The sequence below is a fragment of the uncultured Maribacter sp. genome (assembly GCF_947500985.1).
Taxonomy (GTDB): domain Bacteria; phylum Bacteroidota; class Bacteroidia; order Flavobacteriales; family Flavobacteriaceae; genus Maribacter.
Genome location: NZ_CANMTX010000004.1, coordinates 57672 through 115342, shown reverse-complemented (window position 1 = coordinate 115342; position 57671 = coordinate 57672). Strand labels below are relative to the sequence as shown.

The 57671-nt window shown below is 34.1% G+C and carries 50 protein-coding genes (1 of these 50 only partly in view); 26 read left to right on the top strand and 24 right to left on the bottom strand.

What is annotated here, in order from left to right; all coding sequences use genetic code 11:
* Positions 1–89: 89 nt before the first annotated feature.
* The 4 genes from Q0871_RS09850 to Q0871_RS09835 all read left to right on the top strand — a co-directional run bounded on the left by Q0871_RS09850 (position 90) and on the right by Q0871_RS09835 (position 3593).
* A complete protein-coding gene (locus Q0871_RS09850) occupies positions 90–380 on the top strand; it encodes an HU family DNA-binding protein (RefSeq protein ID WP_027065813.1) in 291 nt (96 codons plus the stop codon).
* Between the two features lie 263 nt (positions 381–643).
* On the top strand, positions 644–2194 hold the full coding sequence (locus Q0871_RS09845) for an Rne/Rng family ribonuclease (RefSeq protein WP_299321682.1): 1551 nt from the start codon (positions 644–646) through the stop codon (positions 2192–2194).
* 87 nt (positions 2195–2281) lie between these two features.
* Complete coding sequence (locus tag Q0871_RS09840; RefSeq protein ID WP_299321679.1) at positions 2282–3082, top strand: DUF3667 domain-containing protein; 801 nt, start codon at positions 2282–2284, stop codon at positions 3080–3082.
* 34 nt (positions 3083–3116) lie between these two features.
* On the top strand, positions 3117–3593 hold the full coding sequence (locus tag Q0871_RS09835) for a regulatory protein RecX (RefSeq protein ID WP_299321676.1): 477 nt from the start codon (positions 3117–3119) through the stop codon (positions 3591–3593).
* Between the two features lie 18 nt (positions 3594–3611).
* On the opposite strand, the gene Q0871_RS09830 is transcribed toward Q0871_RS09835, so the two are convergent.
* From Q0871_RS09830 to bioA, 4 genes are all read right to left on the bottom strand, one after another.
* Positions 3612–4472, bottom strand: coding sequence for a cupin-like domain-containing protein (locus Q0871_RS09830; RefSeq protein ID WP_299321673.1), 861 nt, complete (start codon positions 4470–4472; stop codon positions 3612–3614).
* 77 nt (positions 4473–4549) lie between these two features.
* Positions 4550–5644, bottom strand: a complete 1095-nt coding sequence (gene bioB, locus Q0871_RS09825; RefSeq protein ID WP_299321670.1) for a biotin synthase BioB — start codon at positions 5642–5644, stop codon at positions 4550–4552.
* A gap of 113 nt (positions 5645–5757) precedes the next feature.
* Entirely contained in the window at positions 5758–6951 is a 1194-nt protein-coding gene (locus tag Q0871_RS09820) for a beta-ketoacyl synthase N-terminal-like domain-containing protein (RefSeq protein ID WP_299321665.1), read from the bottom strand.
* An 8-nt stretch (positions 6952–6959) separates the two neighbouring features.
* On the bottom strand, positions 6960–8234 hold the full coding sequence (bioA, locus tag Q0871_RS09815; protein ID WP_299321661.1) for an adenosylmethionine--8-amino-7-oxononanoate transaminase: 1275 nt from the start codon (positions 8232–8234) through the stop codon (positions 6960–6962).
* Positions 8235–8342: 108 nt separating this feature from the next.
* Here bioA and Q0871_RS09810 point away from each other — a divergent pair, with 108 nt between their 5' ends.
* The gene (locus tag Q0871_RS09810) at positions 8343–9779 is read left to right on the top strand and encodes a glycosyltransferase family 39 protein (RefSeq protein ID WP_299321657.1); all 1437 of its coding nucleotides are present in this window, start codon (positions 8343–8345) and stop codon (positions 9777–9779) included.
* Here the strand turns inward: Q0871_RS09810 and bioD are convergent.
* The 3 genes from bioD to Q0871_RS09795 are packed head-to-tail and all read right to left on the bottom strand — an operon-like array spanning position 9774 to position 11942.
* Complete coding sequence (gene bioD / locus Q0871_RS09805; RefSeq protein ID WP_299321653.1) at positions 9774–10391, bottom strand: dethiobiotin synthase; 618 nt, start codon at positions 10389–10391, stop codon at positions 9774–9776. The genes Q0871_RS09810 and bioD overlap by 6 nt on opposite strands.
* A 6-nt stretch (positions 10392–10397) precedes the next feature.
* Positions 10398–10781 (bottom strand): DUF2007 domain-containing protein, encoded by a 384-nt coding sequence (locus Q0871_RS09800; protein WP_299321649.1) that lies wholly within the window; start codon positions 10779–10781, stop codon positions 10398–10400.
* Positions 10782–10784: 3 nt separating this feature from the next.
* Positions 10785–11942 (bottom strand): aminotransferase class I/II-fold pyridoxal phosphate-dependent enzyme, encoded by a 1158-nt coding sequence (locus Q0871_RS09795; protein ID WP_299321645.1) that lies wholly within the window; start codon positions 11940–11942, stop codon positions 10785–10787.
* Between the two features lie 306 nt (positions 11943–12248).
* Here Q0871_RS09795 and Q0871_RS09790 point away from each other — a divergent pair, with 306 nt between their 5' ends.
* The 6 genes from Q0871_RS09790 (at position 12249) to Q0871_RS09765 (ending at position 18143) form a co-directional block, all read left to right on the top strand.
* The gene (locus tag Q0871_RS09790) at positions 12249–14528 is read left to right on the top strand and encodes a PAS domain S-box protein (RefSeq protein WP_299321641.1); all 2280 of its coding nucleotides are present in this window, start codon (positions 12249–12251) and stop codon (positions 14526–14528) included.
* Entirely contained in the window at positions 14525–14935 is a 411-nt protein-coding gene (locus Q0871_RS09785) for a response regulator (protein WP_299321638.1), read from the top strand. Before Q0871_RS09790 ends, Q0871_RS09785 begins: the two co-directional genes overlap by 4 nt.
* A gap of 74 nt (positions 14936–15009) precedes the next feature.
* Positions 15010–16809 (top strand): peptidase M61, encoded by a 1800-nt coding sequence (locus Q0871_RS09780; RefSeq protein WP_299321634.1) that lies wholly within the window; start codon positions 15010–15012, stop codon positions 16807–16809.
* Positions 16810–17343, top strand: a complete 534-nt coding sequence (locus Q0871_RS09775; RefSeq protein WP_299321630.1) for a GNAT family N-acetyltransferase — start codon at positions 16810–16812, stop codon at positions 17341–17343.
* Between the two features lie 78 nt (positions 17344–17421).
* Positions 17422–17934, top strand: a complete 513-nt coding sequence (locus tag Q0871_RS09770; RefSeq protein WP_299321628.1) for a DUF2975 domain-containing protein — start codon at positions 17422–17424, stop codon at positions 17932–17934.
* Between the two features lie 2 nt (positions 17935–17936).
* Positions 17937–18143 (top strand): helix-turn-helix transcriptional regulator, encoded by a 207-nt coding sequence (locus tag Q0871_RS09765; protein WP_299321623.1) that lies wholly within the window; start codon positions 17937–17939, stop codon positions 18141–18143.
* 54 nt (positions 18144–18197) lie between these two features.
* Here Q0871_RS09765 and Q0871_RS09760 read toward each other — a convergent pair whose 3' ends face one another.
* From Q0871_RS09760 to Q0871_RS09730, 7 genes are all read right to left on the bottom strand, one after another.
* Entirely contained in the window at positions 18198–18476 is a 279-nt protein-coding gene (locus Q0871_RS09760; protein ID WP_299321619.1) for a F0F1 ATP synthase subunit epsilon, read from the bottom strand.
* Between the two features lie 79 nt (positions 18477–18555).
* Positions 18556–20064: a F0F1 ATP synthase subunit beta gene (atpD, locus tag Q0871_RS09755; RefSeq protein WP_299321617.1), complete on the bottom strand. Its 1509-nt coding sequence runs from the start codon at positions 20062–20064 to the stop codon at positions 18556–18558.
* A gap of 167 nt (positions 20065–20231) precedes the next feature.
* The gene (locus tag Q0871_RS09750) at positions 20232–21866 is read right to left on the bottom strand and encodes a G-D-S-L family lipolytic protein (RefSeq protein ID WP_299321614.1); all 1635 of its coding nucleotides are present in this window, start codon (positions 21864–21866) and stop codon (positions 20232–20234) included.
* 18 nt (positions 21867–21884) lie between these two features.
* Complete coding sequence (locus Q0871_RS09745) at positions 21885–24689, bottom strand: TonB-dependent receptor (protein ID WP_299321610.1); 2805 nt, start codon at positions 24687–24689, stop codon at positions 21885–21887.
* Between the two features lie 267 nt (positions 24690–24956).
* The gene (glmS, locus tag Q0871_RS09740; RefSeq protein WP_299321605.1) at positions 24957–26801 is read right to left on the bottom strand and encodes a glutamine--fructose-6-phosphate transaminase (isomerizing); all 1845 of its coding nucleotides are present in this window, start codon (positions 26799–26801) and stop codon (positions 24957–24959) included.
* A gap of 156 nt (positions 26802–26957) precedes the next feature.
* Positions 26958–28868 (bottom strand): DUF4270 domain-containing protein, encoded by a 1911-nt coding sequence (locus Q0871_RS09735; RefSeq protein WP_299321600.1) that lies wholly within the window; start codon positions 28866–28868, stop codon positions 26958–26960.
* 5 nt (positions 28869–28873) lie between these two features.
* Entirely contained in the window at positions 28874–29683 is an 810-nt protein-coding gene (locus tag Q0871_RS09730) for a glycogen/starch synthase (RefSeq protein ID WP_299321597.1), read from the bottom strand.
* Positions 29684–29773: 90 nt separating this feature from the next.
* Between Q0871_RS09730 and panC the strand changes: the two genes are divergently transcribed.
* The 6 genes from panC (at position 29774) to radA (ending at position 34783) form a co-directional block, all read left to right on the top strand.
* On the top strand, positions 29774–30631 hold the full coding sequence (gene panC / locus Q0871_RS09725) for a pantoate--beta-alanine ligase (RefSeq protein ID WP_367275138.1): 858 nt from the start codon (positions 29774–29776) through the stop codon (positions 30629–30631).
* Positions 30632–30639: 8 nt separating this feature from the next.
* Entirely contained in the window at positions 30640–30990 is a 351-nt protein-coding gene (gene panD / locus Q0871_RS09720) for an aspartate 1-decarboxylase (protein ID WP_073240922.1), read from the top strand.
* Positions 30991–30993: 3 nt separating this feature from the next.
* Complete coding sequence (locus tag Q0871_RS09715; RefSeq protein ID WP_299321584.1) at positions 30994–31959, top strand: lysylphosphatidylglycerol synthase transmembrane domain-containing protein; 966 nt, start codon at positions 30994–30996, stop codon at positions 31957–31959.
* 27 nt (positions 31960–31986) lie between these two features.
* Positions 31987–33129 (top strand): alpha/beta hydrolase-fold protein, encoded by a 1143-nt coding sequence (locus Q0871_RS09710; RefSeq protein WP_299321580.1) that lies wholly within the window; start codon positions 31987–31989, stop codon positions 33127–33129.
* A 66-nt stretch (positions 33130–33195) separates the two neighbouring features.
* A complete protein-coding gene (locus tag Q0871_RS09705) occupies positions 33196–33348 on the top strand; it encodes a hypothetical protein (RefSeq protein WP_299321577.1) in 153 nt (50 codons plus the stop codon).
* A 73-nt stretch (positions 33349–33421) separates the two neighbouring features.
* Positions 33422–34783, top strand: coding sequence for a DNA repair protein RadA (gene radA / locus Q0871_RS09700; protein ID WP_299321573.1), 1362 nt, complete (start codon positions 33422–33424; stop codon positions 34781–34783).
* Positions 34784–34888: 105 nt separating this feature from the next.
* Here the strand turns inward: radA and Q0871_RS09695 are convergent, their stop codons facing one another.
* Positions 34889–35929 carry an aldo/keto reductase gene (locus tag Q0871_RS09695; RefSeq protein WP_299321569.1) on the bottom strand — a complete coding sequence of 347 codons (1041 nt, stop codon included), beginning with the start codon at positions 35927–35929 and terminating at the stop codon, positions 34889–34891.
* A 69-nt stretch (positions 35930–35998) separates the two neighbouring features.
* On the bottom strand, positions 35999–36763 hold the full coding sequence (locus Q0871_RS09690) for an exodeoxyribonuclease III (protein ID WP_299321565.1): 765 nt from the start codon (positions 36761–36763) through the stop codon (positions 35999–36001).
* A 116-nt stretch (positions 36764–36879) separates the two neighbouring features.
* Between Q0871_RS09690 and Q0871_RS09685 the strand changes: the two genes are divergently transcribed.
* Entirely contained in the window at positions 36880–37401 is a 522-nt protein-coding gene (locus Q0871_RS09685; RefSeq protein WP_299321560.1) for a hypothetical protein, read from the top strand.
* Between the two features lie 27 nt (positions 37402–37428).
* Complete coding sequence (locus Q0871_RS09680) at positions 37429–39516, top strand: TonB-dependent receptor (RefSeq protein ID WP_299321556.1); 2088 nt, start codon at positions 37429–37431, stop codon at positions 39514–39516.
* 1 nt (position 39517) lies between these two features.
* On the opposite strand, the gene Q0871_RS09675 is transcribed toward Q0871_RS09680, so the two are convergent.
* Both Q0871_RS09675 and Q0871_RS09670 read right to left on the bottom strand, forming a co-directional pair.
* Positions 39518–41062: a glycine--tRNA ligase gene (locus Q0871_RS09675; protein ID WP_299321552.1), complete on the bottom strand. Its 1545-nt coding sequence runs from the start codon at positions 41060–41062 to the stop codon at positions 39518–39520.
* Positions 41063–41099: 37 nt separating this feature from the next.
* Positions 41100–41999 (bottom strand): hypothetical protein, encoded by a 900-nt coding sequence (locus Q0871_RS09670; protein ID WP_299321548.1) that lies wholly within the window; start codon positions 41997–41999, stop codon positions 41100–41102.
* A 40-nt stretch (positions 42000–42039) separates the two neighbouring features.
* Here Q0871_RS09670 and Q0871_RS09665 point away from each other — a divergent pair, with 40 nt between their 5' ends.
* The 3 genes from Q0871_RS09665 to Q0871_RS09655 all read left to right on the top strand — a co-directional run bounded on the left by Q0871_RS09665 (position 42040) and on the right by Q0871_RS09655 (position 45090).
* A complete protein-coding gene (locus Q0871_RS09665) occupies positions 42040–42741 on the top strand; it encodes a ComF family protein (RefSeq protein WP_299321543.1) in 702 nt (233 codons plus the stop codon).
* Between the two features lie 51 nt (positions 42742–42792).
* Positions 42793–44409 carry an Ig-like domain-containing protein gene (locus Q0871_RS09660; protein ID WP_299321540.1) on the top strand — a complete coding sequence of 539 codons (1617 nt, stop codon included), beginning with the start codon at positions 42793–42795 and terminating at the stop codon, positions 44407–44409.
* A gap of 495 nt (positions 44410–44904) precedes the next feature.
* Positions 44905–45090, top strand: a complete 186-nt coding sequence (locus Q0871_RS09655) for a hypothetical protein (protein WP_299321536.1) — start codon at positions 44905–44907, stop codon at positions 45088–45090.
* Here the strand turns inward: Q0871_RS09655 and Q0871_RS09650 are convergent, their stop codons facing one another.
* Positions 45091–45876: an amidohydrolase gene (locus Q0871_RS09650; RefSeq protein WP_299321532.1), complete on the bottom strand. Its 786-nt coding sequence runs from the start codon at positions 45874–45876 to the stop codon at positions 45091–45093.
* Between the two features lie 4 nt (positions 45877–45880).
* Positions 45881–46399: an ankyrin repeat domain-containing protein gene (locus tag Q0871_RS09645; RefSeq protein WP_363323230.1), complete on the bottom strand. Its 519-nt coding sequence runs from the start codon at positions 46397–46399 to the stop codon at positions 45881–45883.
* Positions 46400–46478: 79 nt separating this feature from the next.
* Here Q0871_RS09645 and Q0871_RS09640 point away from each other — a divergent pair, with 79 nt between their 5' ends.
* From Q0871_RS09640 to Q0871_RS09630, 3 genes are all read left to right on the top strand, one after another.
* A complete protein-coding gene (locus tag Q0871_RS09640; RefSeq protein WP_299321524.1) occupies positions 46479–48674 on the top strand; it encodes a PAS domain S-box protein in 2196 nt (731 codons plus the stop codon).
* A gap of 12 nt (positions 48675–48686) precedes the next feature.
* Positions 48687–49094, top strand: coding sequence for a response regulator (locus Q0871_RS09635; RefSeq protein ID WP_299321519.1), 408 nt, complete (start codon positions 48687–48689; stop codon positions 49092–49094).
* A gap of 168 nt (positions 49095–49262) precedes the next feature.
* Positions 49263–49670, top strand: coding sequence for a response regulator (locus Q0871_RS09630; protein WP_299321515.1), 408 nt, complete (start codon positions 49263–49265; stop codon positions 49668–49670).
* Between the two features lie 2 nt (positions 49671–49672).
* Here Q0871_RS09630 and Q0871_RS09625 read toward each other — a convergent pair whose 3' ends face one another.
* Positions 49673–51037 carry a DUF5689 domain-containing protein gene (locus Q0871_RS09625; protein WP_299321511.1) on the bottom strand — a complete coding sequence of 455 codons (1365 nt, stop codon included), beginning with the start codon at positions 51035–51037 and terminating at the stop codon, positions 49673–49675.
* Between the two features lie 16 nt (positions 51038–51053).
* Positions 51054–53795, bottom strand: a complete 2742-nt coding sequence (locus Q0871_RS09620; protein ID WP_299321507.1) for a TonB-dependent receptor — start codon at positions 53793–53795, stop codon at positions 51054–51056.
* A 107-nt stretch (positions 53796–53902) separates the two neighbouring features.
* Here Q0871_RS09620 and Q0871_RS09615 point away from each other — a divergent pair, with 107 nt between their 5' ends.
* The gene (locus Q0871_RS09615) at positions 53903–54940 is read left to right on the top strand and encodes an endonuclease/exonuclease/phosphatase family protein (protein WP_299321502.1); all 1038 of its coding nucleotides are present in this window, start codon (positions 53903–53905) and stop codon (positions 54938–54940) included.
* Positions 54941–54999: 59 nt separating this feature from the next.
* Here the strand turns inward: Q0871_RS09615 and Q0871_RS09610 are convergent, their stop codons facing one another.
* Both Q0871_RS09610 and Q0871_RS09605 read right to left on the bottom strand, forming a co-directional pair.
* Positions 55000–55440, bottom strand: coding sequence for a hypothetical protein (locus Q0871_RS09610; RefSeq protein ID WP_299321499.1), 441 nt, complete (start codon positions 55438–55440; stop codon positions 55000–55002).
* Positions 55441–55532: 92 nt separating this feature from the next.
* On the bottom strand, positions 55533–57671 hold the 3' portion of the coding sequence (locus Q0871_RS09605) for a TonB-dependent receptor (protein WP_299321494.1). It continues 564 nt past the right edge of the window; the window shows 2139 of its 2703 coding nt (coding positions 565–2703); its start codon lies beyond the right edge, outside the window; it ends in the stop codon at positions 55533–55535.

Below are 57671 nucleotides of genomic sequence, written 5' to 3'. Positions count from 1 at the left end.
ACTTAAAATTAACCCATTAGAAAGAAAGATTGAATTTAATTTATATATTTGCAACCCGAAAAAACATACAGAAAATCTAATATTGAAAGATGACGAAAGCGGAAATTGTATCGAAGATCTCAGATAAGCTGGGAATTGAAAAAGGAGATGTACAGGCAACTGTTGAATCTTTTATGGAAGAGGTAAAAACATCACTAGAAAGTGGTGATAATGTTTACCTAAGAGGTTTTGGTAGTTTTATCATTAAAACTAGAGCCGAAAAAACCGGTAGAAATATTTCCAAAAACACAACTATTAAAATACCCGCTCACAACATTCCAGCATTTAAGCCTGCAAAGGTTTTTGTAGAAGGAGTTAAGAGCAACGTACACGTAAAATAATTAATCTTAAAAAAAGAACTTTATGCCAAGCGGTAAGAAAAGAAAGAGACATAAGGTAGCTACACACAAGCGCAAGAAGCGTAGAAGAGCTAACCGACACAAGAAAAAGTAGTTTTAATAACTACTTTTTCTTTTTAAAATACGTTCATTGACATAGAGATCCAGATTTTGGATTTCGGCAAATACATTTGTATTTGTCTATGGTATTGTTTAATCAGTTCGTTCCCTATTTTAATAGGCGAAACGACTAAAAATATATTCAGGTGAATAGAGAATTAATCGTAAGATCTAGTTCCCAATCTGTTGACTTTGCCTTGTTAAAAGACGGAAAACTCACTGAACTGCATAAAGAAGAAAACAGTAACGACTTTTCTGTAGGTGATATTTTTCTCGCCAAAATCAGAAAACCAGTTACCGGGCTTAACGCAGCGTTTGTAAACGTTGGTTATGAAAAAGATGCATTCTTGCATTACCATGACCTTGGTCCGCAATTATCTTCTATGCTTAAGTTCATAAAACAAGTGAGCACAGGAAAACTAACGGATTACACCTTAGGAAATTTCCCGGCCGAGACCGATATTGACAAAAACGGTGTTATTACCGATGTCATTAAAGCAAACCAATCTCTATTGGTTCAAATTGTAAAAGAACCTATATCTACTAAAGGACCAAGAATTAGTTCTGAGCTATCAATTGCCGGACGCTACTTGGTAATGGTTCCTTTTTCTGACCGTGTATCCGTATCTCAAAAGATTGCGAGCAAAGAAGAAAAAGACAGGTTAAAAAGACTAGTTAGAAGCATTAAACCTAAAGGTTTTGGTGTTATCATTAGAACAGTCGCAGAAGGACAAAAAGTTGCAGAACTGGACAAAGATCTAGAAAACTTGCTGAACAAATGGACAGCAATGTGTAAAAAATTACAACGTGCGCAGACACCATCAAAAGTATTTGTAGAACTCAATAGAGCATCTTCTATTTTAAGAGATGTATTTAATGATAGTTTTACCGGAATACATGTAGATGACGACACCTTATACAATGAAATTAAGGACTATGTGTCGGAAATTGCTCCCGAAAAAGAGAGCATCGTTAAGCACTATAATAACACCAACGTACCTATTTTTGAAAAATTTGGTATTGAAAGACAGATTAAAACGTCTTTTGGCCGTACTGCCGCAATGAGCAAAGGCGCCTATTTAATTATAGAGCATACAGAAGCACTTCATGTTATAGACGTTAACAGTGGCAATAGATCAAACAAAGCTAAAAACCAAGAAGATACTGCCCTAGAGGTAAATCTTTTATCCGCATCAGAAATTGCAAGGCAACTACGCCTTCGTGATATGGGCGGTATTATAGTTGTAGATTTTATCGATATGGTAAAACCACAACATAGAAAAAGGCTTTTTGAACATCTTAGAGATGAGATGAAAGATGATCGTGCCAAGCACAAAATACTACCTCCTAGTAAATTTGGTTTAATTCAGATTACCCGACAAAGGGTACGACCTGAAATGAATATTAAAACAACTGAAGAGGACCCAAACAATTCTGGGAAACAGGTGGAAGCACCTATTGTTTTAATAGATAAAATTACATCGGACCTTGAAAAACTTCTTAAAGGCCCTAAAAAGGATAGTAGTATAACTTTGAATATACACCCTTTTATAGCAGCCTATATAACAAAAGGTTTTCCATCGATGAGAACAAAGTGGTTCTTAGAGTATAAAAAATGGATTAAAATTCAACCACGCGATGCGTATACGTATCTAGAATACCGTTTTAAAAATAAAGACGGCAAAACAATATATTAATGAAAAAAGCGACTCCCAAAAGAGTCGCTTTTTTTGTTTTAGGTTTTTATGTATTTTAACCATCAAATTCCTAACCAACCAAAGTAAATGTCTTGCAAAAATTGTTCTTCTGCTCTAGTTCATCAATCATTTTACTGTAACCAATGTGGTGCTAAAATAGTCTCTGAAAGAATAACTATTAAACGTATTATAGAGGACGCCTTTCAAAATTATATTGGGTGGGACAACAAGTATTTTGTTACCATTAAATACTTGATTTTAAGACCTGGAGTGCTTCTTAGAGAATATTATAACGGTACACGTAAAAAATTCTTAAACCCTTTTGCTTTCTTAACTATATGTATGGCAATCAACTTGTTTGTATTTAATTCTTTTGATAAAGAATACATATCAGTAATGAACGATTTTAATGAATCACAAATTAATTGGTATGCAGAAATACTGGGTGGACCATTTGCAGATCCAGAATTTAAGGCAGAGCAGTTGACCAAATCAACCGAAAGCTCAAAATTTATGCTTAAGTACTTTAACATAATGGTAATCCTTTTACTTCCCATATACACATTGATAGCATTTTTAGTATACAGAAAACCTTACAATTATGCAGAACATATTGTAGCCAATTGTTACATTCAGGGTTTAAGTTTTTTAACTACCTCTCTAATATTTTTTATAGCTATTTGGGTTCATCCTAGTCTGTTTCTTTTAATATATCCTCTATTGATTTTTTATTATACTTATGTTTATGGTAGACTATATAAACTTACCATTGGTCAATCAATTTTAAAGGTGATTTTATTTTTACTTATAACGGTTGGAGTAGGAATAGCAGTTGGTGCCTTAATATTTTTACTCAGTTTTGCTTTTGGTTATATCTTTGCGGCATGACCGTCCTAATTTCAAATTTTATTAAATATCATCATTGAACGAAAAAACAAAAGGCTACACTGTTCAAGAGGCTACTAAAAAAATAGAAAGCTACTGCGCTTACCAAGATCGCTGCCATAAAGAGGTGGTTGCGAAATTGAAAGACATGGGTATGATTCCATTAGCAGTCGATACCATTATTGCCCAACTTATTGAAGACCGGTTCTTAAACGAAGAGCGTTTTGCAAAGAGTTTTGCTCGTGGCAAATTCAACATTAAAAAATGGGGAAAAAATAGAATTGTTAGAGAACTGAAATTTAGAAACATTTCTAAATATAATATCACAACCGCCTTGAAAGAAATTGAGCCGGAAGCTTACTTGACAGCTTTAGATGATTTAGCTCACAAAAGATTACGACAGATTACCGAAACTAATATTCAAAAGCGAAGAAAAAAATTAGCAGATTACCTTTTATATCGTGGCTGGGAAAGTCATTTGGTGTATGAAAAAACATTTGAGCTTATAAAATAATACTCATTCAATTTCTGTTTACACTTTTTGATTTTTATTGGTTCTAGATATGGCTTCTTTATTTTTCCAATCAATCCAATCTTGCCCTTTTAGCTTGCGCATTAACACGTCATAGTAGCGCATCACTACAATATTATACGATGCCTTAGCCAAATTCTTAGGGTTATGCGCTAATCCCCTCAAACTCATTGAAAATCCCGGAGTGTTGTATTTCATATAATGCCAATAACCTTCTGGCATATATAGAACCTCGCCGTGTGATAAAGTAGTTTTGAATCCTTTTGCCTTTTTCAAAGCTGGCCACTTTAAGTAATCAGGATTTGAGAAATCTATACTCTCATGTGTAATTAAAGAATGTGGCACCTTATATAGATTTTTCGTTTCTGACTGCGGAAACAGGACAACCTCTTTTTCTCCATCGAAATGAAAATGAAATATATTCGCCAAATCGATATCGTAATGCATGAAAGTATACGAGTCTCGTCCGCCGAAAAACATCATTGGCACACCTTTTAAAAGCCTTAACCCGAAGTCAGGAAACTTATAATCTTTCTGTAGAGCTGGTACTTCCTTTAAAATATTCCAAAGAAAAATTCTATACTTGGTAGGCTCTTTCTTTAATAGATCCACATATTCTGCCATTTTCATTTTGGCATGTGGTTCATTGAAACCATCTTTATGCTGAACTGGTCTATCATCATACAAAGGCACAGTAATATTGCCCGCTACTTCTTTAATATAGTCTAGGTTCCACTTGTTATAAGCAGGCCAATCTTCAATAGCCTGTTCTAAAACAACAGGTTTTTGAGGTTTAAAGTAGTCGTTAATAAAGTTGTCCTTGGTAATATGTTTTACCCTCGGAATATCTGCTAACTTCAATTACACATGGTTTTTTAGGGAAGCCAAAGGTAATTAACGTAAAGAAAACAATTTCTTAAAAATGTATTAATGTAACCTTAGTCAATAATTTTAGCCTTTTGCTTCGCAGTTTCATTACGCTCAATAGAGTGACCTGGTCTAGACCATTTTGGTTTTTCACCTAAAGATTCAATTTGAGAATCTTCTGCTTCTACCGTTTTAGGCTGTGACACCTTCGTAAATGGTTTTTGCGGATTTAAACCTAACATTTTGAACATCGCCATATCCTCATTTACATCAGGATTCGGAGTGGTCAACAATTTATCGCCTGCAAAAATAGAATTCGCCCCTGCAAAGAAACACATTGCCTGCCCTTCTCTACTCATTTCAGTTCTACCTGCAGATAAACGTACTTGAGTTTCTGGCATTACAATTCTTGTAGTAGCTACCATACGAATCATATCCCATATTGAAACTGGTTCAATATCTTCCATTGGCGTGCCTTCTACAGCAACTAATGCATTAATTGGTACTGATTCTGGTTGCGGATTCAATGATGTCAAAGCAACTAACATACCTGCTCTATCTTCCAATGCCTCACCCATACCAATAATACCACCGCTACAAACAGTAACATTACTTTTACGAACATTTTCAATAGTATCTAAACGATCCTCAAAGGCACGAGTAGAAATAACATCTTTATAATAATCTTCTGAAGTATCTAAATTGTGATTGTAAGCGTATAAGCCTGCTTCTGCCAAACGTTTTGCCTGATTCTCGGTAATCATACCTAAAGTACAGCAAACCTCCATATCAAGCTTATTAATGGTACGTACCATTTCTAACACTTGATCAAACTCAGGACCATCTTTTACATTTCGCCATGCAGCTCCCATACAAACACGAGAACTACCGGAAGCCTTAGCTCTTAGCGCCTGAGCTTTTACCTGAGAAACAGCCATAAGATCGTTACCTTCAATGTCGGTATGGTAACGAGCAGCTTGTGGACAATACCCACAATCTTCTGGACAACCGCCTGTTTTTATAGAAAGTAACGTAGAAACTTGTACCGTATTAGGGTCATGATTTTTTCTGTGCACAGTTGCAGCTTCATAAAGTAGCTCCATTAAAGGCTTATTGTATATTTCTAAAATTTCTTCTTTTGACCAATTATGTCTTGCTTCGCTCATATAATCTTAGGTTGTTACCAGGGTTCAAAAATAACGGAATTTAAATTGAAAAAATAATTGGAGGTTTTAAAATAATAACCTCATCACAAAATCAAACTTTATTTAAAATCCGATTATTCATTCTTACTTACTAAAATACTCACAGCATTACCACCAAAACCAACGGCATTTACCAGTATTTTTTTAAGGTTTCTATTCGTAGTTTTTGACTCCATAAAAGGTACTGAAATCATCTTATTATGTTGTAACATTAAAACCGCCAATTCTAGATTTAGTATTCCAGAAGTTGCGAATGTGTGACCAATTTTCCATTTATTGGTGGTCAATTGAGGCATGTGATTTTCGAAGACTTCTCGAATTGCGTTGAATTCCGAAGAATCTCCTTTTATAGTGCCGGGTGCATGCATTACGATAGCATCTACCTCAGTAACATCTAAATCGCCTAAAGCCATTTTCATAGATTTCTGAAAACATATGGCATTAGCTGAAATGGAAGTATTATGTTTTAAAATTTCTGTAGCATAACCAACTCCATCTATTATTGCCAAGGCATTTTTTACTACTCCCGTTTCTAGACAAGCTACCGAAGCTGCTTCGCCTAATATCATAGAATTAAATTCTTTTTTTAGGTCTGATGCCAGACAAGGGTAACTTCGACTTCGCTCAGTTACCGAACCAGAATTTGAATCGGGTGCTTTTGCGTAAATCTTCAATGCCTTCATTTGAGCAATGGTGAAATTGGTCAGCGGAGCTTCACTGGCACCTACCAAAAACTTATTTGCCATTCCGCTATTTAGCCAAGCCACTCCGTTCAATACCGAATGCAAACCCGTTGAACAAGTGATGGAATGTGATATTTCTGGTCCGGTCGCTCCTAAATCATGTGATACCCATGAAGAGATATTACCCAATGTAGTTGTTGGTGAACTTAAAGTTGATGAAATACCCGTATCTAAATACTCTTTATGATACTGCTCAAATAACTTCGTTGCCCCACGAGACGAGCCCATGTTGATTCCGAATTCAGCTGTGTTTTCCCAACCTGATTGCTTCACTGCCATTCGTGAAGCTACCATTGCGAATAGGACACTGTCATCTAATTTTCTGTATTTACTATCAGACTCCCTTTGTTCCTCTACTAGTAATCTCGCAGATTTAGACAAAGGAGCCGTCCAAGTTTTATCACCATTTATTTCTGACAAAGAGAAATAATGGTCATCGTTCTGATATGACTGCCAAGTTTCTTCTAATGTGCTACCTAAAGGTGACATTGAAGCTATGGCTGTTATGGATATTTTTTCTTTCAAATTCTAATCTAAAATGTATCTAAAGCCTCAGTGATCGCCTCGTAAATCTTCTGAAGTTGTATATCTGTAATTACGTAGGGTGGTAATGTATAAATCGTATTACCTAAAGGCCGCAATAAAACCCCTCTTTCTAAAAAGAAACTATAAAGTTGATCACGCAAATTACCATAACGTTCCATTTTTATTTCAAGGTCTATGGCAAGAATAGCACCCATAACCCTTACTTCTTTTACTTTTTTATGATTCTGAATTTTGCTAGCATATACGTTATGGGCATTTTCAATATAGCTTCTTCTTTCTAAGATTTCTGGAGAATTCAAAAGTTCTATTCCCGCCAAAGCAGCTGCACAACCTAAAGGATGCGCACTAAAAGTATGCGCATGAAAAAAACCTTTGTGCACCTCATCACTAAGAAAACGGTCATAAATTCTCTGTGAACAACTGGTAATACTTAAAGGAAACATACCCGCCGTTAACGCCTTACTTAAACAAATAACATCAGGTTTATTCGTTAAATTATCTGATGCAAAATTCTTACCTGTTTTGCCAAAGCCGGTCATTATCTCATCTGCTATACATAACACCTCTTGTTCTTGACAAAGACCGATTAACAAATCTAATCCTTCTACAGAATGAAATTTCATACCTGCTGCACCTTGCACCAGTGGTTCAAAAACAAATGCTGCACAGCTATTCTCTTCAAGAATTTGAGTTAGCTTAGTTTTTACTTCATCTATATTATCTTCTTGTGGCGTAGGAATGCGAATCACCTTTAAAAGAAAATCTTCAAACGGACCATTGTAAGATGACAGACCAGATGCGCTCATAGCACCAAACGTATCACCATGAAAACCATCTTCAAAAGCAATTAGTGTATCTCTTTTTTCTCCGTTATTATGAAAATATTGAAGCGACATTTTTATAGCTGCCTCAATAGCTGTAGAACCATTATCGTTGAAGAAAAGTTTTGCCTGGTTATCTGGCAAAATGGCCATTAATTTTTCAGATAATTCTATTGCCGGTTCGTGAGTTAGACCACTGAACATTACAAAATCTAACTTTTGCATTTGCTCGGTCATTGCCGAAATTATAGCGTCATTGGCATGACCGTACATTACGGTATACCAAGATGCAATACCGTCAATATACTCTTTCCCCTCTTCATCAAACAATAAAGCACCCTTTGCACTAGTTATAGGTAATTGTGGTTTACCCAACTTATGTTGAGTTAACGGATGCCATAAATATTTTTTATCTCGAGTAGATAGATTTTCCACTTTCATAGAATTTATAATTCTTCATTTTATCTATCTTGCAAAGATCGGGAAATAAACCGCAACAAAGAGATGCCCTTAAAAAGAAACGAAAAAGCGTTTTTAAATTTTTCCGAGTTGAAGAATACAGCTGTATTCTTCCTATTCTTTTTAATTACTTTTTTTATTCGTTTTCCTTTTTTCTTTAGGGACTATATAGATCGCGATGAAAGCACTTTTATTCTGTTAGGTCAATCTTGGGCTAATGGTTTTCTACCCTATACGCAACTGTGGGATTTAAAGCCTCCATTAACCTTTGCTTTTTTTGCAGCCATTATATCCATATTTGGTAAAAGTTTTATAGCTATTCGGCTTGCCGGTGTATTTCTAGTGGTCATTACCGCATTTTATACCTATAAGATAGCACTTACTATGATACCTAAAAAGGCTTCTATTTTTGTTGGGGCGTTTTGCATTGTTCTATTAAGTCTTTTTGGCAGCCTACAAGGTGTAATGTCTGAACATATATGTATCGCATTATTTGTGCCTGCTATTTACCTTCTACAATCAAAGAAATCTAATGCCTATATTTTCTTGGCAGGAGTTTTAATGGGTGCCACTGTTATGGTGAAATTGAATATGGCTTTCCCTATTTTATTTATTGGCTTGTACTTGGTTTATGAGGGTGTATTTACAAAAAAGAGTAGTAGTTTTTTCTCTATTATGTTATTTTCCACTGGTGTTATAACCGTAATTTTAGCAACTATTATACCTTATTATTTAAGTAATCAAACATATATATGGTGGGAATCTGTAGTACTGGCTCCTTTAGAATATACCGGAGCCAGAAGATATTCCATCTTTAAACTAGCACCTATTTTTGTAATTACAGGACTTTTTCTTGTATATGCCTACAAAAGCAAAAAGCTTGATTTTAAAAACAGAATTGTTCAACTGCTATTAGTTGCTATTATTGGGATATTGTTCTCTTTTGTAAAGGGCGGAAGAATCAATGGTCACTACCTTATTCAATTACACCCCATGTTACTTATTTTAGTTGGTATAGTCATCTACAACTTAATAGTACAGTACAAGCCGAAATTACCAATTTATGCTGCGTTTATCGCGTTATTGATACCTGCTGAAAGTTACTTGGAATATGTAAATGTTATAAAGAACAAATTTGAAAAAGGCACTTTCTTTAATGGGGAAGGTTTTTCTACTCCGCAATATATTTTAGAACATAATTTAGAAACTAAAAATATCCTGTTTTTTGAATATCATATAGGATACTGGAATTTAGATACCTTACCACCTACCACAGCTTCTACGCACCCAAGTAATATTTGTAGAGACGAGCTGTTTCCTTTTTTTTATAACCCAAGAAAAAACTCAATCGAAGAACTTGAATATATTATGGAAGAATTACAACCCAAAACGGTTGTAATACGAAAAGGCAGACGAATTTTAAACAAAAAAGAAGTTGAGGAAAACGAATATCTAGATGCCTATTTAGCGGAACACTATAAGGTATTTGCTACAATAGATAATGCAGAAATTTTACAGCGACTATAGTGTTCTTAAAATGCCTTCAAATTTATCGGCATACTTTTTAATAACCTCTTTAGTAAATTCTTTTTCTTCATCTATTCTACCTATCAAGGATACGCCTGTTTTATGAAGAATTATATTTTCTGTATGAGGATTAGCCTCTCCGCTAAATAATACAGAAACCTCATAACCTTTGTGCAATAACCAGTTAATGGTCAGTAACGAATGATTGATACTTCCTAAATAATTTCTAGACACCACCACAACTTTATAATCGGGCATGATGATATCAAACATGGTATCTTCCTCATTTAATGGTACTAGAATACCACCAGAACCTTCTATGACTAAGTCATTATCTGTTTCTGGCTCATTAATATGAAATCTGTCAATTCTAATACCTTCAATTTCAGCCGCTGCATGCGGACTCATAGCTGCTTTTAAATTATAGCTACTAGGGTGAAATTTAGATTTCTTGTTTGAGATAAGGCTTTTAACTTTATCAGTATCCGTATTATCTAAATCTCCAGCTTGAACAGGTTTCCAATAATCTGCTTGTAGTGCTTCGGTAAAAATTGCCGATGCAATTGTTTTACCTACTTCTGTTGAAATTCCTGTTACAAATATTTTTTGCATGTATTCTTACTTTGAATTAGTGATCATTCCACAATTTAGGCACTTATATTTTCTTTTTTCAAAAAAAGGAAAAAGTTTATAAAATACTCCCTTGCTGTTATAATACGGTTCAGATTTTTGAGCCTTGCAATTAGGGCAAACAATAGTTTTTCCGTCATTATCTACAGCATAAGCCCTTATCTCATTATAAATGGCAATTGCTCGTTCTTTATCTTTAGAATATACTTGTAATTTTACTCCGCCGATTGCATTGCTGATTAACGGATCTGAATTTAAGGTGTTTTCATCCCTAAGAAACACTGGTATACCTTCAGACTCTAGTTTGCCTTTTACAATTTGCACATCGGCTACGTATTCAAAAGAAGCTAGCTGATAAAATTTATCTTCCATATATTATATAAAACTAGCTAACAATTTCACCAATAACCCTATTTCTTCTTTAGAATTAAAACTATGCAAACATATTCTAAGTCTTTCTTGGCCTTCTGGTACGGTAGGCGACAGAATTGCCTTTATATTGAAACCTTTATCAATTAGTTTTTTAGATACTTGTTTTACTTTTTTAGGCCCTGGTATTAAGCATCCTTGAATTGCAGTATCACTGGTTATAAAAAACTTCTCTATTTTATGTGCTTTCAACTGCGATTTAAAAAAGGCTATATTTTCCTTTAGTAACGTATTTGGCGATTCGCCCAACTCCTTTAAATATTCATGTGCCGTTATTATGGTTGCCAAAGTATGTGGTGTTAACGCAGTGGTATAAATAAATGGCTTGGCAAAGTTTACCAAATAGTCTTTTAAATCTTCTGAACCTAAAATTGCCGCACCATGACAACCAAAGCCCTTACCAAACGTAACCGTTCTTGCAAAAACATTTTTCTCAAGACCTAATTCCGGTATTAGACCTTCCCCGTTGCTTCCTAAAACACCAACAGCATGAGCTTCATCAACTATTAAATGATAGCCATTAGATGTAGTAAATTTTGCAAAAGCTTTTAAATCGGGCGTATCCCCATCCATAGAAAAAACACTTTCGGTTACTATATAAACAGCGTAATCTTCATGGTCATTTCTACTTGTATTTAGCGCTACCTTTTCCTTTAGGCTTGACAAATCGTTATGTAAAAAACTATATGCCTTAGCATTGCTCATTCGTATACCTTCTCTTATACTGGCATGAACAAACTCATCATAAAATATTAAATCGCCACGTTGGGGTACCGCACTAAAAAGACCCATATTGGCATCGTAGCCCGAGTTAAACACTAGGACCGCTTCTGCTTTGTAGAACCCATTTAGCATAGGCTCTAATCGTTTATATAATTTATGATTGCCCGACAATAGCCTTGAACCTCCAGACCCGTTCGATGCTACATTTTCTGTTAACAATAGCTGAAATGTCTTAGAAAACAAAGTTTCATTTGTAGCAAACCCTAAGTAGTCATTAGATAAAAAATCTATTAGCCCGTCAAGGGAGTTTAAAGAGCGAAAGGTCTCCTCTTTTTTACGATTCGCTAATACTTTCAATAATTTTTTAGGCAGTTGGGTCATATCACAAAAATAGCCTTTTCATGAAATGAACGGTATCTAATTAACGAATTCCTAAAATTTTTCTGAACGATATATCTATTTTGTTGAAAATAATTCAAACTTATCTATATACAACTGACAAAATCATTTTAGAAATCTGATTAATAACTACTTACAAATATTAAAAAATGCCATAATTGAGAAAAAAATACATCTAATGCGTGTTTAAAGTAAACTTAAAGCATATTTTTGCCTCTTTTTTTAAAGAAATTTCCTACTTTGACGTTAAAGTATTAGATTAAGTACATGTCTTTTGATAAGGATTAAATGAACGGGAGTAATATTTTAGATACGAATAGATTAGAAACATTGATGTCTTATGACATTATGGATACGTACCCTGAGGTCATCTATGATGAGATAACATCACTTGCTGCCTCTATTTGTGATACACCTTCAAGCCTAATTTCTTTAATAGATGATAAGAGGCAATTTTTTAAATCTCATTTTGGTTTAGATAGCAGCGGTTCCCCTATTAAAGAATCTTTCTGTAAACATATAATTAGCGATGATATAGATTTAATGGTTGTTAAAAACACACATGAAGACAAAAGGTTCCAGAATTACGCTCTTGTTAAGAACGACCCTAATATTGGTTTCTATGCAGGTGCTTCATTAACTACCGAAAACGGCCATCGCATTGGTACCTTATGTGTACTCGATTACCAACCCAGAAACCTCGATAAAACTCAAATTGACGGACTTCAAACACTTGCAAAACAAGTAGTTCAGCTATTAGAATTACGTAAATCTAAAAAGATTGAAGAAGATCAAAAAATAGACCTAGAACGAAAAGGTAAACTTTTAAACAATATTATCAATGCTACAGGAATTGGTATTTGGGAACGTAATCTTATTGATGACTCTCTTACTTTAAATGAACAAGCACTTAATATTTATGGTTTAAATAAAACAAATTTATCAGAATTTAAAACCGATACATGGTTTAACCTTATTCACAAAGATGATTTAGAAGAGGTAAAGAAAAAAATGCTTGCTTGCTTAAGCTATCCTTCTGATGAATGTAATGTTCAATATAGAATACTACAAAAAAGAGGCGATTACAAATGGGTACAAGACAAGGGCAAAGTACTTCAGTGGAGTGATGACAAGAAACCACAATTAATGTACGGTACCGTGCAAGATATAACTGAAAAAAAGAATTATACCACAGAGCTTCAAAGAGTTAAAAACAACCAAGAAGCTATGATTAATAGCACTAAAGACTTAATGTGGTCTATAGATTTAGAATATAGGCTTATAACCGCAAATACCGCATATCACCAATTAGTTAAAAAAATTCAAGGCAAACCTTTTAATGAAGGTGATTTAGTTTTCTCTGAGCACGTACCTACTCAACTAACTAAAAAATGGAAATCTTATTACAATAAGGCTCTTACAAGCGGGGCATTTTCTGTAAAACAAAAAATTCAAGATCCAAAGAAATTCTGGACGACTTATGGGCTTACTTCATTTGACCTTTTATATAATAAAGAAGGCGAAAAAATAGGTATTACTTGTTTTTCTAAAGATATTACATCAGAAGTATTATCTCAACAAGTACTCATAAATTCTAAAGAAGAGTTACAGAAAATTATGGATACTTCTCTAGACATTATTTGTACTATTGATGAAGAAGGATATTTCTTAAGTGTCAATAAAGCATGTAAACAAATTTGGGGATATGAACCTAAAGATATTATAGGTACTCGATATCTTGAATTGGTTTATGATGAAGACATTAAATTAACCGAAAATTCTGCTGAATCTGTTTTATCTGGCAAAAAAGTTGTCAATTTTGAAAATAGGTATCTACATAAAAATGGAGCTATCGTCCCATTGCTATGGTCATCTAATTGGGATAAAAAAGATCGCGTCTATTATTGTATTGCTAAAGACAATACTGAAAAAAAGAAATCTGAGCTACAATTAGAAAATAGCGAACGCCGATACAAGACATTGGTTCAAGAAGGCAGTGATATGATCAGTATTGTTGATGAAAAGGGCATTTTCTCTTATGCTAGCCCTACCTCTACTAAAATTTTGAATATTGCACCAGAAGAATTAGTAGGCACTAATGCTTTTGATCATATACACCCAGATGATCGGGATACCGTATATACTGAATTTATAAAGATTCTAAATACTTCACAGGTTAGTATTAAACCTTATAGATCCAAACATGGGCAAGGGCATTGGATATGGTTAGAAAGTACTCTCACTAATAAGCTAGACGAGCCGTCTATTAATGGAATAGTATCTAATTGTAAAGATGTTACCACAAAAGTGCAACACTTAAACGCGATTGAAGAGCAAAATACTCAACTTAAAAAAATTGCATGGACACAATCTCATATTGTTAGAGCACCTGTTGCAAGATTAATGGGCTTGATAAATTTATTGACTGACGATAGAGGAAAATTGAACGCAGAAGAAAAAGAACAAGTACTAAATTATATATTTACCTCGGCAGATGAAATAGACCATATTATTAGAGACATTGTTGAAAACACCATTAATGTAATTGATATAGAAGAAAATTTATGAAGTATCAACTATTATTAATAGAAGACGATCCTATTTTTACTTTTTTACTCGAAAAAGGAATCAAACATGCCGAATTAAAGGGTGATATTATTAGTTTTTCTAATGGAAAGCCTGCAATAGAATATTTAACTGAAGGATATTCAGAATCGAACAACTATATTATATTTCTTGACCTTAATATGCCCATAATGAACGGCTGGGAATTTATGGATCAATTAGAAACGTTTGCAAAAGTTGATAACTGTATGGTTTTTATTTTAACATCTTCAGCTTATCGTAATGATATAGAACGCTTAAAGAAAAAGCCGTTGGTAGTAGATTTTGTTACCAAACCAATTACCGAATATCATTTAAATGGCATTAAAGAAACTATTGAAGATAAATTCGAAAAAAATCAGACCATATAATCTCCTATACATTTTATAAAATTAAACTGCATACTACATGAATTAGCTTCATTATCTTAGCTAAAAATCACAGTATGCGCTATCTTCTTATTTTATTATTATTTGGTTTACAATCGGTTCAACTAATTGCACAAACCAATACTTACGTTATCTCTTTCGAAAATGCCGAACATCATGAGGCAACTATTTCGGCTACATTTCAAAATATAAAATCTGATACCCTAGCGCTTAGAATGAGCAGAACTTCGCCAGGTAGGTATGCACTACATGAATTTGCAAAAAACGTTTATAACTTTAAGGCTATAGACAGCAAAGGAAATGACCTAATTGTTTCAAGAACAAATCCGTATGCATGGAACATTATTGGGCATGATGGTACGGTTAAAATATCGTATATTCTTTTTGCAAATAGAGGCGATGGCACCTATTCTCAAATCGATGAAACACATGCACATTTAAACATTCCGGCTACATTTATATATGCTCCTTCTCTTAAAGACAGAAAAATAGAAGTAGATTTTAACATAAGAGAAGATTTAAATTGGAAGATAGCAACACAACTACCACACGTAAAAGACCATACCTATAGTGCTCCCAACCTATATTATTTTATGGATAGCCCTACCGAACTGAGCAACCACAAGGTTCGCGAATTCACTGTAGACGGTCAAACCATTAAATTAGCATTGCACGATCCTGGTACCGAAGAAGAAGCTGACCAATATTTTGAGAAAGTAAAAAAAGTAGTTCTAGCTGAAAAAGAGGTTTTTGGTGAACTACCTACATTTGATTACGGGTCTTATACCTTTTTAGCCTGTTATATACCAAATGCTTCTGGTGATGGTATGGAACATAGAAACTCTACTATTTTAACCAGTACGCGGACATTAGCTAACGGAGGAATGGATGGTAATATTGGTACAGTTTCTCATGAGTTTTTTCATAGTTGGAATGTTGAACGTATACGACCAAAATCTTTAGAACCTTTTAATTTTGAAGAAGCTAACATGAGCGGTGAGCTTTGGTTTGCAGAAGGTTTTACCAGCTACTACACCAATTTGATACTTTGCCGAGCAGGATTAATTACAGCAGAAAAATATGTAGAGGGATTAACCGGTACTTTCAATTATGTTTGGAATTCACCTGCCAGACAATTTTTTAATCCCATAGAAATGAGTTATCAGGCACCATTTGTTGATGCATCTACCTCAGTTGACCCTGTAAATAGAGAAAATACATTTATATCTTATTATTCTTATGGTAGTGTTCTAGGTTTAGCATTAGACCTTTCATTAAGAGATAAAGACTTGAATTTAGATGATTTCATGAAACTGGTTTGGACTACCCATGGGAAATCGGAAAATACGTATACCATTGAAAATTTGAATAAAACTTTGAACATTTACGCAGGTGAAGATTTTGGCAATAACTTCTTTAATAGCTTTATCTACAAAAGCGAAATGCCAAGCTATACCGAACTATTTAAATCCGTTGGGGTAAGTTTATATCAAAACAAAAAAGCTGCTTATTTTGGCGCCGCTGTATCTATCACAGACGATTTTAATGGTAAAATTCGAAGCAATACTAAAATAGGGAGTCCCGCTTATATTGCTGGGCTAGATAAAGACGATATCATTACAGCTATTAATGGAGATAAATTCCCTAACGGAATTCAGTTCAACAAGTTTATTGAAAATGAATTCAAACCAAATGACATCCTTTCAATAACATTTTTAAGAGATGAATTGGAAAGGAAAACGGAAGTAACATTGACATCTAACCCGAACTATGCTATTAGCTTGATTGAGAAAAATGAAGAAGCTCCTTCAAAAAAAGTATTAAAAGCCCGCAAAGCTTGGTTAAAAGTTGAGTAAATGAATTTGATATATACCACCGCCACAACAAATGAAGAATTGATACAGATTCTTTCTTTACAGCAAATGAATTTAAAATCTTCTGTTTCTGATTTAGAAATGGAACAAGAAGGTTTTGTTACTGTACAACATACTTTAGATGTACTTACTAGAATGAATAACGCTTGCCCACACATTATTACAAAAGATGAGAATAAGATAGTTGGTTATGCCCTTTCAATGACCGAAGATTTTAAAGATGAGATTTCTGTTTTAAGACCGATGTTTACCGAATTAGAAAATGTAAACATTCAAAATTTTATTACCATGGGGCAAATTTGTGTTGCAAAGACTCATAGAAAGCAGGGGATTTTCCGCGGACTTTATAACGCTATGAAAATTGCTTCTTACCCTAAATATGACGCTATTATCACCGAAGTTGACGCTACCAATACCCGCTCTTTAGGCGCACATTATGCCGTAGGTTTTGAAAAAGTATGCACGTATAGTTCTTTAGGTCAAGACTGGGAATTAATTTCTTTGAAGACTTCATAACTTATATTTTTTGTAAATTATTATTGTTTATCGATGATTATTCTATATTTGTTATTGTTAAACAATAACAAATATATTATGAAAATATTCGGTCCAAATTCACTTTCAACCTTCTTCTATTATATTTTTAGAAGTATTTCAATTGTACTCTTAGTTTTTCTAACCTATATGGAATTTGCTTTTATTACCGATAAATTTACGGTTAAAGACGGTAGATTTGATATGAAAATTCCCTTAATAGGAAGCTCAATACAAGGTGATTATCAGTTTAGCGATATACTAACTATATCTCTAATTCTTATATTCGGAATTCTACTTTTCTATTTGCTTTCTAACATCTTTAAAGCATTAAAAGAGACTATAATATTTAATAAAGGTATTGTCAAAAATTTAAAACTTTTAACCATTCTTAATTTAGTAATTGGTCCTATTTTATACTTTCTTATCCATTACCCGATAATGCATAAGACTGAATTTAGAAATATTCACAACCTTATTCTACTGATTATATTTGGTATGATTTCCTTGTTTCTTACTTATGTATTTAAAAATGGATATACCGTACAATCTGAAAACGACCTAACCATATAATTATGAGTATAGTCGTAAACTTAAACACCGTATTAGCAGAGCGAAATTTGAAAAGTAAAGAGCTAGCCGAAATGATTGGTATAACGGAAGCCAATCTATCTATTCTAAAATCAGGTAAAGCTAAAGCGATTCGTTTTTCTACACTTGAGGCCATTTGCAAAGCTTTAGATTGTCAGCCGGCTGATATTTTAGCATATAAAAAGGAATAAAAAAAGGCTACACTTTTCAGTATAGCCTTTAAAATTTATTACTTAATGTACTAACTAATCTGCAAGTACAATCACTCTATTATTCTTAAGCTCAATAGTACCGCTAGAAATTTGTAATACGGTACTACCGCTAGCATCTTTAGTAAACTTAGAGGCATATTCTTCTTCTAAAGAAATATTACCTGTAATTTTAACCTTACCTTCTTGTAACAATGATACAATTGGGGCGTGGTCTTTTAACATTTGAAACTCACCATTTATACCTGGTACCGTTACCGAAGTTACTTCGCCAGCAAATAATGTTGCTTCTGGTGATACAATTTCTAAATACATATTTTTTCAGTATTCAGTAATCAGTGCTTAGTAATCGTATGCAAAACTGCAAACTGCTACCGCCTACTGTTTACTAGATTTAAGCTTCAGTCAACATTTTTTCACCAGCTTCAATAGCCTCTTCGATAGTACCTTTAAGGTTAAAAGCAGATTCTGGTAAGTGATCTAATTCACCATCCATAATCATGTTAAATCCTTTTATAGTCTCTTTAATATCAACTAAAACTCCCTTAAGACCTGTAAATTGCTCTGCTACGTGGAAAGGTTGAGATAAGAAACGTTGTACACGTCTTGCTCTACCTACGGCAGATTTATCTTCTTCAGATAATTCTTCCATACCTAAAATGGCAATAATATCTTGAAGTTCTTTATAACGCTGTAAAAGCTCTTTTACCCTTTGAGCACAATCATAATGTTCATCACCTAAAATATCAGCTGTTAATATTCTTGATGTAGAATCTAAAGGATCTACCGCTGGGTAAATACCTAGCTCAGCAATTTTACGAGACAATACCGTTGTTGCATCTAAGTGAGCAAACGTTGTTGCCGGTGCTGGATCCGTTAAATCATCTGCAGGTACGTAAACCGCCTGTACAGAAGTAATAGAACCTCTTTTTGTTGATGTAATTCGCTCTTGCATAGCACCCATCTCTGTTGCCAAAGTTGGTTGGTAACCTACAGCAGATGGCATACGACCTAATAATGCCGATACCTCTGAACCTGCTTGTGTAAAACGGAAAATGTTATCTACGAAGAAAAGAACATCTTTACCTTGACCTTCACCTGCTCCATCACGGAAATATTCAGCAATCGTCAAACCTGAAAGTGCAACTCTAGCACGTGCTCCCGGTGGCTCGTTCATTTGACCAAAAACGAAAGTCGCTTTTGAACCTTTCATTGCTTCTTTATCAACTTTGGTAAGATCCCATCCGCCTTCTTCCATAGAATGCATGAAATCATCACCGTATTTTATAATACCTGATTCTAACATCTCACGAAGTAAATCATTTCCTTCACGAGTTCTTTCACCAACACCTGCGAATACAGAAAGACCACCATGACCTTTTGCAATATTGTTAATCAATTCTTGGATCAATACTGTTTTACCTACACCAGCACCACCAAATAATCCAATTTTACCACCTTTTGCATAAGGCTCGATCAAATCGATTACTTTAATACCTGTAAATAAAACTTCTGTAGAAGTTGAAAGATCTTCGAATTTTGGTGCTTCTCTGTGTATTGGAAGACCATCTTTTCCTGCTTTAGGCAAATCACCTAAACCATCAATAGCATCTCCGATCACATTGAATAAACGACCATATACGTCATCACCTACTGGCATTTGAATCGCACTACCTGTAGCAACTACATCTACTCCTCTGCTTAAACCATCGGTAGAATCCATGGAGATAGTTCTTACCGTGTTTTCCCCAACATGAGACTGTACTTCTAATACTAAAATCGACTTATCCTTGTTTACAATTTCTAAGGAATCATAGATTCTAGGAAGATCAGCACCTGACTGAAATTCTACATCAACCACGGGTCCAATGATTTGCGAAACTTTACCTGTAACTTTTGACATTACTTATATGTTTATGTATTACGTTTAATATATTCTGAAAAATGCTCTCATTTTCAGGCTGCAAAGATATAGTTTTCAATTTTAAAGAAAAATTGTTTTTTTCCTTTTTTACAAAAGTAAAAAGGTGCCTATTAAGCACCTTTTAAATCTTACTATTTTATATACCTCTATTGTAGTGTAACTGGGTAGTTAGTAGGGTAATCGCCTACATTCAATAAACTACCTGAATCCGCAAAATTAGAGCCATAAGTAGCATCTATTGCCATCATAAACTCATTTGCCAACAATGCATAACCTCTAGCAGTAGGATGAATACCGTCTAAAGAGAAGGCTCCACCTGTCACTAAATTTGATTGTAAAGTAAAATCTCCGCTAGTAATACCACCATTAGCTAATTGATTTAATAATGTATTTGCGTCTACAAAAGCTAAACCTGCTTGACTAGCTGTTGCTGCAATAATTTGATTAAATGCCTCTGTTGCTACTGCAATTTCTTCTTGCTCTTCAGGTATTAATACCCATTTATCTTCTAATGGAAGCGTAATACCTTCAACCGAAAATTGACCCGCTAATGCTTGTGGTAAACCAGCGGCCATTAAAGCACCAACTGATTCTACATTAACAGTACCTATTACTGACGCACTTGGCAAAACAAATAAGTCGTCTGCCGTCGCTTCCCTAGATTGACCATAGGTACTACCTAGCAATCCTGCAACCAGAGGTGCTGCTGCTGCAGGTAATCCAAATGATTCTACAAAAGCAGGAAAGGTTGGACTAGCACTTAATACTCCAGCAATTTGAGCAGATAAATCAGTTAATTCTTCATCGATTATAATTACTTCACTCGCCTTCGTTTCAGAAAATTTAATTGTACGCTCCGGAACTCCTAAAAAATCATATACTTGATTCAATTGACCAAAAATACCATTCAAAGTAGCTATCTGATCACCAAAACTAGCATCAGTTGGATCTAAAGGATTATGAGGCACTGTTGTAAAATGAGGAACATCTGTTACATTAGGAATATTCGCAACAACACCCTGAGCTCCACCTGCAGTCAATGTTGCCACTAAGGCGCCATAACTACCATCAAAACCTTGACCTGGCGCTCCTGAAACAGGAGTAATAGGGTTTGTACCGTCACCACCTGTAGTGGCATATCCTAATACATCATTATTACCGATCCATAGCGTGAAAAAACTTGGTGTTTGACTTACTGCCATTTCTAATACACTTATATCTGGTGTTGCACCAGTCATTCTTACGAAATAAGGATTAGCAAGACCCAATTGCACGTTAGCTATGTTACCATAACCAGGTGCCAATAAGTGGAAACTTTTTGCACCAGGAACTCCTAAATTATTAAAAGGACCCGTTGGATTATTCAATGCAATATCAGTTGTAACCGTTACATCTCCAATTAGAGATTCTAGAGAAACTGGACCCGCACCACCAAAAACCAATCTAGGACCTTGAATTCGAGTACCAGCGAGTGCTAGACCACCAATATTATCATTTGTCAAAGGTTGGGTGAAACTACCACCACCAGCCAGACTGAATTTTTGAGAAAGTAAATTAGGTATTGATAAGGTTTGACTTGCCTGAAATAAGGCACCATCTGTAAAACCTGCAGTCAATGAATTTCCTAAAGAAACATAATTAGAAAAATCTGATGATCCCGCTGTTAATACAGGTAGATCTTCAGCCATTTCTACTGGATTAAGATCAACATCTTCAGGGTCATTACAAGCCGTAAAAGCCAATATACCTAAAGAAATATATAAATATTTTAAGTTTTTCATTTCAACTTTTGATTTTAATTAGTTGTTAATTGTCCAAGATAAGTAGTACATAGAGCCTATAAAACCAGTACCTACAGCTGTATAGTACTCATCTCCTAATATGTTTGTACCCCCTGCCTTAAACGTAGATTTTATGCTTGGAACAGAATAATTTATTTGTGCGTCTATATTGTGGAATTCAGGTACTACACCTTGAGCAAATGTTGCTTCCCAAAAATAATCATCACTAAACCTATACGAAACATTAAATCCGAAATTTTCAAATAATGCCGTATTTCCGAAAGAAGCCTTGAATTTATGTTCTGGCGTGTTGAAATTTAATTGTAAATCGGGATTAGCTTCACGATCAAAATCTAATTTGGTATACGTATAACTTCCTTCTAAATCATAATTACCTAAAACCTTCATACTTAAAGCTAAAGATGCTCCATATGAATTTACATCAGCATCAGAATTAGTGTAAGTACTATACGCTTGAAAATCACCATTTGCTACAGCAGCAACCGATAATCCCCCATCTCCAACTTCACCATATAGTGGTGCTATTACTACTTCTTGTGATATGAAGTCTTTATACTTGTTATAATAGGTGCTAAAATCAATAATTAGTTTATCTATTTTACCTCTATAACCAATCTCCACTGAAGCTACTTGTTCTGGTGTTATAATATCTGGATTAGCAATTTCTAAGACCGCAGGGTTTCCTGTTTGACTAAGTTCATTCACCGAACTTAAAGAATAAGAGTTTTCGTATGCCGCTCTACCAGTTTGAGTGATGCTAGCTTGTTGTCCAAAATTATCTTGACCTGCTTGGCTAATGGTAAAATCGCGAGTGTATCGATCAAGGTTATCTGGAGCAGAACCTACCAAAATAGCTCTACCAGCATCCAATCCTATAAAAAGATCTTGTGTTGTTGGGTTTCTAAATCCTGTTTGTGCCGACGCCCTAATGTTATGATTTCGATTAATAGTTAAACCTGCAGATATTCTTGGAGAAAAGAAACCGTCAAAAAATTCAGACTTATCATAACGTACAGACCCTGTCAATTTTAAATTTTTCTCACCAGACAAAGGTAAATTCTTTTGAACTTGAGTGTAGACGCCAAATTCTGAATAGTTAATTGGTCCGTCAGTATCAGTGTAGATAGTACCCGAAGAATTTAAACTATATTCCCTAAAAGAACCACCAAGTTGTATATCTGCAAAATCAATTAAATGGCTGAAATTATAATTTGCATCTGCATGGTAATATTTTGATGCATCTTGAAACTTTGAACCTGTGCTAAGGTCAGGGTCACTTACACTTCTATCAAAAGCCGCTTGAAATTCTGGTGTACCTGGCAAAAATCTACCTGTTTCAGCAGTTGCACGACCAGCTGCATGTGCTGCTTCATTAGTTGCACCAGCTAAAGTAGCTTGTAAATAAGCCCCTGTATATTCACCGAACCACTGTTCATCACTTTTCCAAGCTCTATTGATATTAATTCCCGTAAAAACCATATCGTAAGAATCACCAGATTTATCGGCAACTACATAACCACGAACAAAGAAATTATCGTTTTTTATTTCTAGTTTATGTTGTTCTTGAAAGAAACCATTAATATTATACCTGTTAGTACCTTGATAAATAGTATTACCGGTACCTACTTTACCGACATAAGAAAGCTCTAAGCTATTATCTTCAATTGGTCTATAATAGAGTCCCCAATCTGCTTTAATACTTTTTGCGCTATAATTTGTAAGATCACTTTCGTTGTAACCTGTTCTACTTACTTGTACTGAAGGAATTAAAGCATTTGCACCCGCTGGAATACGCCCAAGACTTTCTAAAGTAAGCGCAACATCTTTTATATCGGTAGCTACTTCATCGCCATAAACATTAACCCCGTCATAATTTAAATCGTTTGCGCGGGTTAAACCTGTTGCAATAAAGTTATTTTCATCTTTTCCTTCTATATTGTTTGCTGCCCAATCTGTACCTTCTAAATAACCGAAATTGACCTTAGCCGCAAACTTATTACTAAATTTATGGGCTGCTCTTATACTAACATCTGTATATGCATTATCACCAGCGGCCTCTTGTGAAGTTATACCTCTTTTAATTGAAACACTTAAACCTTCGTAATCGAACGGACTTTTACTTCGCATAAATAATATACCATTGAAAGCATTCGCACCGTATAATGCAGAAGAAGCGCCTGGTAGTAACTCTACACTTAATACATCTGTTTCTGTTAACCCAACTAAGTTACCTATTGGAAAATTTAACGCAGGTGCAGAATTATCCATACCGTCTACCAATTGCATAAAACGAGTATTTGCAAAAGAAGCGAAACCTCTGGTATTTACAGATTTGAAAGTTAAACTGTTAGTGTTTACATCAACACCCTTTAAATTCTCTATTCCGCCATAGAAATCGGCGGCAGCAGTGTTCTTTATTTCAGAAACACCCATTCTCTCTACCGTAACAGGCGATTCGAAAATACGCTCTGGAGTTCTAGATGCTGAAATAACAACCTCATCTAAAAAGGTTTGTGATTCGTTTAAAGTGATTGTAATTGTTTGGCTTGCACTAGTAATACTTTCTTTAGTACTAGTATACCCGATGCTCGACACCTCTATTTTAAAAGGTGGAACTTCGGATGTTGCCAAATTGAAATTACCATCAAAATCTGTTACTGTACCAATGGTTGTGCCAACAATAACAATATTGGCCCCGGGGATAGGCTCGTTGTTTTGGTCAACAACATTACCATTGATATTGGTCTGGGAATACCCAAAAGTACCAATAACCATCAATGCTAAAAGTAGTATTGTTCTCATTCTTAATCAAAGTTTAAAATTAGTTGAGGGTTAAGATACAGATTATTTTAAACGAACTATAAGAATTTGAAAAAAATTATGCGTGCATAGTAAAATTTTCATAATCAAACGATATGAATTTTACGATATACGTAATTAACTTAACGATAACAGTTCTTAGAAATTCTCGCCAAAACTAGATTTATCTACATAAAAAAGAACTACATACAAATAATAAAGGGGCGTGAAATAAATCACGCCCCTTTATACTCTTCTAAAATTTAATTTTTATTCCACCGTAACCGACTTAGCAAGGTTTCTTGGTTGATCTACATTACAATTTCTCATTACTGCAATATGATAAGAAAGTAATTGTAAAGGAATTGTGGTTAATAACGGAGTTAGGCTTTCTAAAGTTTCAGGCACCTCGATTACATGATCTGCCAAATCTCTTACTTGCTCATCACCTTCGGTAACAATTGCTATAATCTTACCTTTTCTAGATTTAATTTCTTGAATATTACTTACTACCTTTTCGTAATGCCCCTTTTTAGTTGCTATTACAAAAACTGGCATATGTTCATCGATCAATGCTATAGGACCATGCTTCATTTCTGCAGCAGGATAACCCTCTGCATGAATGTAACTAATCTCTTTCAACTTAAGAGCTCCTTCTAATGCTACCGGAAAATTATAACCCCTACCTAAATAAAGACAGTTAGTTGAATCTTTATAAACATCAGCAATAATTTCAATTAATGTATTTGACTCTAAAGATTTTTCAACTTTACTCGGAATTGTTTCCAATTCAGTTAAATATTCATGATACCTAGACTCAGAAAAAACACCTTTGGCCTTAGCTAATTTTAAAGCCATTAGCGTTAAAACTGTAATTTGAGTGGTAAATGCTTTTGTAGATGCTACACCAATTTCTGGTCCGGCATGCGTATATGCACCAGCATCTGTTTCTCTTGCAATAGAAGACCCTACCACATTACATACTCCAAAAACGAAAGCACCCTTTTCTTTAGCTAATTTAATAGCAGCCAAAGTATCTGCAGTTTCACCAGATTGTGAAATAGCTATTAAAACATCTTTATCTGTTATAACAGGATTTCTATATCTAAATTCAGATGCATATTCTACCTCTACAGGTATTCTTGCCAAATCTTCAAATATGTACTCAGCAACTAAACCAGCGTGCCATGAAGTACCACATGCTACTATAATAATTCTATTGGCATTTAAGAATTTTTCCATGTTAAGGTCGATTCCCGCCATTCTTATTATACCTTGATCAGCCAACAAGCGACCTCTATAGGTATCTTTTATAGCTCTTGGTTGCTCATATATCTCCTTCAACATAAAGTGATCATAACCACCTTTTTCAATTTCTTCAAGATTCATTTGAAGCTCCAAAATTCTTGGATAAGCAACAGAATCATCCTTAATTTTTCTAAGTTTAATTTCTTTTCCTAATCGAATAATCGCCATTTCTTCATCTTCAAGATAAACAGCATTATTAGTAAACTCGATAAAAGGAGATGCATCTGAAGCGATGAAAAATTCCCCTTCACCAATTCCAATAGCCAAAGGACTACCTAATTTAGCAACTACAATTTCATCTGGTTTTTTCTTATCAAAAACTGCAATAGCATAGGCACCCACTACTTGATTAAGTGCAATCTGTACAGCTTTTCCTAATTTAACATCTTCCGTCTTTTGAACTTCTTCTATTAAATTAATTAAAACTTCAGTATCTGTGTCAGAGTGAAATATATAACCACGCTTAGTTAACTCTTGCTTAATGGCTTCATAATTTTCAATAATACCATTGTGAATTATCACTAATTCGCCTGAATTAGAATAATGAGGATGAGAGTTTACATCATTTGGAACGCCATGGGTTGCCCAACGAGTATGACCTATACCAATAGTACCCTTTTGAGAAATCTCCTTAGCTTTATTTATTAAATCTTCAACCTTACCCTTTGTTTTGGCAAGATTAATTTGGTTACCATCAAACAATGCAATACCTGCACTATCATAACCACGGTATTCTAATCTTTGAAGTCCTTTTATAACTATAGGAAAAGCTTCCCTATACCCTATGTATCCAACAATTCCACACATAACACCAACAATTTGAAAATTTTATCTAATTTTTAATAGAACATTAGATATACGAACAAGCCCAATATTTAGACCATTTAAGTATTACAACGTCTATAATCTAGAAGTGGTATATAAACGATGAACAAAATTAGAACACTATACTAAAAGTATTTTCTAATCTGCTTTAGTATATGATATTTCAAGTTTTAACCTTTTGTCAAAATCAGGATCCGTAGCCTCTAGATTACTACCGTAAAGAATAGTACCTAGCGGAGTAACTGTAGAAGTCATTGCCAGCGTTTCTTCACCACCTACCACTTTTGCGTCAGCAATACTCCAATTTTGGATATTAGTAGTTAATGTCAATGCTAAAGTTGCATTTGTAGAGTCTCTTACTACCATGTTATTGATATGGTCTGTTATTTTGACAGAATACTTAACACCTTTATCGCTAGATTTCTCTATAATTCCATCATAATTTAGATAGGTGCCAAATAGCGCAGGAGAATCAGTATCAATCTGCTCAGTCAACGTATTTATCAAAGGAAATTTATTCTCTGCATTATATAAATAAAGTCTTGGCGGCTCTAACTTACTACCAGAAGCATCTAATTGATCTCTATCTATATAAAAAACTAAATTAGCCTCATTAATAACCCAATTCTCACTTTTAATTTGTTCCAAAATACTTTCACCACCGTCTTCTTCAAAAAGATTAATTTCAGCATAAGTACCCGCACCTCCTTTTAAATATACTCTTGATGCATTTTCACCATTATCTAACGCTTGCACAATCTGAGGACCATAGTTTTCTGTAATTAAGGTATTTACCGCATTACCAGAAACAGCTCCACTTGTACTCGCTGTCAAGAATGAAAACGTAAAATCTTTTTCTAAAATATTATTCGGGTTATCGTCACTTGTATCGTCTGTAGTACCATTAGTATCATAGTTAGTATGACTATAAGTCATAGTAATATTAGAATTTTTTAAGTCAAACAATACCATAACATCGTTACCCGTATTATCGGTAATAGAAAAGTGAAGTCCACGAATAAATTCAGTAAAATTTGATTGACTGATCAATTCTGAATCTCCTTCTTTATCTAGAATATTAGTTTGAAAAAACTCATTATCTAATGCTACTCTAATTCCAGGTTGTAGCTTAGTAGATGTTTGAGATTCATCAACATCTTCTGTATCTTCATCATCTTCATTCTGAATTAAGATTTCTTCATCAATAATTTCAACAACGCCATCGAACAAAGGATCTCCCGTAACGAAATCTGGTGAAAAAACTTGATTGGAGTAATATTCTTGTGCTTCCTGAAAACTTGCATTTGGATCCAGGTCACGTAAGAAAAATGTTGACCGTTCTACCTTCAAATTAAAAAAAGGCAATGGAGATTTAGCCACATCATCATAGTTTTCACCATTAATGTAGATACTATCTAATTCTACTTTTTCAGCGAAGTTATCTGCAAAAATAGTTGCACCATCACTATCGTTTAACCCATCTCGATCAGCATCTACACTATCAACGTCACGTGGATCTGTGTTTGACGCAGTTTCTATTATGTTCGAAACACCATCACTGTCATTATCATTATCACTATTATCTGGTTCTAAATCATACCTATCCACAACACCATCGCCATCACTATCAGATGAGTTGGTTAAAAATGGAATATAAAGGTAGACCTCTTTTACAGTCTCATTCTCTTGAACTACAGTTATAGCAGCGTCTTCACCACCTTCCGTATCTTCTACTGCCTGAGAAAAACTACCAAACGAAGGGCTTACCGCACTAAGAAATATTTGCGATGTTACCGAAGCCTCTGTTCTACCATAAATAGGATCATTATAAGTACCTAATTGATATATTGGTAATTTATTGGTCTGTACAGCCTCAATGTTCTTATTATATGCAAAAACATCATATACTTCTGTACCTGTAGTAAATGGCTCATTACCAACTACACCAGAACCTACGGTAGTCAAATCTTGTTCGCAAGAAACCAAAAGACCCAATATCAATAACAATCCCGAAAATTTGGGAAGAGCGGAATTAGCAATAAAATTCATTCAGATTATTTTAAAACTTCGGTGTTATAAAAATTAGCATAAGCCTCTTCAAATTCTTGAACAGGTACATATGGCAACACTGGTTTTTCTTGGTTGGAAATATGTTTCTCTAATTCTTCTGGAATATCTTCCGAAGCTAAAATAACTGCATCAGAATAATCAACAGCTACCTTTAACAAATTATTATAAGTAGGGTCGCCTAAAGAAGCAATCTCTTCTTCTGGAATACCATCAAAAGAAATTCTTTTAACCATATCCTTATCCAAAGAACCTTCAAAAGTTTTACCGTAAACCGATAATACTATTTTACTATCTGCAAAAAGTGGCTCATCAGCATAATACTTCTTAAGATACAATGGCAATAAACTTGCCATCCACCCATGAACATGAATGATATCTGGTGACCAATTCAATTTTTTTACCGTTTCCATAACTCCCTTTGCAAAGAAAATTGCACGTTGGTCGTTATCTGGAAAAAGGTTCCCTTGCTTGTCTGTAAACGTAGCTTTACGCTTAAAGTACTCTTCGTTATCGATGAAGTAAACTTGAATTCTCTCTTTAGGTATAGACGCTACCTTAATAATCAACGGCATATCCATATCATTGATGACCAAGTTCATACCTGATAGTCTAATTACTTCGTGTAATTGATGCCTTCTTTCGTTAATGTTCCCGTATCTAGGCATGAAAATCCTGATCTGACCACCATTGCTGTTGACCATTCTAGGTGTTTCATAAGACATTAGGGAAACTTCGTTTTCGGGTAAGTAAGGAACTAATTCAGAAGATACAAATAATATCTTTTTACCATTCATAGAGGTTATATTTTATTTTTCACTGAAACGCAACTGCAAAATTACAAAAAATATAGAGATTAGCAGTAATTATAGTAAGTTTGCTCGCTAATGAACTTTTCAATGCCGGTAATACAGACCAAAACCAAGCTAACAGAAGAACTAAATAAATTAGGCAACAATCAAGACTTAGGTCTTGTACCCACTATGGGCGCATTGCATAAGGGGCATGCATCACTAATACAAAAAGCGGTTGAAGAAAATAAGAATGTAGTTGTAAGTATTTTTGTCAACCCTACGCAATTTAACAATAAGGAAGATTTAGACAAATACCCAAAAACTTTAGCAGCTGATGTTCAATTGATTTCAGCTATTTCAGATACCATTATTATTTTCACACCTAATGTAGCCGAAATATACCCAGACACCGTTATACCAAAAATCTACGATTTTGAAGGACTTGACAAAGTCATGGAAGGCGAATTTAGAGATGACCATTTTAATGGTGTTGGCACAATAGTTGAAGAGCTTCTTAAAACTGTCAAACCTACGAGAGCTTATTTTGGAGAGAAAGATTTTCAACAATTACGTATCATTCAAAAACTTACCGAAATACAACATATACCTGTTGAAATAATAGGCTGTGAAATAATACGAGAGAATCATGGCTTGGCAATGAGCTCAAGAAATGAAAGGTTAAGCAAAGGAATACGACTTAAAGCTGCATTTATATATGAAACATTAAAAACTGCCAAAATAAAATTTGGCATGGAAAATGCACTAAACGTTAAAGATTGGGTGGTTAAGGAGTTTGAAAAAACTAACGAATTTCAATTAGAATATTTTGACATTACAGATGTTGAAACATTGACCCCAATTCAAAATAAAATAAACAATGTAAAATACAGGGCGTTTATTGCCGTTTATGTTGAAGACGTAAGACTCATAGATAATATAGCCTTAAATTAGTATAAGATATGCAAATAGAAGTAGTTAAATCAAAAATACATCGAGTAAAAGTTACTGGTGCCGACCTTAATTATGTAGGTAGTATTACTATTGATGAAGATTTAATGGATGCCGCAAATTTTATTCGTGGCGAAAAAGTTCAGATTGTCAATAATAACAATGGTGAAAGATTAGAGACCTACATTATCCCCGGTCCAAGAAAAAGTGGAGAAATTACGCTAAATGGAGCCGCCGCAAGAAAAGTATCTGTTGGTGATATTTTGATTTTAATTTCTTATACTTGGATGGATATTGAAGATGCAAAAAAATTCAACCCTTCTTTAGTTTTCCCTAACGAAGCAAATAATCTTTTAACCTAAAAGTTGACGAATACCCTAAAAAAAAATCTTAAGACCATACTCCCAATTGCATTGGGAGTTTTTTTAGTTTGGTACTCTTACAATTCAACAACGCCAGAAAATAGAAAGGAGATCATCTTTTACATCAAAGAGGCAAAACCGCTTTATGTATTTCTTTCTGTTTTATTAGGCATTCTAGGGCATATTTCTAGAGCGGTTCGCTGGAATTATCTTTTAGAACCATTAGGGTATAAACCTAAACTCATAAACAACATCTTAATTATATTAACTTCTTATTTTGCCAATTTAGGTATCCCCAGAACTGGAGAAATATTAAGGGCTACAGCACTTACAACATACGAAAACGTTCCTTTTGAAAAAGGCTTTGGCACTATTGTTACAGAAAGAGTCATAGACGTAATTATGCTACTTTTAATAGTAGTAGTGGCATTTTTGCTACAGACAGATGTTATAATGGGCATTCTTCAAGAACGTGGCTTCAATGCAACCGGACTCATACTTCTCGCCCTGGCGGGAATAGCGGCATTCTTTGTTTTCATTTTTATCATTAAAAAATCAAAAAACGCATTTGCCCAAAAAATCAAAACATTTGTAAAAGGACTTCTTGACGGAGTGTTCAGTATTCTCAAAATGAAAAATAAATGGCTATTTATTTTTCATACTTTTTTCATTTGGGGATGCTATATAGGTATGCTTTGGATCATAAAATTTACGGTCCCAGAAACTATTTCACTTACCCTTAGCCAACTCTTGGTCGCCTTTGTGGCTGGGGCTTTTGCCATGGCAACCACCAATGGCGGCATAGGTCTTTACCCCATTGCTGTAAGCAGCGCATTAGCTATCTTTGGCATAAGCGCAGTGTCTGGCGATGCGTTTGGGTGGATTATATGGATAGCACAGACTCTTATGATAGTTGTTTTTGGTGCAATATCTTTTCTTTTATTACCGTTATTGAACAGTAGTAAATAGTATACTTTCAACTAATAATTACCTTTTATGCGTTATGTAGCTTTAATATTCGCACTTTTATTTGGGATAACCTCCTATGCACAAGTGACACAAGAAATCTTCGAATCTTTTAAACTTCAAGAACGAAGAGATGTACATTATTATTTTCCTGAGAATATGGATGAAACCAAAAAGTACCCTCTTATCATTGTACTTGACGGTGAATATCTATTTGAACAGGTAGTGGCAAATTCAAAATTTTATAGTCGTTTTCACGGTATGCCCCAGAGTATTGTTGTGGGTATTAACCAAAGCGAAAATGATTTAAGATATGAAGATTGTGCATTTGACAGAGATAGTGGTCTACCATCAGAAAAAGGCAAAAGTTTTTATGAATTTATAGGAATGGAGCTAATACCTTACCTAGACCTTAATTATAGTACAGCACCTTTTAAAATGATTGTCGGATATGATATTACAGCCAATTTCATGAACTATTGGTTGTTCAAAGACAATTCCATTTTTGATGGTTATGTGAGTATTTCACCAACTCTTGCTCCAGAAATGGAAAGTAGAGTACCTATGCGATTAGGTATTATTGAAAATCAGATATTCTACCAGTTAATCGTAGAAGGTGAAGCTAGTAATGATAAGCAACGAATTTTAGCAATGGATAAAGGCTTGAAAGCCATAGACAAAGAGTCTTTGCATTATTTCTTTGATGAATATTCTAACTCGGATCATATTTCTGTTGCCACCTACGGTATCGGTAAAGCATTTGATAATATCTTCGGAATGTTTAAACCTATCAGTCCGAAAGAATACAAGACTCAAATTCTAACTAGCGAAGAACCAGTTTACAATTATTTAGAAAACAAATATCAAGGCATTGAAGACATGTTCGGTTTCAGTAAGCCTGTTGAACTAAATGATATTATGGCAATATATGCCGCGTCTCGTAAAAAAGAGGATTTTGAGTCGCTTAAACCTTTATCTGACCTTTGTAAAAAAGAGTACCCAGAAACAATGCTAGGTTTTTATTTTGAAGCTGAGTACTACGAACAACTTGGTGAGCCTAAAAAAGCACTAAAAACATTTGAAAAATCTTTTCAAATGAAAGAAATAGATTTTTTAACTAAAGAAATGGCCCTTGAAAAAATGGATGCACTAAAAGCCGATTTCGGCTTTTAAACAATATTAATAAACGGCTAGTCCCAAATTAGCCCAACCTACTTAATTATGATTAAAATTGACGCAATGTACTTCGTATTCTCCGGAGTGCTCTTTACTTACTTTGGACTCAAAGGAGAGTTCATTTTAGCCTATAACGGCATTGCCTTATTTATGGCTTGGGCATCATTTTTTCTCGCCTTCAGTGCTTTTAAAAAAGAGCGGTCCGGTGAAAATTAGCCTATAATTTCATTCTAAAATATAATCGCTTCAAACTTCTTGCTACCTTTAGCTTTTTCGATAAAAGCTAAAGATGGCCAAAACTAAAACTGCGTTTTTTTGTCAAAATTGTGGTACTCAATATGCCAAATGGGTAGGACAATGTTCTGCCTGTAAACAATGGAATACCGTTGTTGAAGAAGTGGTACAAAAAGAAGAGAAGGCTAGTTGGAAAACTCCCTCTCAAACATCTAAAAGAGTTTCTAAACCTCTTTTGGTGAATGAAATAAGTATTGAAAAAGAAGTGCGCCTAAACACTTTTGACCTCGAATTCAATAGAGTTCTTGGTGGTGGTTTAGTACCTGGTGCATTAGTACTTCTTGGCGGCGAACCTGGTGTCGGAAAAAGCACATTATTGCTTCAAATAGCATTAAAACTACCTTATAAAACGCTATATGTTTCTGGTGAAGAAAGCCAAAAACAGATTAAAATGCGTGCCGACAGAATTCACCCAAACAGTCAAACTTGTTTTATTCTAACGGAAACGAAAACCCAAAATATCTTTAAACAGATTGAGGCTACAGAACCCGATATTGTCGTTATCGATTCTATACAAACGCTTCACTCTGACTACATCGAATCTGCCGCAGGTAGTATTTCGCAAATACGAGAATGTACTGCTGAGCTTATAAAATTTGCCAAAGAAACCAATACGCCTGTTATACTTATTGGGCACATTACCAAAGATGGTTCTATTGCCGGACCTAAGATTTTGGAGCACATGGTCGATACCGTTCTACAATTCGAGGGCGACCGAAATTATGTGTATCGTATTCTTAGATCGTTAAAAAATAGATTTGGCTCGACCGCAGAATTGGGTATTTATGAAATGCAAGGCAGCGGATTACGTGAAGTCAACAACCCGTCTGAAGTATTGATTTCTAAAAATGACGATGGATTAAGTGGTACAGCAATCGCCTCGACCGTAGAAGGTATGCGACCTTTACTCATAGAAATTCAAGCATTGGTAAGCACTGCTGTATACGGAACCCCTCAACGCTCTACAACTGGATATAACGCCAAAAGATTAAACATGTTATTGGCTGTATTAGAAAAACGCGCCGGTTTTAAACTAGGTGCAAAAGACGTTTTCTTAAACATAACCGGTGGTATTTCAGTAGATGATCCAGCTATTGATTTGGCCGTTGTTGCCGCAATTCTATCAAGCAATGAAGATATACCTATTGACAAGGGTATTTGTTTTGCTGCGGAAGTCGGTTTAGCTGGTGAAATTAGACCGGTACAACGGGTAGAGCAACGTATTCTTGAAGCCGAAAAACTAGGTTATGACACCATAATTATTTCAAAAAGCAATAAAATAAGCCTTAAGTCAACAAAAATTAAAATTTTAATGGCTTCAAAAATTGAAGAAATTGCCGGTAATTTATTCAGCTAACGCTTGTCTCTCATTATTCTAGCCAAAACCATAATAATTATTATTACTACAAGAATGAGGACTATTTGTCCAAATCCCACTTTTAATAGTACTAGGCTTTCCATATTATGGTGCTGGATTTGGTATTGAATTGTGAATAGCTTCAATTTTTTCGATAATATCATCAGACAAATCAACATCTATACTGCCAATATTTTCTTCTAATTGCCTAATGCTAGTAGCACCAATAATAGTACTGGTAACAAAAGGTCTTGTATTTACAAATGCCAATGCCATTTGCGCAAGGGTTAAGCCATTGGCTTGTGCCAATTCATAATATCTTTTTGTAGCCTCAACAGCTCTTTCGCCGATATATCTATTATACTGAGGAAATAAACTTAAACGAGAACCTTCTGGCATTCGATCACCTAAATACTTTCCGCTTAATGCTCCAAATCCCATCGGAGAATATGCCAATAAACCTACTTGCTCTCTCATAGCTATCTCTGCCATACCTACTTCGAACAGTCTATTTAATAAACTATATGGATTCTGAACTGTTATTGTTCGTGGCAATGTTCCATGAACCTTACTTTCTTCTAAAAAACGCATCAGACCCCAAGGTGTTTCATTTGAAATACCTACATGTTTAATTTTACCTTCACGTATTAAATCGCGCATGGTTTCCAAAACTTGATGAATATTATCTTCCCAGTGGTCAGATATGTCATGCTTGTATCCTCTTTGACCAAAATAATTAGTGCTTCTGTCTGGCCAATGCAGTTGATATAAATCGATATAATCTGTATGTAAACGCTGCAAACTTCCTTCTACGGCATCAATAATAGATTCTCTAGTAAAACCGGTAGTTCTAATAAACTTCGTCATATCGGCTTTACCTGCTATTTTAGAGGCTAAAACAATATCTTCTCTATTACCGTTTTTCTTAAACCAATTACCGATGACTTTCTCAGTAGCAGCGTATCTATCTTTGTGTGCAGGAACTGGATACAACTCAGCAGTATCTAAAAAATTAACGCCTTTATCTAGGGCATAATTAATTTGCTCATGACCTTCTTCTTCGGTATTTTGATTACCCCAGGTCATAGTACCCAAACATATTTTACTTACTTCAATATCTGTATGCGGTAAATTGGTATAGATCATTCAATTTAAAATTTGTAATCTTTAAATGCAAAATTACTAAATATATTAAGGGTACTTGTAACCATTTCGTTAACTCTCTACCTCTATCAAAATAGGGCAATGATCACTATGCTTCGCTCCTGATAAAATTACAGATCTAGACAACCTGTCTTTCAACGTAGAAGCTACCATAGCATAATCTAAACGCCAACCCTTATTGTTATTTCTAGCATTAGCCCTATAACTCCACCAAGTATAATTATCTGGCTCAGTATTAAATTCTCTAAAACTATCTATGAATCCGCTTTTCATGAAATCTCCTATCCATTCTCTTTCCACAGGTAAAAATCCTGATACGTTTTTTAATCCTACAGGATTATGAATATCTATTGCTTCATGACAAATATTATAATCTCCAAGAACTATTAAGTTTGGATTCGTCTTTTTGAGCTTATCGGCATACTCTTGAAAATCTGCCATATAAGTAAGCTTAAAATCTAAACGTTGCATATTTGAACCTGAAGGCAAATACATGCTCATGATAGAAATATCACCAAAATCAGCACGAATATTTCTTCCCTCAAAATCCATATAATCGATACCTGTACCAAACACTACAGTATCTGGTTTGGTCTTAGAGAGTATAGCAACACCACTATAGCCCTTCTTTTGGGCACTGTACCAATAATTGTATTTATAACCCGCCTCTTCGAACAATGAAAGATCTAGCTGATCCTCGTTAGCCTTAATTTCTTGAAGACAAACTACATCTGGCGACACGGTACCCAACCATTCTAAAAAACCCTTTCTTAACGCTGCCCTAATTCCATTTACATTATAGGATATGATTTTCATCTATATTCATTTTTGCCTTAAAAATAAAAAAGAGTTGAAGATTAAAGGTGCATACTTTCTATTAAAATCCTAATTTCACAACTTTTAAAAAACATTTGCATTTTAAAACGCATCTTATGAACAAAATTATTTTTTCTATTGCTATATTATTTATATCAGCTTCTTCTTTTGCGCAAGCTTATCATGACAACGAAAACAGTCATGAAGTAAAATTGAATATTGGTCAATTTTTGGTTACTACTACTATTGAATTCGGTTATGAGTACTATATCAATGAGGATACTAGTATTGGAGGCACACTTTATTTTGATGGAAAATCTACAGATTACAACGGTAATTTTGGAATAGGACCCAACTTAAGAGCTTATTTTGGCTATGGACCTAAAAGTGGTTTATTTGCTGAAGTATTCGGACTTTATTATACTGGTGATGATGATGACGACACCGAAAATTTAGGCGGCAGAAATTACGATTACTCAACCGTAGCACTAGGTCTTGGCGGCGGATATAAATGGGCAACAAGAAGTCAAAAATTCACCATAGAACTTAATGGTGGTCTGGGCAGAAACATTAATCCTGAAGATTTTCAGAATGATTTTATGTTCAAAGCCGGTTTATCTTTAGGTTACCGCTTTTAATAAGTATTTTTGGAGTTTTACCCTCCTATGAAAAGAATATTTTCCTTATTAATTATTATCTCAATTTCTTCAGAACTTTTTGCACAAAATACCGTCAAAAAAGATAGTATCACCCAATTAAACGAAGTTATTGTAATAGATACGCTAACTGCTAAAAATGCAATTGGTATAATTCCTTCACAAACCATTGGCGCTAGTACATTTGCAAATTATAGTTCCGTAGATTTTATCAGTTCCCTAAATCAAGTATCAGGAGTATATGCCTTGTCAGGAGCATTGAACACGAATAGAATAACCATTAGAGGTGTAGGTGCCAGAACACCTTTTGGCACTGATAAACTTAGACTTTACTATAATAACATTCCAATTACCAACGGAACAGGTTCTTCAACGATTGAAGCGTTTGACCTAGAAAACCTAACATCTATTGAAATCATTAAGGGACCAAAAGGAACAGGGTTTGGCACCAATTTAGGCGGAGCAATTATCTTGAACACCAAACAACTGAGCGACCAATCTACCAAGCTCACCAATAATACTACTATTGGTTCTTACGGATTATTTAAAAACAGTTTAGGATTTACACATTCACAAGAGGATTTTTATATGACCTTTCAATATGGACATATGGAGATAGATGGATACCGCGAAAACAATAGATTTGAACGTGACGGGTTTCTTTTAAATACTATTTTCAAACTTTCAAAAAAAAGTGAAGTCGGACTTCTGGTAAATCATATTGATTATTCGGCTCAAATTGCCAGCTCGATAAGCCAAGAAGATTTTGATGAAGACCCTACTCAAGCTGCCTTTACATGGGGATCAGCCAAAGGATACGAAGACAACAACTATAGCCTAATAGGACTTTCTCATACCTATTATGCAAATTCTAATTTAAAGAACACCACTAGCCTATTCTATACCTATTTAGACCATTATGAGCCTGCACCGTTTAATATTTTAGATGAATACACTAATGGTTATGGTTTTAGAACATTGTTCTCTGGCTCTTTAAATATTTCAAAAAAAGCCTTTTCATACACTTTTGGTGGTGAACTATATAAAGATGAATATTCTTGGGGAACATTTGAAAATCTTTATCAAGAAAACAATGGAAATGGAAGTCTTCAAGGAGATAGATTATCGCAAAACAAAGAATTTCGAAGTCAAATTAATGGTTTCGCCACCGCATCGTATTTATTTACGAACAAGTTGACTGCACAATTAGGAATAAACATTAATAAAACTCAATATGATTTCAGAGATCTTTTCAATACTGGTGCATCAAGCACTAGTGCTTACAGAGATTTTAAAACGTTATTCATGCCAAGTTTAGATGTAAACTATGCTATTACACCAACAAATCAACTTTATGCGAATGTTAGCCGCGGATTTTCAAACCCTGGATTAGAAGAAACATTAACACCTGACGGAATCATAAATCCTGATATTGTTCAAGAAACAGGCACGAACTATGAAATTGGTATTGCACATAAAAGTAAAGACGACAGGCTAAAATTAGAGGTCGCTTTTTACTTAATGCCCATCAACAATTTACTAGTAGCCAAACGGGTTGGCGATAACCAATATATTGGCCGTAATGCAGGTAAAACAAAACATCAAGGTATTGATTTAGACTGGCAGTATCACATCAACCTAACGAATAAAATAACAATATCGCCATTTATTAGCTATACCTACAGTAATCATGAATTTGTTGATTTCATAGACGAAGAAGCTAATGAAGATTATTCTGATAATGCATTAACAGGTGTACCCAAAAACAAAATAAACTCTGGTATACAAACAAATTTTGGAAACGGATTATTTGTAAACATTACACATCAATTTATAGATGAAATTCCGTTAACAGATGCGAATTCACTTTATAGTGACTCCTTTAACTTATTAAATATTAAAATAGGCTACAAAAATCAAATTACAGAAAAATTACGGGTAGGTGTAGATTTTGGTGTTAATAATTTGACCGATACTAGGTACGCACAGTCCGTTTTAATTAACGCTACCGGATTTGGAGGAAATGCCCCAAGGTATTTCTACCCTGGGAACACTATTAATTATTATGGAGGTATAAAGTTGAATTACACCCTTTAACCTATTCCATTTTCTTTAACCACGTCTTCATATCTACTGCATCGTGAATGATACCGTTCAATGCCGATATAGCAACACGCTCTTGCTCCATAGAATCTCTATGTCTAATCGTAACTGTTTGGTCTTCTAAAGATTGATGATCAACGGTAATACAGAAAGGTGTACCATTGGCATCTTGTCTTCTGTAACGTCTACCTACAGCATCTTTTTCATCATAAACAACATTAAAATCCCATTTAAGGTCACCTATAATTTGGTGTGCTATTCCTGGCAAGCCATCTTTTTTAAGTAAAGGTAAAATAGCCGCTTTTACCGGTGCTAAAACAGCTGGTAATTTAAGTACTGTTCTAGTTGTATTGTTCTCCAATTCTTCCTCTTTAAGAGAGTTAGAGAATACTGCCAAGAACATTCTATCTAAACCAATAGAAGTCTCTAGCACATAAGGAACATAGTTTTTATTTACTTCGTGATCAAAATATTGTAATTTCTTACCAGAAAATTTCTCGTGACTGCTTAAATCAAAATCGGTACGAGAGTGTATTCCTTCCAACTCTTTAAATCCGAATGGAAAACGAAATTCTATATCTGATGCTGCATCTGCGTAATGTGCTAATTTCTCATGATCATGAAAACGATAGTTTTCTTGACCTAAACCAAGAGACAAGTGCCACTTCATTCTTTTTTCTTTCCAAATCTCATACCACTCTTTCTGCGTGCCTGGTTGAATAAAGAATTGCATTTCCATCTGTTCGAACTCACGCATTCTAAAAATGAACTGCCTTGCTACAATTTCATTTCTAAAAGCCTTACCGGTCTGTGCTATACCGAAAGGAAGCTTCATACGACCAGATTTCTGCACGTTTAAGAAGTTTACAAAAATACCCTGGGCAGTTTCTGGTCTTAGAAATAGATCCATTGCAGTTTCTGCATTGGCACCTAACTTTGTACCGAACATTAAATTAAACTGCTTTACCTCTGTCCAGTTTTTAGAACCTGACATAGGGCAAGCGATATCTAATTCTTCTATTAACGCTTTTACATCGGCTAAATCCTCATTCTGCAAAGATTTACCTAACCTGCTTAAAATAGTTTTTCCTTGCTCTTGATAATCAACTACACGCTGATTTGTCTGCAAAAACTGTTCTTTATCAAAAGCTTCGCCAAAACGCTTAGCAGCTTTGTTGACCTCTTTTTCAATTTTAGCATCAATTTTAGCGACGTAATCTTCGACTAAAACATCTGCTCTATATCTTTTTTTAGAATCTTTATTATCTATTAATGGATCATTGAACGCATCTATATGCCCAGAAGCTTTCCACGTTAGCGGATGCATAAAAATTGCAGCATCTAACCCAACGATATTATCATTAAGCTGAACCATGGCTTTCCACCAATAGTCACGTATATTCTTTTTAAGTTCTACACCATTTTGACCGTAATCATAAATAGCACTTAAACCATCATAAATTTCACTAGATTGAAATACATACCCGTATTCCTTTGCGTGAGAAATTACACGCTTAAAATCATCTTCTTGCTTTGCCATGTGGCAAAAATAGAACAATAGCCCAAAAAAAAAATAATTATTTCAATTCAAATTCAGAAGAAGTAATTAAACGCTCGTCTTCAAACACATTTAATGTGTAATTACCTTCCATCAAAGAACCTTCTGGTATAGTAATCGACTCGCATAAAAACTGGTCTAAACCTGTAAATACAAACTCGACTCTTTTACTGTAAACATTTCCATTTACAGTAATGGTATTAGCATTATCTTCAACAATCTGTTTATTGGGATCTAAAAACTGTAAATAAATTACTTTCTCGTTATCAGCTTCACTCTCATCTGCCAAAACAGTTACACACCCTCTTAATTTTTCAATTATAGATGCTTTATTGGTTTTGGTTGGCTTTGTACCACGAATTAATCTGAAACCGCTTCCTTCAGAATTAGCCATCTTTAAATAGCTCTTCGTTTTTAATTTCTGATTAAGCTCTAATATTTTTCTTCTTTGTAAAGCCTCCGCTTCGGCTAAAGAATTACTATTTGCTCTTAGATTTTCCATTTGCTTACGAGACTCATCATACTTATCAGTAAGTAACATGTTGTTATAACGTAAGAAATTGTTCTTTAAAAGTAAGCTATCGTTCTTAGACTCTAACCTACGTAATTCTGTTTTGAACTCCCTTAATTTTTGCACCGTAAAATTTAAACGACCAACGGAATCTAAAAGTTCTTGTACCTTATATTTGGAATCTTGGAGCTCTATTTCGTTCATTTCACTTTTTGCAGACAAACGAGCTACATCTGCTTTCATAATAGTTAGGTCTTTTACAAGAATCTCTTTCTCTTGCTCTAAAAAGTCTATTTGAGCATTTGATTGGGCATAACTGTAGTAGAATGCAATTAATAGTGCTATAATAACCGCAACAAATGCCGCAAGTATTATTTTATAATTGAATTTATTATCTTGACTGTCCATTTAAAAAGTGGGCTGTAGGTTGTTTAATCTGTAAAATTTGATGAAAAACATAATTTCAAATATACTAAAGGATGTTACGAACATACTCTTACCCATATCATGTTTTGGATGTAATGCACGATTATATAGAGGAGAGGTTCTTCTCTGTACATCTTGCCGACACCAATTACCACTTACCGAGTACACCTTTAACGATGAAAATGCAGTTGACCGTATTTTTTATGGTCGAATTAACATAAAAAAAGCAAATTCATTCTTATTCTTTACCGAAATTGGAATCGTAAAAAATCTTATTCACTTTTTAAAATATAAAAACCAAGAAGGTATAGGGGTATTTTTAGGCGATTGGCACGGTCAAATTTTAAAGAAACAAGGTCATTTGCCAAAAATCGACTTTGTAATTCCCGTTCCATTACACAGAAAAAAACTTAAAAAGAGAGGTTATAACCAAGTAGCGCTTTTCGCGAAACAAATTGCACTCCACATCGATGCAAATTACACAGATGATATTTTGGTAAAAACTGCTAATACTAAAACCCAAACCAAGAAAAATAGATTAAACAGATGGTATGACAACCGATCGTTATATGAAATCAAAAATGGAGAAAAATTAATAAACAAAACCATATTGTTGGTTGATGATGTTATTACTACAGGTGCTACTATGGAAATTTGCGCTAACACCTTTAAGGATATCGAAGGCCTTGAAATTTATGTCTCAAGTATGGCAGTTGTTCCATAGAATTAGATTTCTATAAAATATGTTGTTTCTTTGCGGTCGATAATTACACTAATGAGCAGAAAAATTTTAGGTTTTATATTTGTTTTTATCATCGTATTGGTGTCTTACCAATGTGCACAACGGGGCACACCGACCGGTGGACCAAAAGATATTACTCCACCAGAGTTAACAAGGGCAGAGCCACCAAATTTAACAACCAACTTTACGGGGCAAAAAATTAGATTGTATTTTGATGAATTAGTAAAGCTAAAAGACATTCAAAAGCAACTTATAATTTCTCCCCCTTTAAAAAATACTCCGGTACTTTCACCTATTGGGAATGCAAATAAATACGTAGAAATTACTATTAAAGATACTCTAGAGCCGAACACAACCTATACTTTTAACTTCGGTCAAGGTATTGTCGATAATAACGAAGAAAACCCAAAATCTTTTTTTACTTATGTCTTCTCTACTGGCGATTATATTGATTCATTAGAATTAACAGGCGTAGTTAAAGATGCATTCAATAAAAAAGCAGATGATTTTGTCAGCGTAATGCTTTATAAAATTGATACTAGCTATACAGACTCTACCGTTTACAAGAGACCGCCAAACTATATTACCAATACGCTAGACAGTGCAGTTATATTTAAACTTAATCATTTAAAACAAGGCAAATATGCCTTGTTTGGTATTAAAGATGCCGTAAGTAATAATTTATTCGATCAAAAAACCGATAAAATAGGTTTTGTAAGAGATACTATAAACTTACCTACAGATTCTATTTATTTATTGAATCTATTTAAAGAAATACCTGACTACAGTATAGCCGTACCTAGTATGGAAGCTAGTAATAGAATTAGCTTTGGCTATTATGGAGATGGAACCGACATATCAATTGAAACCATTACCGAAATACCCGATACCGTTAGAACGAAAATTACTAAAGAAAGAGAAAAGGATACATTGAATTTCTGGTTTACACCTTATGAGATGGACTCTCTTCTTTTTGTAATTACCAATGAGTCTTTAAAAGTAAAAGACACGTTCAAAGTTAAAAATAGAAAAGTTGAGTTTGACTCCTTAAAGATTTCAATGAGTCAAAATGGAAATATTGAAATGGATAAGCCTATAAATCTCTTAAGCAATACGCCACTAGTTAGTTTCGATAGTACCAAGATTAAATTGATGGATAAAGATTCTGTTGAAATTGCTTATAAATTAAAGTTCGATACTGTAGAAAATTTATTGAATTTCAATTTTAAGATTGACCCAGACCAAAGCTATAGAATGGAACTGATACCTGGTGCGGTAACAGATTTTTTTGAAACATCTAATGATTCGGTCGCTTATTCTTTTCGAACTAAGAGCATTGCAGATTATGGCAACTTAACTTTAAATCTTAATGGCGGTTCAATAGTTTATCCAATAATTGTTCAGCTTACGAATGAAAAGGGAGATTTACAACGAGAAATTTATGCAACTGAGCCACAGGCGTATGTCTTTGATAATTTAAATCCGGGTAAATACCAAGCTAGAGTCATATTCGACATGAACGGTAATGGAAAATGGGATACAGGTAGTTTCTTAGAAAATAGACAACCTGAAAAAATAAGCTACTACCCTACGCTAATAGAATTACGTGCTAATTGGGAAAAAATAGAGACGTTTAATTTAATAGATTAAGACCTAAAAAAAGAGTTTAAGATGAAATATTTAATTCAATTTTTTTTAATTATTAGTACTAATATAATTTTAGGACAGATAAATCACGTCAATAATGAAACAGGGACTTTTCAAACAGGTAGTATTGATTCCCCTTTTTTGAGAGTTTCAAATCAATCGGGCAATAAAATTTAGGGAAGCATATACCTAAATGATAAGTGGGAACAAGCTACAATTACTGATAACCAATTAAATAAAACCACCTCATTAGCTAAGTTCAATGCATACCATAATGAAATAGAAATACTTACAGATAATGTAACAAGATCTTTACTACCTGTTACCGGGCTAACGGTATCTTTAATTGAAAAAAAATTTGTCAGTATTTTATGTAAAGGAAAAAACAAAAATATTTTCGCAGAAGTTTTGGTGGAAGACAAGAACAAACTATACAAAGTTTATGATATTAAAATCAACAAAGCCCCTTCTGATGCTAAATTATTAAATATTGAAAGTGTGGATAAAGTAGTAATTATATCTTCGTTGTATTTTGAAAAAGATAATCAAATAATCAAATTTCCAACTTCTAAAAAAGAAATTAAAGCAAACCTTTCGACAGAAATACTTAAAACTGCAAAAGAAGAAAAGCTTTCTTTAAAAAAAGAAGAAGATATTATAAAACTTTTTCAATTATTAAAATAATTAATCTATAACAAAATCATCGCGATCATTTAAAAAAGGAAGTTTATTTCGCACAAGGTCGATTTCATCTTTTACTAATTCAACGATAATCGTTTCTTCTTTCTCGGAAAGCGAAATTAATTCTCCGAGCGGGTCATATACGCTAGAATGTCCTGGGTATTGATGGCCCACTTTGTCTTCACCAATACGATTTACCCCAACACAATAAACCATATTCTCAATGGCTCTTGCTTTCAATAACGTATCCCATGCATTTATTCTTGGGGTAGGCCAATTTGCAGTATACAATAAAACATCAAAATTTTCTGTATTTCTACTCCATACGGGGAAACGAAGATCATAACACACTAAAGGGCAAATAGCAAAACCTTTATATTCTATTACTAATCGTTCTGTACCAGCTGTATATTTCTCATGTTCCCCAGCTAATGTAAACGTATGCCGTTTATTGTAGGTTTCATATTCGCCATTTGGTCTTACAAATAAGAGTCTGTTATAATAATTGTCATTATCATGAAATATGACGCTACCAACCACCGCACTATTTTTATTGGCAGCTATTTTCTTCATCCAATCTAGGGTTGTCAAACCTTCTTTTTTTTCAATATTAGCAGGTGACATTGTAAAGCCAGAAGTAAACATTTCGGGCAAAACTATTAAATCAACAAATTCATCAATTTGATTGATTTTGGTGCCGAACATTTCTCTATTGGCATGCGGATCCTCCCAATGTAAAGTAGATTGTATTAGAGCTATTTTTAAATGACTGTTGTGTTTCTTAATCATACTATTATTCCAACAAATCGATAAAAGCGCTTAACCCCTGAGTTTTTGCATGATCTAACGCACTGTTACCCCTATTATCTTTAATCGTTTTATCTGCACCATTAGCTATTAATAATTTTGCAATTTCTAAGCGATTAAATTGTGCAGCATAAATTAGGCAAGTTGCACCCATAGCATTACGTTCATTAAGTTCTGCCTTCTTCTCTATTAATAATTTTGCAAGGTCGGCAAAGCCTTTGAAGCAAACACCCATTAAAGCTGTATTACCAGATGCATCTACAGCATCGATTTTTGCACCTTTGTCCAATAGTAGTGTTGCAATCTCCATTTCATCATAATACGTAGCTAAAATTAAAGGTGTTGAACCTCTAACATCTTTACTATTGACGAGTATAGGATTCTTCTCTAACATCGCTTTAACCTCATTAAAACTACCCTCTCTTATCTCTTTAAAAAAAACCTCGTTCATAGATTTGTTTAATAAATTATTCTCATTTACGACAATATGAAAGTAATAATACAAGGATGTATTTTCTTACTATTCCATATTTTTTTCCTACCTTAAAGATAATATGTACCTTTAAATTAAAATTCTAGAACTTTTGAAAACATTAGCCGTTGACTTTCTTTTAAAAGAGTCCCCCAATGCAATTGCTATCGTGGATACTAAGTTAAACTTTATTAGTCACTCTAACCAGTGGCAGGAAAAATTTAGTTTAGATAAAACCGATATCATCAACAAAAATTTATTTGATAGTATAATTGAAACCCCTAGCCTTTTTAAAATTGCAGTAAATGAAGGGGTAAAAGGAAAAGAGCATATAAATCTTGGACAAAAATTCACCTTACCAGATGGCAAGCTACAATGGCTAAAATGGAAAATTATACCTTCTACTATTCAGGATCATGGTTTTGACGGAGCCATTATTTTTTTAGATGATATTACTGCCGTACAGAAAGAATTAGAGCTATTACATAAAGCTGAAGAAGTTGCCAGAATAGGCTGCTGGGAACTTGATTTAATTAGCAACACCGTTAACTGGACAAAAACAACAAAAGACATTCATGAAGTAGAGCCTGATTTTATCCCCAGCTTAGAAGAAGGTATAAATTTTTATAAGGAAGGTGTTTACAGAGACAAAATCTCTTACCTAGTTAGTAACGCAATTGCAGAAGGAAAACCTTTTGACACAGAACTAATTATTGTCACTGCCAAAAAAAATGAGGTTTGGGTTCGCGCTAAAGGTGAAGTTGAAATTTTAAACGGAAAAGCTGTTAGACTTATTGGCACTTTTCAAGATATAGATGAGAAAAAGAAAATTGAATTAGCTCATGAAGAAATCTCAGAAAGACTAAAAATTACGACCCAAACTGCACAAATTGGAACATGGCATTATGATCTCGTTGAAAACGAGTTAGAATGGGATAATGAAATGTACCGAATTTTTGATATTGACAAAAATCAATTTTCTAAAGCTCTTGAAGCATGGTCATCTACCATAGATCCAAACGATAAGGAAAGAATACTAGCCGCTACCAATGACGCTATAAAGGGTTTGAAAGATTTTGACGAAGAATATAGTATAAATCTTAAGAATGGATCTACTAGATTTATTAAAGGTATTTCGAAAACTATTAGAGATATAAATGGTCAACCCATTAAAATGACAGGTGCCAATTGGGATATTACAGAACTTCGTAGTACAGAATTTGAATTAGACAGAAGCACTAAGTTATTTACTGAAACATTTGAACATTCTGCTGTTGGCATGGCACTGGTAAGTCCAGAACTTCAATGGTTAAAAGCCAACAAAAGCCTAACTCATAGTTTAGGGTATTCTGAAGAAGAGCTATTAAAAATGAGCTCGATGGATATTACTCACCCAGATGATTTACCGAGGAGCAATTCTTATAAAAAGAAAGTAGTTAATGACGGCAATGAGAATTTACAATTTCAGAAAAGATATTTTCATAAAAACGGTAATATAGTTCATGCTATCATTGGATCAACGCCTGTAAAAGATTTGAATGGTAAAGTCAGTCATATTATCACTCAATTTCTTGATATTACTGATAGAATTGAAGCACAAAAAAAATTAGAAGCATTGGTAGATGTTACTAAAAGCCAGAATGAAAGTTTAACCAATTTCGCCCATATTGTTTCACATAACCTTCGTTCTCATTCTTCTAATATGACTATGCTTACCAAGTTTTTAAATAAAGAAGAAGATGAAGACGAGCGAAAAAATATAAATCGAATGATTACAAGCGCTACTGAAAGTTTATCTGAAACTATTGCGCATTTAAACGATGTTGTTCAAGTTAAAACTGGGGCTCTTGAAAAATTACAAAGTATTAGTATTCTCAATACTGTTAACCAAATTACTCGGAGTATCAACGGTTTGCTAGAAGAACAAAATACCAAACTTAAAATTGATGTGCCAAAATCTCATTTTGTACATGCAGTACCAGCATATTTAGAAAGTATTTTCTTAAATGTACTTACAAACGCCCTTAAATATCGCTCAACACAACGCACACCTGATATAGAAATAAAATCTAAAATCATAGGAGAAGATATTCTAATTTCATTTGCGGACAATGGGCAAGGAATAGACTTAAATAGACACGGCAATACTATTTTCGGCATGTATAAAACTTTTCATAAGCATAAAGATGCTAAAGGTATTGGGCTGTTCATTACCAAAAATCAAGTCGAGTCAATGAGCGGTACTATTAGTATCGAGAGTAAAGTTGACGAAGGCACGACCATTTTCATCAAACTTAAAAGGAGCTAAATAAAATTGATTATGAATAAAGTTCAAACTTGCTGTATAATAGATGACGACCCTATATTTGTATATGGTACCAAAAGAATAATAAAAGAAGTAGATTTTGCAACTTCTATATTGGTGTATAGCAACGGACAAGAAGCTCTTGACGGCCTTACAAAGTTGTGCATGGCCAGAGAACCTTTACCTGAGGTTATCTTTTTAGACCTGAATATGCCCATACTAAATGGTTGGGAATTTTTAGATGAATTTAAAAACTGTAAAAGCAAAAGATCAAAAAAAATTATAATCTACATCATTAGTTCTTCTGTTGACCCAAGAGACTTAGAGCGGGTTAAAAACTATGAACAAGTAGATACCTATATTTTAAAACCAATAACACCAAATGATCTTGCTAAAATTTTAGGAACCATTACTGAAAATTAAATGACAAATTTCAGTTAGAGACAAAAACACTATTGTTAATAAAAATGGGGGCAACTTGTTTTTATTTATATTAAAGTTATCTAGTCATTTTAATAACTTCGTGAAGTATAATGGGTTGTATTTCTCCAACTTAAATCTGTGTAAGATTTACTTTTGAAATGATTTAAAATGAGTATATTTTCTAGTTCTTGTATTATTGATGATGACGAATTTTTTTCGGTTAGTAGTAAGAGTATTTTAAAGCAACACAACTTCAGTGATAATATTCTTTATTACTCAGGTGGTCAGGAAGCTCTTGATGGTTTAATTGGTTTGTTGGTCGAAAATATAAAATTACCCGACGTTATTTTTTTAGACCTTAATATGCCAAATAGAGACGGGTGGTCATTTTTAGAAGAATTTGAAGCGCTACCAGAAGATAAAATAGGGCACATTCAAATTTATATTACCAGTTCTTTCATTAGCCCTAAATATATGGAAAAGGCTAAAAACTACAAATTGGTTAAAGACTATATAGTTAAACCTTTAACCGAAAGTGCAGTTAAAAAAATAATCGATTCTAAAGAAATAGTGTAAAGTTATCTCACGCCTGGGCTAAAATCTAAAGGAGCATTTTGAGGTTGATTTATTGTACCCTCATCACCGGTGTCATTGTAGATAGACCATTCGTTGAAATTAAATACAGAGCTCCCTGTAATAACCTCTAATTTCCTTATTGCCCTACCGTCTTCAAATTCATGACTGGTATTACTACCATCTTCTCCAATAATTCCAAAAATATCTATAATGGTATCGAAAGGGTCTACCAACACAATATTATCATCACCATTAGAATCTGCTGGTGAATTTGTACCAACTGATATATCAGGCTCAAAGCCATATACATTTTCAAACTCTTCTTCATTGGGCGAAATTACCAAGAGCCCATTTCCTTTTATTACGTATTCGGATAAATCTATACTTGAACTAACTTCACTATTATCATTTGTATAACGCTCCAACCTCCATCCCTTTAATGATAGGCTTTCTTCAGATGCATTATAAATTTCCACAAAACGAGCTCCTGAATTATTGTTTGGATCTGCAATCTCAGATATAAATATTGATGAAGACGTAAATTCATCTACCAAATCTTCACATCGTTCTTGGTTAAATGAAAGGTCATCTACATTTCTAATTATCAATTGATATTCATTATTATCCATAGTTAATATTCCGGTTGCTGTCCCCATTTTATCTGGGAGTATCTCAGCCTGAAAATCAGCATAACCGCTGTTCACTATTACCAATTCATTATCACCACAATCAACCAATGTTCTCAATGTTTCTTCTTGTTTAATCGCAAACGTTTCCCCTAGCTCTTCTTGTTTAATCTCTACATCAGTCACCACAACCAATGTATTCAACATAGCCTCATTTATTGCTGAAATAGCAATTGAAGTAGGCTCAATGCCTATATTCTCTTCACAAGAGACCAATACATGGTCAAAAACAACATTTTTAGGCAGCCTACCTACACTACGATTACCAAAAGAAGTAAATACACCGCCAATTTTATAAACATCATTAGATTCACCTAAATACAATCCCTTTAACTTTATAACTATTTCCTGACCCACATTAAAAAACAAATGAGCATCTCTTAATTCTAATTCGATCTGCATTCCATCTGATGGGTTACTCGGCTCATCTTGAAAATATACGGTATTAAAAAAATTACCTTCTTTGTCCGAAGAAATCACATAAGCCTTAATAACCAAGTCTTCTTGAATTTGAATAGTCTCACCATTATAAATATTCTTTAATTCTGATATACTAATAAATGTAAATTCAGAATCAGAACATTCTAAATCTGGCACATCAAATTCCTTATCTTTCACACAAGAGGATAGCATAATTCCAATTAAAATCATCCCATAAAATATGTTACTTTTTATCTTCATACTATTTGTATCAGATTTAAAAACTGAACGCGAAATTTAAAAAATAGGTTCTACCGAAACCATACCAATACTTAGGTGCAAAAGACGGATTACCACTAAAATTATCTTGCTTTAACTGACCATAATTACCATTTCTACTCTGCTCATAACCACCCGTTCTAAAAGTGGTATCAAAAAGATTATTAACACTTGCAAAAACACTAATGTATTTACCTTTTTTAAGCCACGACTTACCGCCGACCATATTCAATAAATAGAAATTATCTAATGGTTTCTGGTTTAGTAATTTTTGAACATTTTCGTCTGTCGCATCAGGAAATCTTAACTGGGTTTCTGGATCGATTAAAAAACTCTGGGTTCTGGTTATCGTAGAAATATTTGCATAGTTATTTGCGAGATAGTTTGCCGAAGCGCTTACCCACCAATATTTTGGATCTCTATATTCTATACCTACCGCAATTGCTTTCTGCGGACCTTGCGCCAGCTTATAATCTTTAACTGCAGATTGCCCCAAAAACTTAGAACCAGAAATATCAATTAAATCTTCGGCTGCACCTGCTGTATCAAAATTAATTGTCACAAATGGGTTACTTGCATATTCATGTTTTGCCACAGAGCCAACTAATGATAATTTAACCGCGCTAGATACTTGGTATTCCAAACCAAGCTCAATACCCATATGTAATTTATCTAAATCAGTGAGTACTTCTTGTACGAAATCTGAGCCAACACCCGAATCAACGAAGAAGAAATTTACATCGGTGGTATTTTGAAAACGAGTATAAAATCCTGTAAATCTGCCCGTTAATTTTGGCATTCTAAGAAAATAGTTAACATCTACACTAGTTAAGGTTTCGCTTTGTAAATTGGGGACTACAGTATTGTTCTCCCTAGGGTTTATAAATACATTTTGTAGAACAGGTGCTCTATTTATCATCGCGGCATTAACAGATACCCAATGCCTACCTGTTATTGTATAAGATGCTCCTGATTTTAATGACCAATTTGAAAATTTCACCTGCTCACTCTCCCCGAACGAATTATCTATAAAACGTTCATTCATAAACAAACCTTCTCTTTGGTAATTAACGATAGCATACTTACCAGACACAAACGCCTTTACTTTATTATAATGTGCGTTTATCTGAGTATAGACATCGCTATTGCTTCCTTTTAAATTATAATTGTAATTAAAAACCGCACCATTACCTTTATTTACTTCAGATGAAACATCGTTTAAGGTTTCTGAAAACGTATCGATATCACGATGATACGCTGCCCCTAACAAATCATTTATTTGAGCATAGTTTTTAGAATTTAGCTGCCTGTTTGTTACACCTAAATCAAGTTTCAAATGACTATCAATATTTATATTTGCAGTAGCCCTCGCAGTAATCTGATTATCTTTTGTGGTATCATCGTAAAGTACATAAGCCGCTTCTCCATTTTGACTTATACTTGTATTTGCTTTGTATATATTTCCCCAATCTAATTGAGGGTTTTCTATAAAACCTTCTTCTGCTTGTATAGCACTTTCGAAATTTGCGCCGATTGGGGAGTTCAAATAAAAACTAGGTAAATAACGGTAGTATGTAGGATCAGGATTTGGAGCATTATAATACCCTAAACGACTTCTCTTATACACACCAGTTTGATAGCCTAAACCCGCATTTATTTGCAAACTTTTAGACTCATGATGATAGTTTAATAAGAACAATGGTTCGCGAATATGCCGCTCTCTAGAATTTCTAATTTTTCCGTTTTGAATACCGGCATATGGGTTATATCTGTTTCCCTGAATTTCTTGTACTTCTTCTGTGATTGCAGAAGACCGTCCTCTTCTATTTGATGCTAATATTGCAGTGGCTGAAATTGTATTTTTTTCATTTAAAAGATACTCGAACGAACCATAAACAGAATACGAATCATACAAAGTACCATCCATATATCCTTCTTTTGCCCAGCGGCGAGATGCCGAAACAATATAAGCGAATTTCTCATTTTTAACTCCTGAATTATAAGTAGCCATAAGTCTGCCACTATATGTTCTATTTGATAAAGATGAAGATAGTCGAGTGCCTGGTCTTAACCCAGATGGTCGCAAATCTATGTTTGTGTTCCCTAAAATTCCTCCAAAAGTAAAATCTGATGCTTCTAAACCATTCGCATATTGTTGATTTCTGATTACATCATTTAATCCGCCCCAGTTATTCCACTGTGGTCTGCCATCGTACATTTTATTCATTGGCAAGCCGTTTAAGTGTACTTCACCATATTGAGAATCATATCCTCTTACCCTAAAAAATGCCTGACCAAAATCAAAAGCCGCCCTGTTTAGAAAAATATCCTTTGTTGATTGTAGTAACGCGAGTGCGTTAGAATTGATCTCATCATCTAATAACTCGTCATCAGTAATATTAATGAGATTTATAGATTTTTCTACAGTCATATCCATTTCCAAAAAAATGATGCCTAAGTCAATATTATTGTCATCAAGAAATACAGGTATTCTTTTACTATCAAAATCGGGAGTAGAAATTTGAAGTATAAAATCTCCTTTATTAGAAGTAATTAATTTAAATTCTCCTAATTCATTAGTAGTTATCGGTGTAAATTCTCCTTCTAAGACTACTTCTGCATTGGAAATTACCTCACTTTTAACTCTTTCTTTTATTACCCCCGAAATTGTCGTTGCACTTTGAGCATGTAAGAAACATATTTTAACAAATAGTAATAAAAAAAGGGTATGCTTAATCATTCTATTTCTTAAGGACCTACTAATGAGCTATTAAGATACTATTTAAGAAATAATTAACGTGAAATTTCCGTATACTCGCTTATAATTAAGATAAAATACCCTCAATAATGCGATTACTACTTCTAATCTGCTTCTTTTCCTCATTATTTACATGTGCCCAAGAAGCTGATGCTTATCAAATTAGAACCGTTGCTTTCTATAATCTAGAGAATTTATTTGATACTAAAAATGATACTTTAATTTTTGATGGTGATAGAACCCCCGAAGGAAAAGACAAATGGACAGAAGAACGCTATCTGAACAAATTAGAAAATATGTCAAAGGTAATTTCTGAAATTGGCTCTACCGATAATAAAACGGCACCAGATATTGTAGGAGTTTGTGAAGTAGAAAACCTAGGTGTACTTGAAGATTTGGTACATCATAAGAATTTAGCAAAGTTCAATTACGGTATTGTACATTTTGAATCTCCTGATGAACGAGGTATAGACGTCGCACTTCTATATAAAAAAAGTGCCTTCGTACCTGTTAATTTCAATAGCCATAGATTGCTATTGTTTAACCTTGAAGGAAAACGAGATTACACCAGAGATCAACTTATTGTAGAAGGATTGTTAGATAATGAAAAGGTTTACTTCATCGTAAACCATTGGCCTTCTAGAAGTGGTGGTGAGGCTAGAAGTAGGCCTTTTAGATTAGAAGCCGCTAAACTAAACAAGCGTATTATAGATTCTGTTCAAAGCCAAAACATCGATGCCAAAATTATAAGCATGGGAGATTTTAACGATGACCCTATAGACCCGAGTTTTAAAAAGATATTACAGGTTGAAAAAAATTCTAAGAATCTGGACTCACTAAGCCTCTACGGACCTATGGAAAAACTTTATAAAAAAGGAAGAGGTTCTTTAGCCTACCGTGATAAATGGAATTTATTTGACCAGCTATACATGACAGCAACCCTTATAGATAATGAAAGAGAAAGTTATAGTTATTGGAAGGTGGGTATATTCACTCCAGAATATTTAATGGATCCAAAAGGAAAATATAAAGGTTACCCTTTACGGACTTATGCAGGCGGAAGTTATATTGGTGGGTATAGCGACCACTTTCCTGTATACCTACACCTCATTAAAAAAGTTCATTAAAAAAAAGAACCTAATATTAATATATTAGGTTCTTTAAAATCTTTTTAAATATTACAATCTTAATTAAACCACTGTCCCAAAGGAATTCTACTTAAAATAAGAAGTAAACCAATAGTGTAGAAAATAGCAATACTCTTGAATTTTTTTGCTCCGTCGACAAATTTCTTATGTCTTGACCAACCAATGGTTATTGACACAATTGCTAAAATGTTAATGAAAGGATGTTCAACTGCCAATAAACGCGCAGCAGAAGTTAAACCACCCATGCCGAACTCTTGTATTGCGCTTAATCCACTTGGAGAAACAAAATATAATATTAGCCCTACCAATAATTGAATATGGCACAAAATAAGCGCAAAAAGGCTTAATCTAAGATCTTTACCCATATTAAAGATTCGTTTCCCTACTAGACCTGAAATAGCATTGATAACTGCTAAGATCAATACAGCCAACGCTATATAAGCCAAGTATGAATGTAGCATGTGAATAATTTCGTACATAGTTCTAATTTTAAGTTTTAAATGTAATGAATTTTGAGCATAAAAAAACCCTGACCATACGGCCAGGGTTTTTATTTATTGCAATTATATTATTAGAAACTATAACGTGCACTTACGTTAAAAGTTCTTCCAAATCCAAAAAAGACTTTGTTATCCGTAGAAATTCCTCTAAACGTAGAGTCGTTACCTTCTGCAAAAGTGTTTGTTAAAGATTCAGCAATATATTCTGTGTCAAAAAGATTATTAACGTTAGCAGCAATACTTAATTTGTTGCTTCCTCCGAAACCAAAAGTATAATAAGCACCTAAGTCAAATAGTGTATAACTTGGTAAACGTAATGAACCTTGATTATCAGCTGAATCAAAATCTTCAGCATTCAAGAATGCATATAACCTTGATGCATTATAAAGGTTACCACTAATCTTAAGACCTTCAATAGGTCTTACAATCATCTCTAGGTTAGTAGTGAACTGTGCAGCATCACCAACTTTTACACCATCTAAGAATAAAGTTACATCTGGATCAATAACATTTCTATCGTCGTCAAGGGCTTGTCCAGTTGCATTACCAGCATATTCCCAATCACCTAAAGATATCATACCTCTAAACTGTACAACTTCTGACGCACGATAATCTGCTTCGATTTCAATACCTTGGTGAATTTGTTCTACACCATTAATGTTAGCATTACCTTCATCACCTGTTGGAGTTTCAATCCCAATTGTTACAAATCTATCTTTCCAAGAAGTTCTGTATAGGTTTACTTTAGCTCTAAAGTCACCAAGATTAAGACCGTAACCCATCTCAAGACCTAAAATCTTTTCATTAGTCAAATCTGGGTTCAAATCATTTACAAAGTTCAAGTAAACAGCATCAAACTGAGGTTGTTTTGAATAGTAACCAGCGTTAACAAATACATTGTTTGCTTCGTTCAAGTTAAAATTGGCACCACCTTTAATGTTACCACCTAAGATGTTCTCCCAATCTGTTTCTTGTAAAGGATCAGAATCTAAATAGTTAAAATAATCGATTCTCTTAAATCCTTGATTAGAAATACCTCCTTGAACAAAACCAGATACTATACCATCTGTATATTCTAATTGACCAAATGCACCAGCCCATCTTACTAGACCATCATTGTAGTAATCAATTTTTTCTTCGTCATCAATACTCTTGAATACATTCAATATTGAACTAAAATCAGAATCAATAGTATCTTCGGCACGTATAACATGATTAGGATTGTTGATATCATCATCATCAAAATAACCGTCAGCACCTAAAAGATTATCCACTCTTCTGTAGTGTATACCTTTATAACTTCTTAAATCCACTCCAACATCATAATTCCACTTTTCATTGATTTGAGTATTCAAGTTAGCTATAACACCAAACCAGTTATGAGAATTTATTGACGCTCTTCTTGTTAAACCATCACCAAAACTAGTTGTAATGAATTCACCGTCATCATTTGCAGATAATTGGTAATCGTTACCATCGTAAAAAGTAACCGCTTCACCACCATTAAAACGTGAGATTAAATCATAATCAACTTGCCCTGTCGCTGGTATTCTGTATCTACTAGAACTAGCAAAACCAAAGCCTGGTCCTGAACCAATATCACCAGTACCACCACCACGACCAAAAGATGCGTAAGCAGAAGTTGATAATGTTGATTTTTCAGAAGCTTTCCATTCCCAAGTTAAAGAAGTAATAGGCTTATGATAGAAGTTTCTTCTCCAACCAAATTCTTCACCATTTAAAGTACCACCGTTGTAGTTATATCTTGCACCATATTCTATATGATCAGCTAAAGTTGCCACGTTAAAGAAACTTGATGTTCTTTGGTTGTGAACTTGAGGAGCACCTGTTAATACAAATTGAAAACTATGCTTTTCATTAGGCTCGTAACCCAAACCAATAAAATAGTTGTAACCTTCAAATTCCGTTCCTTGAATATAACCATCACCTGCTGTTCTACCTAATAAAATAGATGCAGCAAAACCTTTATCAGATTTTCCTGTATTATATGCAACAGTAGTTTTTAAGTAGCCATCATTACCACCACCTAAAGTTACGGTACCACCTTCTTCTTGTTCGGTAGACTTTGTAATAACATTAATAGTACCACCTACAGATGATATTGCCAATTTTGAAGAACCTAAACCTCTTTGAACTTGCATAGCAGTAGTAACATCACCTAAACCAGACCAGTTACTCCAGAATACTGC

Coding starts and splice junctions, on each gene's coding strand:
- Q0871_RS09850 (WP_027065813.1), top strand. CDS start 90: ATGACGAAAGCGGAAATTGTATCGAAGATCTCAGATAAGCTGGGAATT.
- Q0871_RS09840 (WP_299321679.1), top strand. CDS start 2,282: ATGTCTTGCAAAAATTGTTCTTCTGCTCTAGTTCATCAATCATTTTAC.
- bioB (WP_299321670.1), bottom strand. CDS start 5,644: ATGAGCGAAGCAAGACATAATTGGTCAAAAGAAGAAATTTTAGAAATA.
- bioA (WP_299321661.1), bottom strand. CDS start 8,234: ATGAAAGTGGAAAATCTATCTACTCGAGATAAAAAATATTTATGGCAT.
- bioD (WP_299321653.1), bottom strand. CDS start 10,391: ATGCAAAAAATATTTGTAACAGGAATTTCAACAGAAGTAGGTAAAACA.
- Q0871_RS09800 (WP_299321649.1), bottom strand. CDS start 10,781: ATGGAAGATAAATTTTATCAGCTAGCTTCTTTTGAATACGTAGCCGAT.
- Q0871_RS09795 (WP_299321645.1), bottom strand. CDS start 11,942: ATGACCCAACTGCCTAAAAAATTATTGAAAGTATTAGCGAATCGTAAA.
- Q0871_RS09790 (WP_299321641.1), top strand. CDS start 12,249: ATGAACGGGAGTAATATTTTAGATACGAATAGATTAGAAACATTGATG.
- Q0871_RS09785 (WP_299321638.1), top strand. CDS start 14,525: ATGAAGTATCAACTATTATTAATAGAAGACGATCCTATTTTTACTTTT.
- Q0871_RS09780 (WP_299321634.1), top strand. CDS start 15,010: ATGCGCTATCTTCTTATTTTATTATTATTTGGTTTACAATCGGTTCAA.
- Q0871_RS09775 (WP_299321630.1), top strand. CDS start 16,810: ATGAATTTGATATATACCACCGCCACAACAAATGAAGAATTGATACAG.
- Q0871_RS09770 (WP_299321628.1), top strand. CDS start 17,422: ATGAAAATATTCGGTCCAAATTCACTTTCAACCTTCTTCTATTATATT.
- Q0871_RS09765 (WP_299321623.1), top strand. CDS start 17,937: ATGAGTATAGTCGTAAACTTAAACACCGTATTAGCAGAGCGAAATTTG.
- Q0871_RS09760 (WP_299321619.1), bottom strand. CDS start 18,476: ATGTATTTAGAAATTGTATCACCAGAAGCAACATTATTTGCTGGCGAA.
- atpD (WP_299321617.1), bottom strand. CDS start 20,064: ATGTCAAAAGTTACAGGTAAAGTTTCGCAAATCATTGGACCCGTGGTT.
- Q0871_RS09750 (WP_299321614.1), bottom strand. CDS start 21,866: ATGAAAAACTTAAAATATTTATATATTTCTTTAGGTATATTGGCTTTT.
- Q0871_RS09745 (WP_299321610.1), bottom strand. CDS start 24,689: ATGAGAACAATACTACTTTTAGCATTGATGGTTATTGGTACTTTTGGG.
- glmS (WP_299321605.1), bottom strand. CDS start 26,801: ATGTGTGGAATTGTTGGATACATAGGGTATAGGGAAGCTTTTCCTATA.
- Q0871_RS09735 (WP_299321600.1), bottom strand. CDS start 28,868: ATGAATTTTATTGCTAATTCCGCTCTTCCCAAATTTTCGGGATTGTTA.
- Q0871_RS09730 (WP_299321597.1), bottom strand. CDS start 29,683: ATGAATGGTAAAAAGATATTATTTGTATCTTCTGAATTAGTTCCTTAC.
- panC (WP_367275138.1), top strand. CDS start 29,774: ATGAACTTTTCAATGCCGGTAATACAGACCAAAACCAAGCTAACAGAA.
- panD (WP_073240922.1), top strand. CDS start 30,640: ATGCAAATAGAAGTAGTTAAATCAAAAATACATCGAGTAAAAGTTACT.
- Q0871_RS09710 (WP_299321580.1), top strand. CDS start 31,987: ATGCGTTATGTAGCTTTAATATTCGCACTTTTATTTGGGATAACCTCC.
- Q0871_RS09705 (WP_299321577.1), top strand. CDS start 33,196: ATGTACTTCGTATTCTCCGGAGTGCTCTTTACTTACTTTGGACTCAAA.
- radA (WP_299321573.1), top strand. CDS start 33,422: ATGGCCAAAACTAAAACTGCGTTTTTTTGTCAAAATTGTGGTACTCAA.
- Q0871_RS09695 (WP_299321569.1), bottom strand. CDS start 35,929: ATGATCTATACCAATTTACCGCATACAGATATTGAAGTAAGTAAAATA.
- Q0871_RS09690 (WP_299321565.1), bottom strand. CDS start 36,763: ATGAAAATCATATCCTATAATGTAAATGGAATTAGGGCAGCGTTAAGA.
- Q0871_RS09685 (WP_299321560.1), top strand. CDS start 36,880: ATGAACAAAATTATTTTTTCTATTGCTATATTATTTATATCAGCTTCT.
- Q0871_RS09680 (WP_299321556.1), top strand. CDS start 37,429: ATGAAAAGAATATTTTCCTTATTAATTATTATCTCAATTTCTTCAGAA.
- Q0871_RS09675 (WP_299321552.1), bottom strand. CDS start 41,062: ATGGCAAAGCAAGAAGATGATTTTAAGCGTGTAATTTCTCACGCAAAG.
- Q0871_RS09670 (WP_299321548.1), bottom strand. CDS start 41,999: ATGGACAGTCAAGATAATAAATTCAATTATAAAATAATACTTGCGGCA.
- Q0871_RS09665 (WP_299321543.1), top strand. CDS start 42,040: ATGAAAAACATAATTTCAAATATACTAAAGGATGTTACGAACATACTC.
- Q0871_RS09660 (WP_299321540.1), top strand. CDS start 42,793: ATGAGCAGAAAAATTTTAGGTTTTATATTTGTTTTTATCATCGTATTG.
- Q0871_RS09650 (WP_299321532.1), bottom strand. CDS start 45,876: ATGATTAAGAAACACAACAGTCATTTAAAAATAGCTCTAATACAATCT.
- Q0871_RS09635 (WP_299321519.1), top strand. CDS start 48,687: ATGAATAAAGTTCAAACTTGCTGTATAATAGATGACGACCCTATATTT.
- Q0871_RS09630 (WP_299321515.1), top strand. CDS start 49,263: ATGAGTATATTTTCTAGTTCTTGTATTATTGATGATGACGAATTTTTT.
- Q0871_RS09625 (WP_299321511.1), bottom strand. CDS start 51,037: ATGAAGATAAAAAGTAACATATTTTATGGGATGATTTTAATTGGAATT.
- Q0871_RS09620 (WP_299321507.1), bottom strand. CDS start 53,795: ATGATTAAGCATACCCTTTTTTTATTACTATTTGTTAAAATATGTTTC.
- Q0871_RS09615 (WP_299321502.1), top strand. CDS start 53,903: ATGCGATTACTACTTCTAATCTGCTTCTTTTCCTCATTATTTACATGT.
- Q0871_RS09610 (WP_299321499.1), bottom strand. CDS start 55,440: ATGTACGAAATTATTCACATGCTACATTCATACTTGGCTTATATAGCG.